Annotated in this window: 49 protein-coding genes and 1 pseudogene; 38 read left to right on the top strand and 12 right to left on the bottom strand. The window is 64.9% G+C overall.

Annotated features, from left to right (window positions below; translation table 11 throughout):
* Positions 1-145: 145 nt before the first annotated feature.
* The 16 genes and pseudogenes from ABLE93_RS23270 to ABLE93_RS23200 all read left to right on the top strand — a co-directional run.
* Positions 146-322 (top strand): annotated as a pseudogene (locus ABLE93_RS23270) (DUF736 domain-containing protein); the annotation flags it as partial.
* 189 nt (positions 323-511) lie between these two features.
* The gene (locus ABLE93_RS23265) at positions 512-775 is read left to right on the top strand and encodes a helix-turn-helix domain-containing protein (RefSeq protein WP_011579874.1); all 264 of its coding nucleotides are present in this window, start codon (positions 512-514) and stop codon (positions 773-775) included.
* A gap of 120 nt (positions 776-895) precedes the next feature.
* Positions 896-1,162 carry a DNA -binding domain-containing protein gene (locus tag ABLE93_RS23260; RefSeq protein ID WP_011579873.1) on the top strand — a complete coding sequence of 89 codons (267 nt, stop codon included), beginning with the start codon at positions 896-898 and terminating at the stop codon, positions 1,160-1,162.
* A gap of 10 nt (positions 1,163-1,172) precedes the next feature.
* Positions 1,173-1,601 (top strand): transcriptional regulator domain-containing protein, encoded by a 429-nt coding sequence (locus tag ABLE93_RS27055; RefSeq protein ID WP_510183073.1) that lies wholly within the window; start codon positions 1,173-1,175, stop codon positions 1,599-1,601.
* Positions 1,528-2,052 carry a DUF2285 domain-containing protein gene (locus tag ABLE93_RS23255; RefSeq protein ID WP_510183072.1) on the top strand — a complete coding sequence of 175 codons (525 nt, stop codon included), beginning with the start codon at positions 1,528-1,530 and terminating at the stop codon, positions 2,050-2,052. The genes ABLE93_RS27055 and ABLE93_RS23255 overlap by 74 nt, the downstream gene beginning before the upstream one ends.
* Before the next feature lie 125 nt (positions 2,053-2,177).
* The gene (locus ABLE93_RS23250) at positions 2,178-2,459 is read left to right on the top strand and encodes a helix-turn-helix transcriptional regulator (protein ID WP_011579870.1); all 282 of its coding nucleotides are present in this window, start codon (positions 2,178-2,180) and stop codon (positions 2,457-2,459) included.
* Positions 2,460-2,469: 10 nt separating this feature from the next.
* A complete protein-coding gene (locus ABLE93_RS23245) occupies positions 2,470-3,531 on the top strand; it encodes a replication initiator protein A (protein ID WP_348842135.1) in 1,062 nt (353 codons plus the stop codon).
* The gene (parA, locus tag ABLE93_RS23240; RefSeq protein ID WP_348842134.1) at positions 3,528-4,166 is read left to right on the top strand and encodes a ParA family partition ATPase; all 639 of its coding nucleotides are present in this window, start codon (positions 3,528-3,530) and stop codon (positions 4,164-4,166) included. The genes ABLE93_RS23245 and parA overlap by 4 nt, the downstream gene beginning before the upstream one ends.
* On the top strand, positions 4,163-4,402 hold the full coding sequence (locus tag ABLE93_RS23235; protein ID WP_348842133.1) for a hypothetical protein: 240 nt from the start codon (positions 4,163-4,165) through the stop codon (positions 4,400-4,402). Before parA ends, ABLE93_RS23235 begins: the two co-directional genes overlap by 4 nt.
* Positions 4,399-4,914: a DUF2840 domain-containing protein gene (locus tag ABLE93_RS23230; protein WP_348842132.1), complete on the top strand. Its 516-nt coding sequence runs from the start codon at positions 4,399-4,401 to the stop codon at positions 4,912-4,914. Before ABLE93_RS23235 ends, ABLE93_RS23230 begins: the two co-directional genes overlap by 4 nt.
* A complete protein-coding gene (locus ABLE93_RS23225; RefSeq protein ID WP_348842131.1) occupies positions 4,911-5,456 on the top strand; it encodes a S26 family signal peptidase in 546 nt (181 codons plus the stop codon). The genes ABLE93_RS23230 and ABLE93_RS23225 overlap by 4 nt, the downstream gene beginning before the upstream one ends.
* A 45-nt stretch (positions 5,457-5,501) precedes the next feature.
* The gene (locus ABLE93_RS23220) at positions 5,502-5,840 is read left to right on the top strand and encodes a DUF736 domain-containing protein (protein ID WP_348842130.1); all 339 of its coding nucleotides are present in this window, start codon (positions 5,502-5,504) and stop codon (positions 5,838-5,840) included.
* Positions 5,841-5,843: 3 nt separating this feature from the next.
* Positions 5,844-6,608: a lytic transglycosylase domain-containing protein gene (locus ABLE93_RS23215; RefSeq protein ID WP_348842129.1), complete on the top strand. Its 765-nt coding sequence runs from the start codon at positions 5,844-5,846 to the stop codon at positions 6,606-6,608.
* A 247-nt stretch (positions 6,609-6,855) separates the two neighbouring features.
* Positions 6,856-8,619, top strand: coding sequence for a relaxase/mobilization nuclease domain-containing protein (locus ABLE93_RS23210; protein ID WP_348842128.1), 1,764 nt, complete (start codon positions 6,856-6,858; stop codon positions 8,617-8,619).
* Between the two features lie 26 nt (positions 8,620-8,645).
* Positions 8,646-10,634 (top strand): conjugal transfer protein TraG, encoded by a 1,989-nt coding sequence (locus ABLE93_RS23205; protein ID WP_348842127.1) that lies wholly within the window; start codon positions 8,646-8,648, stop codon positions 10,632-10,634.
* A gap of 7 nt (positions 10,635-10,641) precedes the next feature.
* On the top strand, positions 10,642-11,064 hold the full coding sequence (locus ABLE93_RS23200) for a CopG family transcriptional regulator (protein ID WP_348842126.1): 423 nt from the start codon (positions 10,642-10,644) through the stop codon (positions 11,062-11,064).
* Between the two features lie 256 nt (positions 11,065-11,320).
* Here ABLE93_RS23200 and ABLE93_RS23195 read toward each other — a convergent pair whose 3' ends face one another.
* From ABLE93_RS23195 to ABLE93_RS23175, 5 genes are read right to left on the bottom strand one after another with little or no spacing between them, the layout of a single operon-like run.
* Positions 11,321-14,602: a DEAD/DEAH box helicase gene (locus ABLE93_RS23195; RefSeq protein WP_348842125.1), complete on the bottom strand. Its 3,282-nt coding sequence runs from the start codon at positions 14,600-14,602 to the stop codon at positions 11,321-11,323.
* Positions 14,595-15,383 (bottom strand): hypothetical protein, encoded by a 789-nt coding sequence (locus ABLE93_RS23190; RefSeq protein ID WP_348842124.1) that lies wholly within the window; start codon positions 15,381-15,383, stop codon positions 14,595-14,597. Before ABLE93_RS23190 ends, ABLE93_RS23195 begins: the two co-directional genes overlap by 8 nt.
* Positions 15,384-15,385: 2 nt before the next feature.
* Positions 15,386-15,922, bottom strand: coding sequence for a gamma-glutamylcyclotransferase family protein (locus ABLE93_RS23185; protein WP_348842123.1), 537 nt, complete (start codon positions 15,920-15,922; stop codon positions 15,386-15,388).
* Positions 15,919-17,238, bottom strand: coding sequence for a type II toxin-antitoxin system HipA family toxin (locus ABLE93_RS23180; protein WP_348842122.1), 1,320 nt, complete (start codon positions 17,236-17,238; stop codon positions 15,919-15,921). The genes ABLE93_RS23185 and ABLE93_RS23180 overlap by 4 nt, the downstream gene beginning before the upstream one ends.
* Positions 17,235-17,477 carry a helix-turn-helix transcriptional regulator gene (locus ABLE93_RS23175; protein WP_348842138.1) on the bottom strand — a complete coding sequence of 81 codons (243 nt, stop codon included), beginning with the start codon at positions 17,475-17,477 and terminating at the stop codon, positions 17,235-17,237. The genes ABLE93_RS23180 and ABLE93_RS23175 overlap by 4 nt, the downstream gene beginning before the upstream one ends.
* Positions 17,478-17,779: 302 nt before the next feature.
* On the opposite strand from ABLE93_RS23175, the gene trbB reads away from it, so the two are divergent.
* From trbB to ABLE93_RS23120, 11 genes are read left to right on the top strand one after another with little or no spacing between them, the layout of a single operon-like run.
* Positions 17,780-18,769: a P-type conjugative transfer ATPase TrbB gene (gene trbB / locus ABLE93_RS23170; protein WP_348842121.1), complete on the top strand. Its 990-nt coding sequence runs from the start codon at positions 17,780-17,782 to the stop codon at positions 18,767-18,769.
* The gene (locus ABLE93_RS23165) at positions 18,766-19,098 is read left to right on the top strand and encodes a TrbC/VirB2 family type IV secretion system protein (protein WP_035599872.1); all 333 of its coding nucleotides are present in this window, start codon (positions 18,766-18,768) and stop codon (positions 19,096-19,098) included. The genes trbB and ABLE93_RS23165 overlap by 4 nt, the downstream gene beginning before the upstream one ends.
* The gene (locus tag ABLE93_RS23160; protein WP_348842120.1) at positions 19,098-19,379 is read left to right on the top strand and encodes a VirB3 family type IV secretion system protein; all 282 of its coding nucleotides are present in this window, start codon (positions 19,098-19,100) and stop codon (positions 19,377-19,379) included. Before ABLE93_RS23165 ends, ABLE93_RS23160 begins: the two co-directional genes overlap by 1 nt.
* A gap of 9 nt (positions 19,380-19,388) precedes the next feature.
* Positions 19,389-21,827, top strand: coding sequence for a conjugal transfer protein TrbE (trbE, locus tag ABLE93_RS23155; protein WP_348842119.1), 2,439 nt, complete (start codon positions 19,389-19,391; stop codon positions 21,825-21,827).
* On the top strand, positions 21,824-22,585 hold the full coding sequence (gene trbJ, locus ABLE93_RS23150) for a P-type conjugative transfer protein TrbJ (protein WP_348842118.1): 762 nt from the start codon (positions 21,824-21,826) through the stop codon (positions 22,583-22,585). The genes trbE and trbJ overlap by 4 nt, the downstream gene beginning before the upstream one ends.
* 10 nt (positions 22,586-22,595) lie before the next feature.
* Complete coding sequence (gene trbK-alt / locus ABLE93_RS23145) at positions 22,596-22,877, top strand: putative entry exclusion protein TrbK-alt (protein ID WP_348842117.1); 282 nt, start codon at positions 22,596-22,598, stop codon at positions 22,875-22,877.
* A 3-nt stretch (positions 22,878-22,880) separates the two neighbouring features.
* Positions 22,881-24,230, top strand: coding sequence for a P-type conjugative transfer protein TrbL (gene trbL, locus ABLE93_RS23140; protein ID WP_348842116.1), 1,350 nt, complete (start codon positions 22,881-22,883; stop codon positions 24,228-24,230).
* The gene (gene trbF / locus ABLE93_RS23135; RefSeq protein ID WP_209351220.1) at positions 24,227-24,916 is read left to right on the top strand and encodes a conjugal transfer protein TrbF; all 690 of its coding nucleotides are present in this window, start codon (positions 24,227-24,229) and stop codon (positions 24,914-24,916) included. The genes trbL and trbF overlap by 4 nt, the downstream gene beginning before the upstream one ends.
* Positions 24,913-25,893 (top strand): P-type conjugative transfer protein TrbG, encoded by a 981-nt coding sequence (gene trbG / locus ABLE93_RS23130; protein ID WP_348842115.1) that lies wholly within the window; start codon positions 24,913-24,915, stop codon positions 25,891-25,893. Before trbF ends, trbG begins: the two co-directional genes overlap by 4 nt.
* Entirely contained in the window at positions 25,890-27,089 is a 1,200-nt protein-coding gene (locus ABLE93_RS23125) for a TraB/TrbI/VirB10 family type IV secretion system protein (protein WP_035599883.1), read from the top strand. Before trbG ends, ABLE93_RS23125 begins: the two co-directional genes overlap by 4 nt.
* Complete coding sequence (locus ABLE93_RS23120; protein ID WP_011579845.1) at positions 27,089-27,343, top strand: DUF2274 domain-containing protein; 255 nt, start codon at positions 27,089-27,091, stop codon at positions 27,341-27,343. The genes ABLE93_RS23125 and ABLE93_RS23120 overlap by 1 nt, the downstream gene beginning before the upstream one ends.
* Here ABLE93_RS23120 and ABLE93_RS23115 read toward each other — a convergent pair.
* Entirely contained in the window at positions 27,261-28,259 is a 999-nt protein-coding gene (locus tag ABLE93_RS23115; protein WP_348842114.1) for a LysR family transcriptional regulator, read from the bottom strand. The two genes, ABLE93_RS23120 and ABLE93_RS23115, sit on opposite strands and share 83 nt — an antisense overlap.
* 412 nt (positions 28,260-28,671) lie before the next feature.
* On the opposite strand from ABLE93_RS23115, the gene ABLE93_RS23110 reads away from it, so the two are divergent.
* A complete protein-coding gene (locus ABLE93_RS23110) occupies positions 28,672-28,944 on the top strand; it encodes a helix-turn-helix transcriptional regulator (RefSeq protein ID WP_282888576.1) in 273 nt (90 codons plus the stop codon).
* Here the strand turns inward: ABLE93_RS23110 and ABLE93_RS23105 are convergent.
* The 5 genes from ABLE93_RS23105 to ABLE93_RS23085 form a co-directional block, all read right to left on the bottom strand.
* Positions 28,922-30,178 carry a tyrosine-type recombinase/integrase gene (locus tag ABLE93_RS23105; protein ID WP_348842113.1) on the bottom strand — a complete coding sequence of 419 codons (1,257 nt, stop codon included), beginning with the start codon at positions 30,176-30,178 and terminating at the stop codon, positions 28,922-28,924. The genes ABLE93_RS23110 and ABLE93_RS23105 overlap by 23 nt on opposite strands.
* A 387-nt stretch (positions 30,179-30,565) precedes the next feature.
* Entirely contained in the window at positions 30,566-31,429 is an 864-nt protein-coding gene (locus ABLE93_RS23100; RefSeq protein ID WP_348842112.1) for a DUF6671 family protein, read from the bottom strand.
* A gap of 2 nt (positions 31,430-31,431) precedes the next feature.
* Complete coding sequence (gene cysD / locus ABLE93_RS23095) at positions 31,432-32,337, bottom strand: sulfate adenylyltransferase subunit CysD (RefSeq protein WP_348842111.1); 906 nt, start codon at positions 32,335-32,337, stop codon at positions 31,432-31,434.
* Positions 32,334-34,898 carry a YbcC family protein gene (locus ABLE93_RS23090; RefSeq protein ID WP_510183071.1) on the bottom strand — a complete coding sequence of 855 codons (2,565 nt, stop codon included), beginning with the start codon at positions 34,896-34,898 and terminating at the stop codon, positions 32,334-32,336. The genes cysD and ABLE93_RS23090 overlap by 4 nt, the downstream gene beginning before the upstream one ends.
* On the bottom strand, positions 34,895-36,526 hold the full coding sequence (locus ABLE93_RS23085; protein ID WP_348842110.1) for an NADH-quinone oxidoreductase subunit L: 1,632 nt from the start codon (positions 36,524-36,526) through the stop codon (positions 34,895-34,897). The genes ABLE93_RS23090 and ABLE93_RS23085 overlap by 4 nt, the downstream gene beginning before the upstream one ends.
* Before the next feature lie 101 nt (positions 36,527-36,627).
* Between ABLE93_RS23085 and ABLE93_RS23080 the strand changes: the two genes are divergently transcribed.
* The 10 genes from ABLE93_RS23080 (at position 36,628) to ABLE93_RS23035 (ending at position 48,128) form a co-directional block, all read left to right on the top strand.
* On the top strand, positions 36,628-37,521 hold the full coding sequence (locus tag ABLE93_RS23080) for a LysR family transcriptional regulator (protein WP_348842109.1): 894 nt from the start codon (positions 36,628-36,630) through the stop codon (positions 37,519-37,521).
* A 353-nt stretch (positions 37,522-37,874) separates the two neighbouring features.
* Positions 37,875-38,861, top strand: coding sequence for a bifunctional folylpolyglutamate synthase/dihydrofolate synthase (locus ABLE93_RS23075; protein ID WP_348842108.1), 987 nt, complete (start codon positions 37,875-37,877; stop codon positions 38,859-38,861).
* Positions 38,767-39,213, top strand: coding sequence for a glutamate ligase domain-containing protein (locus ABLE93_RS23070; protein WP_510183070.1), 447 nt, complete (start codon positions 38,767-38,769; stop codon positions 39,211-39,213). The genes ABLE93_RS23075 and ABLE93_RS23070 overlap by 95 nt, the downstream gene beginning before the upstream one ends.
* A gap of 422 nt (positions 39,214-39,635) precedes the next feature.
* The gene (pyrC, locus tag ABLE93_RS23065) at positions 39,636-40,685 is read left to right on the top strand and encodes a dihydroorotase (RefSeq protein ID WP_510183074.1); all 1,050 of its coding nucleotides are present in this window, start codon (positions 39,636-39,638) and stop codon (positions 40,683-40,685) included.
* Between the two features lie 36 nt (positions 40,686-40,721).
* Positions 40,722-42,443 (top strand): dihydroxy-acid dehydratase, encoded by a 1,722-nt coding sequence (ilvD, locus tag ABLE93_RS23060; protein WP_348842105.1) that lies wholly within the window; start codon positions 40,722-40,724, stop codon positions 42,441-42,443.
* 173 nt (positions 42,444-42,616) lie between these two features.
* Complete coding sequence (locus ABLE93_RS23055) at positions 42,617-43,612, top strand: TerC family protein (RefSeq protein WP_348842104.1); 996 nt, start codon at positions 42,617-42,619, stop codon at positions 43,610-43,612.
* A gap of 304 nt (positions 43,613-43,916) precedes the next feature.
* Positions 43,917-44,753, top strand: coding sequence for a universal stress protein (locus ABLE93_RS23050; protein ID WP_348842103.1), 837 nt, complete (start codon positions 43,917-43,919; stop codon positions 44,751-44,753).
* Positions 44,754-44,855: 102 nt separating this feature from the next.
* Entirely contained in the window at positions 44,856-45,929 is a 1,074-nt protein-coding gene (locus ABLE93_RS23045; protein ID WP_348842102.1) for an NAD(P)-dependent alcohol dehydrogenase, read from the top strand.
* Between the two features lie 43 nt (positions 45,930-45,972).
* Positions 45,973-46,932 (top strand): bifunctional enoyl-CoA hydratase/phosphate acetyltransferase, encoded by a 960-nt coding sequence (locus ABLE93_RS23040; RefSeq protein WP_510183069.1) that lies wholly within the window; start codon positions 45,973-45,975, stop codon positions 46,930-46,932.
* The gene (locus ABLE93_RS23035; RefSeq protein ID WP_348842101.1) at positions 46,929-48,128 is read left to right on the top strand and encodes an acetate/propionate family kinase; all 1,200 of its coding nucleotides are present in this window, start codon (positions 46,929-46,931) and stop codon (positions 48,126-48,128) included. Before ABLE93_RS23040 ends, ABLE93_RS23035 begins: the two co-directional genes overlap by 4 nt.
* 87 nt (positions 48,129-48,215) lie before the next feature.
* Here ABLE93_RS23035 and ABLE93_RS23030 read toward each other — a convergent pair whose 3' ends face one another.
* Complete coding sequence (locus ABLE93_RS23030) at positions 48,216-50,204, bottom strand: HAD-IC family P-type ATPase (RefSeq protein WP_348842100.1); 1,989 nt, start codon at positions 50,202-50,204, stop codon at positions 48,216-48,218.
* Positions 50,205-50,317: the final 113 nt, after the last annotated feature.

Here is a 50,317-nt window from a genome sequence, read left to right as displayed (position 1 = left end):
CCGCTTCCCGCGGGGCGCCCACCTTCCAGCCCGCAATTATGCGGAGCAGAACCCCCGCCGAAACCGGCGGCAACACAGACCTTACAGGCCGGCGCTCTGCATAATCCCGCTCTCCGCATAATCGACGTTATGTGGAGCTCCACATAAGATCGAGATCGGCGCCGCCTGGTCCAAGCGCTCCAACGAGGGCCGCGACTATCTTGGTCTCAAGCTGGACGACCCGAGCTTCAACGCCCCGATCTACGCCAACCTGTTCGACGACGAGGACGGCGAAGGTTTCAGCCTCATCTGGTCCCGCCCCAGCCGCCGCAACGGCGACTGAGGCTCCGGCGACGCCCCGTCCGGTCAATCCGGACGGGGCCTTCGTCGGCCAAAGCATCCGAATCAGGTTGCGGCCTGAACTACTCGAACGACCGCAATAGACGCTCTTCAGTCTGGCCCGAGAAGCCAAGAGCGACTATTATAGTCGTAGTTCTGGCGTGCGCTGAGGTCCGAGTGGAGGTGATCATGCATGATCACCGCCCGACTGTCGCGGGCCGCACGCGCGCTGCTGGGTTGGACACAGGAGACGCTCGCTGACGAAGCCCGTGTATCACTGACCGCGCTCAAGCGCCTCGAGTCGGAGAGCGACTTGAAGGTCTACGAGAGCACGCGCGATCAGGTGCGCCGGGCATTTGAAGCGCATGGCATCGTCCTCTTGCAGTCCGACCAAGGTGAAGGGGTGATGCTCGTCCATGGCCGAAAAGCCGCCAGCGACATGCGAAAGAGAAACTAGCGCCGTTCCACGACGGCCAACCCGCGTTGCGAGCCAGCAGCCATACCAGTTGCCGTCGAAGTCGGGCTTGGTTAACGCCATGCCGACACGCAGGGGCTCTGTGATTCCAGGTGGGGCGTCGTGACCAAGGCAGACTTCCTCGAACGGCCGCCGGAGAGCGCGTCGATCACCGACTATGATCGGGCGCACATGACGCTCTACCTCCGTCTCCTTGATGCCGCGTCGGACGGCGCTGCTTGGGAAGAGGCCGTGTCAATCCTGTTCGGCATTGACCCGGCCGCCGAACCGGAGCGGGCCCGCCGCATCCATGACAGCCATCTCGATCGTGCCAAATGGATGACCCAGCACGGCTACCGCGAGCTCGTACACGAGCACCCGCGTCGTTGATGGGGGGGTGATGCCGCGGCGGCATCGCCCGTTTCCATTTCTCCGGCTTCCGCTGGCGCTTTCGTGGCGGAATCCTGCGCAGCGAAGCTGCTGCAGGTTTGCTGGCGGAGGATACATGACCCCCGACATCTCTCACTGGCGATCACCCGAGCGCTACGAATACGTCGAAAGCCTCGTCTCGCCCGAACTCGCTTGGGAATGGCTGCGCCGGAACGGAGACTATCAGCGCGACTTCGAGGCCGCTCAGCTGGAACCGAACGCCGACACCGCAGCAACCGAGGCGACGAGGTCTCGATGGGGGCTGCGATTTCCTGTTGTCGCCGGCCCTCGACGCCAAAGAGGCCGCGCCCATCTGGGCACCCACCGTGAACACTGGCGTCGTACTACTGACCGCACCGCCCGCCATCCTGCCGAAGGACGACACGTCACAATCCATTGACGCGCAGGCGCCCGGCCAATCAGACGCGCAAGGCTCCCACTTCGTCCACACCCTCACGAATGGCGAACGGCTTCAGATCCTGCGTCTCGGCGGATTAGGCGCAGACGAAGGCACGGCGGCCGTCATCCCGCTCGGCCCCGAAGGCTTCGATCGGCTCGAGGCCGTAGCCCGTCTCCTGAGTTCGCTCCATGGCCGCTCGATTCCTGCCGACACGCGGCTGACCAAGCAGCAGCGTCAACGTGCGCGACGGATGTTGCAGGCCGTGGACGGTCGTCTCAGCGGCGCCAGCTACCGCGAGATCGCGGCGGCACTGTTCTGCGCAAGCGACCTCGCCGATGAACCCTGGAAAACATCCTCGCGCCGGTTCGCCACCATGGACCTTGTGCGCCGCGGCCTCGCCATGATCGCCGGCGGCTATCGACGCCTGCTGAGCCATCGCCGTCGACGCTAGCACGCCTGGTGTGGGGATTTGCTCCCGCCAGCTTCCCACTCCCTCCGCAACTTCGCGGTCCGCCAGGGTAGCCGCCAACCGCCGCTGTCCCCCTGCGGCTCTCGCGCAAACTCGGAGGCCCGATCATGTCACCCAATGGCGCCGGCGTGCCGCAACGCTTTCTCCGCACGCCTGAAGCGGCCCGCTTCCTCGGTCTCTCGGATCGCACGCTCGAGAAGCACCGGACCTACGGCACCGGTCCCGCCTATCGCAAGCTTGGCGGGCGCGTCGTCTACGCGCTCGAGGACCTGAAAGCCTGGGCTGACCGCGGGTTTGTCACCTCGACGTCCGATCCGCGCGGGAGTGTCCTTCCCGCCAAGCGCCATGCCGCCGTCACGCCTGCCTTCGGCGGCGGCCAAGCCCGCTGAGCCGTCCGACATGTCCCCACGGCAGCGCCCCCTCTCCTTGAGCGAACGATCGCGGCTCGACCCGTTCGTCGTCGCCACCGGCGACGCCAGTCCGCGCGACCAGCGCGATCTGATGGAGCGGCCCTTCTTCTCGCTCGCCAAGGCCAAGCGTACCTCACCGATCCACTACCAAGCCGGCGACATTCGCGTTGAAGTCTTCGCGGTCCCCGAGCATGGCATGGCGACCATCTGGGATGCCGATATCCTGATCTGGGCCGCGAGCCAGATCGTCGAGGCCGCAAACCTCGGCTTCCAAACCTCACGCTTCCTGCGCTTCACGCCGTATCAACTCCTGACCGCGATCGGGCGCCAGACGGGATCGCGCGACTATCGGCTCCTCAAGGGCGCTCTGGCGCGCCTTCAGTCGACGGTCATCCGCACCACGATCCGCAACGGCGAGCATTGGCGGCGTCAGCAATTCTCCTGGATCAACGAGTGGGGGGAATGCACGACGCGCGACGGCCGCGTAGAGGGCATGGAGTTCGTACTGCCCGACTGGCTCTATCGCGGTGTCATTGACCGCTCGCTCGTCCTCGCCATAGATCCCGCCTATTTCCGCCTGACCGGCGGCATCGAGCGCTGGCTCTATCGGGTCGCCCGGAAGCATGCCGGCCGTCAGCCAGCGGGCTGGACCTTCGAAATCGCGCACCTGCACGCCAAATCGGGCAGCCAGGCGCGTGTTTCCGACTTCGCCATTGACATCCGCCGCATCGTCGCTCGCCAGCCGCTGCCCGGCTATCGCTTGGCTCTAGAGCGCGCCGGTCGTCAGGAACGCCTCCACATCCGCCCCATCAACTTGTCCACTGGCCCTGTGGATGACGTTGTGGATGCGATCGGGACTTCGGGCGCAAATGGTATCGGGATTTCGGGCGCAGCCACATCGGGACTTCGGGCGCGCGGATCGCAACTAACCCTCTGGCCTGAAACGGCGATTCCGAGCCTTAACTTAGAATCTAACAACGAATCTAACTTCTTGTTGGAGCGGGGCGACGGTGGAAAACCACCCCGCGGCCGACGGAGCGCACGATCATGATCGTCGCGTTGCTCAACCAGAAAGGCGGCGTCGGCAAAACGACGCTCGCCCTCCATCTCGCTGGCGAATGGGCCACCCGCGATCAACGCGTCATGCTCATCGATGCCGATCCGCAGGGTTCTTCACTCGACTGGTCCGAAGCCCGCGCCCGTGAAGGCCTGCCTCGCCGGTTCGCCGTCATCGGACTGGCGCGCGACACCTTGCACCGCGAAGCGCCCGAACTGGCGCGCGGCGCCGATCATGTGGTGATCGATGGTCCCCCGCGGGTCGCCGGCCTCATGCGCTCAGCCCTGCTCGCCGCCGATCTCGTCCTCATCCCGGTTCAGCCGTCGCCCTTCGACGGATGGGCGTCGGCCGAGATGCTGGCGCTGCTCCGCGAAGCACGCCTGTTCCGCCCGTCGCTTGTCGCGCGTTTCGTGCTCAACCGCTGCGGCGCGCGCACCGTCATCGCACGCGAAACCGCCAAGGCGCTCGCTGAACACGATCCGCCGGTGCTGGCGAGCGCCATCGGCCAACGCGTCGGCTTCGCGGATGCCGCGCAATCGGGCCGCCTGATCTCCGAACTCGATGGCCAGCGCGCCGGTGCGCGCGAGATCGCAGCGCTCTGCGCCGAAGTTGGAAGGCTCGCACCATGACCAGGCGCAGCTTCGCCGCGCGGCCCGGCGACCCGGACACCTGGATCAAGGCCGCCGACGATCCGCACGGCCGCAGGGCTGACGCCATCGCCTATACCGCGCGCCTCACGATCGACGTCACGCCGGACCTGCGCGGCCGGATCAAGGTCACCGCGTTCCAGCGCGGCCAAACCGTCGCGGACATGCTGCGCGAGCTCCTCGCAGGCGCGTTTCCTGCCGAGGGGGACGCGCCATGAGCGCACCGGCAATTCATGGCGCAGCGGGCGTTCGGCCGTCATCACCTCCCGGTCGGCTCACCGAGGTCGAACTGGTTTGGCGCGAGAAGCAGATCGAGCACTGGATCCGCTTCGGCGACGCGGTCCACGAGCAGATCCTCGACCGACGGCGCCGCGTCCTCAGCTTCCCCGCCGGGGCTGTCTTCGCCTTCGTCCGCTGGGCATCGAATGGCTTTGGCACCGTCGTCTCGCGCATCGACATCCTGCGCGCCGTCAGCGCGGGCGAAGGCTATCAGACGCTACCCTCGGTGCGGCCCGGTGGTGAAATCCTGCTGCAAACGAGCGGCTGGCCGAGCGTCGAGCAGGTGCTGCTTCTGATCGACGCGATCGAAGCGCTCGACATCGATCCCGCCGAAGCTGCGCCTGACTATTGGCGCCATGTCCATAACCGGCTCGCCGCCGGGGACGCCCCGCGATCCTACTCCCGACAGCAGCACCGCGCCTGGCGCTTGCGCCAGAGGGCCGAGCCATGACGCGCGCCGGCTACCTGCTGACGGCCACGGGCGCCGCGCTCCTGCTGATCACGCTGGCGATGGTGCACGTTGCACCGCGGCTCGTCTGGAACGCATCGGCCAGCGTCCCGGTCGGCCTCTATGAGATCGGCCCGGCGACGCCGCTCGAGGTCACCAACCTTGTCGCGGTCAATGCGCCGGAGCCGCTTGCCGCCTTCCTCGCGGACCGGGGTTATCTGCCGCGCGGCTCACCGCTCTTGAAGCGCGTTGCCGCACTTCCCGGGCAGACAGTCTGCCGTTCGGGAGGGGACATTACCGTCGACGGGATCACCGTCGGCAATGCGCTCGACCGCGACCGTCTGGGACGCACGCTGCCTATCTGGAGAGGCTGCCACCGGATCGGCGCGAGCGAACTCTTCCTCATGAACATCGGCGTCCGGGACAGCCTGGACGGCCGCTACTTCGGGCCTCTCGGCGTCACCACCGTGATCGGCCGGGCCACGCCTCTCTACACCGACGAAGACGGCGACGGTCGCTTCGTTTGGCGCGCGCCGACGCGGTGACGGCGCAGCCATGACCCGTTCCACTGCACCGCCAAGGAGGTTGCCATGAGCCTGATCGGAGAATTCACCCGCACCAAGAACGGCTATGGTGGCCGCATTCGCACACTCGCCCTCGACGCCGCTCTGGTGCTCGTGCCGGCGGAGCACTCCGACGCCGAGAACGCGCCCGACTATCGCGTTCACCTCGGCGATGATGCCGATGGGCCGGAAGTGGGGGCGGGATGGAAGCGCACCGGCGAGAAGGCCGGCGAATATGTGTCGTTGCAGCTCGACGATCCGACCTTCGCGCAGCCAATCCGAGCCAACCTGTTCCAGTCGGCCGACGACAAATCAGCATGGGGTCTCTACTGGAACCGGCCGACCAAGCGCAGCGAGCGGGACTGACCGATGCGCGTCTCCCGTCGCCAGCCCGCTGCCGGAGCGAAAGGGGCCGCCCGCCGACTGCCCTTCCTTCTCCTTTCCGGCCTGGCCTTTGCCGGCGCGATGCCCGCGCCGTCTTTGGCGCAGACCTCGGTCATCGAGCGACCCGCTGCAGGCTCGCCCTACACACAAGCGGTCGCCGAGGCAGCGCAGCGGTTCGGCATTCCCAAGCGCTGGATCTGGGCAGTCATGCGCGTCGAGAGCGGCGGTCGTGTCCGCGCGGTCTCGCCCAAAGGCGCGATGGGACTCATGCAGATCATGCCCGCGACCTGGGCGGATCTGCGGGCGCGCCACGGTCTGGGGGCCGATCCCTTTGACCCGCGCGACAACATCCTGGCTGGTGCAGCCTATCTGCGCGAAATGCACGACCGCTACGGCGCGCCGGGCTTCCTTGCGGCCTACAATGCCGGCCCCGGGCGCTACGATGACTATCTCTCGGCTGGCCGCGCGCTGCCCGCCGAGACCATCGCCTACGTGGCCGCGATCGCGCCGTTGATCGGCAGTGAGCCGCTCGCTGCCGGCGTCGCTGTCGCGACCGTCGACCCGCTTGCGTGGACTCGGTCTCCGTTGTTCGTCGCGCGCTCCGACGGCAGCGCTGCAGCAGAACGATCGCAGCCCGATCGTCAAAGGAACGGCAGCCGAACCGCAGATCCGCAGCAACCCCCAATTACCGGTTCGACGCAGACGGCAGGCATCTTCGTGACCCGCGTCGATGATGGGGGGCACCCATGACCAGAATCGCACTCCGGCGCGGTGTAGCGAGCTCCCGGAAAGAGGCGGCATGGGGCGGTTGGGGCGAGGCAGACACGACCAACAGACGGCGAGATAAAAGCGGCTCGCCACTCGCGTGCAAGCCATTGCTTTCGCATGGCTTTTCACGTGCCGGTCGGTCGGGGGCAGTGCCGGTTCCGGCTATTATCCACGCTATTTCAAGGACATTGCCGGCACTGTCCCGCGTTTGGCCCGCCGGAGGCCGGCGATGAGCGACGGCGACAGCCACTTCCGGGTCCGGCCGGGCCGCATCGGTTCGACGCGGGCGCCGAAACCCAAGAGCTTCATCAACCAAGTCCTGCGCGCCGCCAAGCGCTCGGGGCATGTCGGCACCGGCGGCGGTCCGGGCCGCAAGGCGTCCGGCTATGGCCGTTCGAGCTTCGGGCGCGGACGGATCGCGTTCAGCCGCGCGCGGCTTTTCAGCTCGTCGCGCCGCGTCGTCGTCAAGGCGCGGATCGCCCGCCACCAGGGCCGGGCCTTTCGGTCTGCGCCGCTCAATGCCCACCTCTCTTATCTCAAGCGCAACGGCGTCACGCGCGACGGTGAAAAGGCCGTGATGTTCGATGCCGACAGCGACCGCGCCGATGACGCTGGTTTCGCCGCGCGCTCGAAGGACGACCGGCACCATTTCCGCTTCATCATCTCGCCCGAGGACGCCGGCGAGATGACGGACCTGCGCGCCTTCACGCGCGACCTCGCGCGCCAAATGGAAGCCGACCTCGGGACCCGGCTCGATTGGGTCGCGGTCGATCACTGGAACACCGACAATCCCCACGTCCACCTGCTGGTGCGAGGCGTTGACGCCCAGGGCGCCGACCTCGTCATCTCACGCGACTACATCAGCCGCGGCTTGCGATCCCGGGCCGAGGATCTCGTGTCGATCGAACTCGGCCCGAAGCCGGAGCACGAGATCAAGACGGCGCTCGAGCGCGAAGTCACGGCCGAGCGCTGGACGCGCCTCGATGTCGAGATTCGCATCGCCGCCGACGAGACCGGCTTCATCGATCTTCGTCCCGAGCAATCCGGTGCCGCTGATCCCCAGACCCGCCGGCTCATGATTGGCCGACTGCAACACCTGGAGAAGATGGGCCTCGCGTCATCCGCCAGGCCCGGCGAGTGGATGGTCGGCCTCGACGCCGAACGCCACTTGCGCGACCTCGGGCTTCGCGGGGACATCATCAAGACCATGCACCGGGCCTTCGCCGAGCGTGGTGAGGATCGCGCTGTCGCTGACTATGTCATCGAAGGCGGCAGCGGACAGGCGCCGATCATCGGGCGGCTGGTCGATCGCGGCCTGCACGACGAACTGACGGGCGAAGCCTATGCGGTGATCGATGGCACCGATGGCCGGGCCCACCATGTCCGGTTCCGCGGTGTCGAGGCCTTCGAGCATGCGCCTGCGATCGGCGGCATCGTGGAGGTTCGGCGCTTTGGCCGAGCCGATGAGCCGCGCCCGACGCTTGTTCTCGCGAGCCGATCAGACCTCGAACTCGGCCATCAGATCAAGGCGCCGGGGGCCACCTGGCTGGACCATCGGCTTGTGGAGGCGGACCCCATGCCGCTGTCGATGGGAGGCTTCGGGCGAGAGGTGCGCGACGCCCTGCAGGCACGGGCCGAGCATCTCGCCGACCAAGGCCTCGGTCGCCGCCAGGGCCAGCGGATCATCCTGCAACGCGACCTCCTCGCCACGCTGCGGCGGCGCGAACTGGATGCGGTCGGGGTGCGCCTCTCCGCCGAGACTGGTCTGGCGCACATGAAGCCGACCGCCGGTGATCAGGTCGCGGGCATCTATCGCCAGCGTCTCGACCTCTCCTCCGGCCGCTTCGCGATGATCGACAACGGTCTCGGCTTCCAGCTCGTGCCCTGGTCCCGCGAGATCGAACGCAAGCTCGGTCAGCATGTCGCCGGCGCCGTGAAAGATGGCGGCGGCATCGAATGGGGCCTCGGCCGCAAGCGCGGGCTCGCCCTCTAGCCAACAAGGAAGAAAGGACGGCGCCGATGTCCGCGACGAAAATCCTCTGGGGCCAGATCACCACCGTGTTCCTCATCGTGCTGCTCACGACCTGGGGCGCGACCCAATGGACCGCCTGGCGGCTCGGCTTTCAGGCGCAGCTCGGCACGCCGTGGTTCGAGCTGGCGGGTTGGCCAATCTACTACCCGCCTGCTTTCTTCTGGTGGTGGTATTTCTACGACGCCTATGCCCCGCCGATCTTTGTTGAAGGCGCAATGATCGCCGCCTCAGGCGGCTTCATCTCCATCGCCGTCGCCATCGCGATGTCGGTATGGCGCGCCCGTGAGGCGAAGAATGTCGAGACCTATGGCTCGGCCCGCTGGGCTGAACTCCGGGAGGTGAAGTCAGCAGGGCTGCTCGGACCCGATGGCGTCGTTCTCGGCAAGCTCGGCGACGCCTATCTGCGGCACGATGGACCGGAGCATGTCTTGTGCTTCGCACCGACCCGATCGGGCAAGGGTGTCGGCCTCGTCGTTCCCACGCTCCTCACCTGGCCGGGCTCCGCCATCGTCCACGACATCAAGGGCGAGAACTGGCAGCTGACCGCCGGCTTCCGCGCGAGGCACGGCCGCGTCCTGCTGTTCGATCCCACCAACGCCAAGTCGGCCGCCTACAATCCGCTCCTGGAAGTGCGACGCGGCGAATGGGAAGTCCGCGACGTGCAGAATGTCGCCGACGTTCTCGTCGACCCCGAGGGCTCACTCGACAAGCGCAATCACTGGGAGAAGACGAGCCATTCTTTGCTCGTCGGTGCCATCCTGCATGTGCTGTACGCGGAAGAGCAGAAGACGCTCGCCGGTGTCGCCGCCTTCCTGTCTGATCCGCGCCGTCCGATCGAAGCCACGCTGAAGGCGATGATGACGACGCCGCATCTCGGACCCGGCGGCCCTCATCCCGTCGTGGCGTCGACGGCGCGCGAACTCCTCAACAAGAGCGACAACGAGCGCTCCGGTGTTCTGTCCACCGCCATGTCCTTCCTGGGCCTCTATCGCGACCCGGTGGTGGCGGAGGTGACGCGCCGCTGCGACTGGCGGATCGCCGACCTCATCGCCGATGAGAGGCCAGCAACGCTCTACCTCGTGGTTCCGCCATCCGACATCTCCCGGACGAAGCCGTTGATCCGGCTCGTGCTCAACCAGATCGGCCGACGCCTGACCGAGGATCTGCATGCGCGAGACCAGCGGCATCGTGTGCTGATGATGCTCGACGAGTTCCCGGCGCTCGGCCGCCTCGACTTCTTCGAGAGCGCGCTCGCCTTCATGGCGGGTTACGGCCTGAAGTCATTCCTCATCGCCCAGTCGCTGAACCAGATCGAAAAGGCCTATGGCCCGAACAACGCGATCCTCGACAACTGCCATGTGCGCGTGAGCTTCGCCACCAATGACGAACGCACCGCCAAACGCGTGAGCGACGCCCTCGGTACGGCGACCGAGATGAAGGCGATGCGGAACTATGCCGGGCATCGGCTCAGCCCGTGGCTCGGTCATCTGATGGTCTCGCGCTCGGAGACGGCGCGGCCGCTCCTCACACCCGGCGAGGTGATGCAGCTGCCGGCCACAGACGAGATCGTCATGGCCGCCGGTGTCCATCCTATCCGAGCCAAGAAGGCCCGTTACTTCGAGGATCGCCGCTTCAAGGAGCGCATCCTGCCATCGCCCGACCCGGCGAAATGCGGGCGTTCGGCCCGAAAGGACGCATGGTCCGAGTTGAAGCCGCAGCGGCCCGACGCATTGCTCGCGGCTGAGCTCGACAAGGCGGAGGACGCTGCCAACGGCGGGCTGCGGCGCGAGCCGGAGCTGCCCGACCATGTCGCGATCGCCAAGGAAACAACCGGACCGGCACCGGTCGACGAGTTCGCCATCATGCTGGACGATGAGCCGGAAGACGCCGCGCGGCAGCGTCAGGCGCTGCGCCAGCAGATGCGCGGCGTGGCGAGACAGGTGGCGCTCGATCCCAATGACGGCATCGATCTGTGAGGCAACCATGCGCGACCGGATGAATGTTTACTTCCCGCCCGAGATGCTCCGCCAGATCGCCGATCTCGCCGACCGCAAGAAGCTCTCCCGCTCCGCGATCGTCGAAGCGGCGGTTGCATCATTCCTGTCGCCCGATGGCGCGGACAAGCGCGAGGCCGCGTTCGCGCGCCGCCTCGACCGCCTGTCGCGCCAGGTCCAGCGCTTAGAGCGCGACCTCGGCGTCACCGCAGAGACACTGGCCCTCTTCGTCCGGTTCTGGCTGACGATCACGCCGCCCTTGCCGAACGATGCTCAAGCGTCAGCACAGGCCAAAGGTCGGGAGCGGTATGAGGGATTCGTCGAGACGCTGGGGCGACGCCTGCAGAAGGGGCAGAGCTTCTTGAGGGAGATTCCGGACGACATCAGCGGCGGGGACACATCAGATGGATAATATAACATTCGGAATGGTTTATGCTGTTCCGCTCAGCGCCCTCACCTCGGTCACTGCTGACGATTCTTCAAACGCCCGAAGTCGACATCTTTGTCGAAGTTGGGACTCCAGCGGAGTCGGATAATTCGGCAAGTTTCTGGCCAGGCTGACCTCCTACCGATGCTCGATCAGCTCTGGCTGATTTCGGGCTGGCATAAGGGCTCGCCTTCGCTGGGTACTGCCCAGTGCGAAGGAAGTGCAGTCGGGCACCTACGGCCTACAGCGTCTCGGACGGGTCCGCTGACGGGCTAGCGACCGATCCAAGTGCGGGGAGATCGACCGACCCAAACGCTAGGATGGCGTCGAGATGGCGCATGACGTGCTCGAAATCGGAGCCGAGCACCGGCGGACGATCCCCGACCGTTTCAGCAAACGCACGGTGCAGAAGGACCCGTGAACGCGCGTTTGGGGTTCGGTATGCAAACGCGACCTTCTCCGGTGAGTCGACACCCCGACGGATCGCGTAGGCGAAGATTTCGAGCACTGCAGGATTCGCAGCGATCTTCTCCTTAGCCGTCAGCGTTTGGCGGATAACCTCTGCGGCCGCTGCGGCGACCATGTAGAGTTGTCGATTGGCGATCCGATTGATCAGGTCGCGCGTGCGCTTGCAGACACCGATCTTGGCCGCGGGAACTCCAAGTGAGGCCTCGATGCGATCGAAGGGTTCGCCTTTGAGCCACGCAGACAGCGCGGTCTTGAGTAGCGTCATTTCCGCAGCCGTGCTGTCGCCGCCGGTCTTCTTGCCGCGAGTGACAGCCTTGACCGTCTCGACAGCTGATCCAAACAGCAAGGCGTAGCTTGTGCGATCGGCGGTCATGAAATCGATTAGCCATTCCATCCAATCGCATACGGTCGAGGGTAACGAGTCGATTTCCGCCTCAACTTTCGCCGCAATGGCCGCTAGTGGCTCGACCGCAAGACCCGTGAAGGCAGCGATCTGCATCACGGGCACCGACGTCTGTTCAGTGGCCGTGTCAAGCGCGGTCCTCAACGCACCGAGTTTCTCGTCGAAAGCGGCATCCTGCTTGGCTTGCCGCGCCTGGTATCCGGCAAAGGAACGGCTGATCATCTTGACCGCCATTTCGACGGCCGTGTCTTCCGCTTCGCCCGCCCTAAGTCGGCTCAGGAGGTAGCGCACACCCGCACCAGAGAGTTCGCCGGCCTGAATGCGGTCAAGCAACGGAGTCAGCGGATCGTCGATCGTCACGCATTGATCGTTCTCCGGCAGCACCGCCTTAAGCATCTTGAAGGCTTCGCTTTCGGGGACGGAATTCGCGTCGAATTGCACCACTGGTTCCGGAATCAGGAGCACTGTACCGTTCGCCAGATGGCCGGCGCGTCCGGCACGACCGGCTGCGTTCAATATCTCATGGCCTTCGAGCGGTTTGCGGCCATCTTCATTGTGCCGCATCGTGCCTGCCAAGATCGCGATTTGCGCGGGAAGGTTCATGCCCTGCGCCAGCGTCGGGGTCGCGACGATGACGTTGACGCCTCCGGCCTTCTTGAAGACCGATTCGGCGAGCCGTCGCTCGAGCGGGATCATGTCTCCGTTATGTGGGATTGCGGGCGCAGTTGGGTCGAACAGCGAGCAGCATTCAGCACCGAGTTCAGCCACCGTGTCGACCCAGAGGCTATTTTCGGTTTCAGTGAGAGCGGGCGGAGACGGCAGCTTGCCACGAAGCCGCTTCGCCGTGGTCGGCGCGTGGTCGGCTTGCTGTACGAACATGATGGTCTTCAGTCCAGCAACAGCCGCGTTCTTGGCCAAAGCTGCCCCGACATCATTCGCGTTGGGGCTTGCTCCGCCCGTCCCATGCCCGAGTATGACGGGCACATCGGAAAGCCGCACGAGCCGCATGTCGGTCGGCACGGTTTTAAGCCAGGCATGGTGCAGCCCGAACAATGCATATGCGTCGGCACTGAGCGGTGGTGCCTTGTAGGACGCTTTGAGCCGTTTCTTACGCCGGACGATCATGTTTGCGGCATCGACTTGCGCCTTCGGATAGATCACCACGCCGCGTGCCTGCCGGCTCGGCTTCCAGGGATCATGAAAACCGACGCAGGCACGCCCGGTAATCGTGGCAAGCCAATCGGCCACCTCTCCGGCATTCTTCAGCATCGCAGAGAGCAAAAGGAGATCGGCGTTTGGTGCGCGTTTGATAGCATGGAGCAAACACAGCATTGCGTCCACGCTACGGGACCCGCCGCCATCGGGGCTCAACAGATGGCATTCATCGAAGACCAACAGGCCAAGATCGCTCATGTCGGTGTCGGTGAAGCTCAGCAGCGCAAGGCATCGCTCGGGAGTCATCACTTCGATCGATTCGAGCTCTGGTCCGCGGATCAGCGCGGTGAGATCGCCATCGGCCGACACGACGCTGTCTATCAGACTCTCTGGAAAGCTCTCGGCAAGATCATCACGAAGCTGATCGACCAGAGCCAAGGTCGGTACAAGGAAGATGACCTTCTTGCCGGCCGACAAGGTCGAGGCGATCTTCAACTCTGAAAGCGTGGTTTTGCCCGCGCCGGTGGGCAGTACCAGCACCGCTGACTTTCCAACATCCAGAAAATGCGTAGCCAGAGCGGCGCGGTGATTCGGCCAAAGCACCGGTTTGCTCGACGCGCGATGGCGAACCCACAGCTTCCAAGAATTCTCTTCCGCACCCGCGGGCGGTGGGATTCGAGTGACGCCAACGTCCTCAAGTCCGTCTGCGACGTGCATAAGCAACCGCGCCAGATGACGCGGTCCCGCATAGCTGGAGGTAATGTTGAGGCCAGTGTCCGGAAGATTCAGCGGACGGGTTGCGAGTTCCACCACTCGGGCGAAGGCATGCTGAGGGGTTTCGAACGATTGATAGGCGAGCTCGACACGAGGACGATCGAGCAAGCGTGCTACCATTTGCACCAGACCGCTCCAGCACAATCCGTACAACGCCTGCGTCGCTCGTTCATCAAACGGCGCATCGGCCCCAGGCCGCAATCCTGCCAAACGGTTGGCACGCTCGAGGATCGCTTCAAATCGTTCCAAGGCAAGGTCTTCGACGCTTTCTACCAAAGCGCCGCGATGAATATCTTCAAGACGGGGGCCTGCGAGTTCGCGAGCGGCTTCACGCGCGTCAGGGCTCTGTTCAGCAATCAGGAACAGAAGTGGTGCCGATACGCGCGGATCAATGGCCCGCGTGGTCAGGAGTTCATCGCGCTCCTCGAGATCCGGGCGGATACGGGCCAGAAGCTGATAAGCGGTCGCTGCGACGAAGGCGGCGGCCCGGCGTTCGTGATCTTCTGCACCGCGGTCGACGAGCGCTTCGTAGATAGTCGCGATCCGCTCGATACGCGCGAGTTGGGCGAGGTAGTCGGGCTGCTCGGCTAGCGATGCCGCACGCAGCCTGAGGCCGGCCAGTTCGGCATAGATACCGGTCAGTTCTTGCGGCAGCATCGACGGGTCGACGCCCTCAAGAGCCGGCGCGCTCCGGATCAAGGCTGCGGTTTGCGCGTCAAACATCGAACGTCGAAATCCGCGCCCAGACGCGATCCGCGAAATCAGCAAACCAGGCCCGAACGTCGTCTAACGGGAGCGTGTTACCGCCGCGCTTGTCCAAAGCCACCTGAAGAGAATCATAGTCCTTGAACAACGCGACGCATTTGGCCGCTGGAAACTGCGATGGCGAAACAGTCAGCGATGCTTCAAACGCCAGCGGGCGTGTTTGAATCAGCGTGTCATATGCCGTCTTGAGCTCGTATCCATTGAAGCCGTAGCTTTCCAGCAAGGCGAGAACGGCTTGAGCCAGCTGATTATCGCGCTTGCCAGAAATATACTCACGAAACGACTTCAGCACCTGGCTCTGGAATTTTTGCCGGGCATGGATCGTGCATTTGTACTCGTAGACGGTCGCCTTCGTCAGCGTCTTCGTCGCCGGATCGACCGTAATCTTGACGCCATCAGTGCCCTGGTTGGTCGCCTTAAGGTGCGAATTGTCGATCTTTTCATCGCCCGTCTTGCCCTTTCGGGCAGCGACCCAGCAAGTGATCTCGAATAAAAGACCATCGCGATGTTCGATACCCTTTTCCGTCGTAGGATGCAGATCTTTGTCGAGCGTATCTTTCAGCCCTGCCGTGATTTTCGGCGGCGCTAATTGCGTGCCCACAAGGATCAGTGCCGCGTGGAATGCCTGACCGACCAACACCAGCGCGACAAGCTGCGCGAGATCGTCAGGGGCATCGACGCTCCATTGTTCTCCCTCGCATTGGGGGAGCGCCGACATAGGATTGAGAGTGATCGGCACGCCTATCCCAGACCTTCAAGTAACGTTCGGTAATCTTGGATGCCATGCTCTCGCATCGCCTCAATGGCTTCGACGCGGGTCCTTCGACCCAATTCGGTATCCTCGACGAAGCGCGTGCCCCTCAGCGCGGCGACATGAGCTGTGGCCAGCCCATGATATTCGGCGCCGGCAATGACGGTCGCGAGGTACCAATCGAAAGGCCGTAATGTGTGGTCCAACGAGGTGCCCAGATAGCTGCTCGCCGGAACGGTGCTTCCCTCGATGGCGAAAGTGTCGTCGCGCCGGTAGCCAGAGCCTACCCCCTCGTGCCGGTCCAACCGCTCTCGTTCGGCCAGATCAATCTCGAAAATGACCCCGGGCACGGCAGAATTCGGGGCGATAACCAGGGTCGCCTTTCCTGAACCGTCCTTACTCGCCTTCGAAAACGCAAGACTCCAGGCGCGTGCAACTCCCGTCCTGACGACCTTCGCCGACGGGCAACGGCCAAGCAGACGTGCCGGCAACATGTTGGAGCCATAAGCGAAGTAGAGAAATGTCATTGGCCATTGCTCCCTTCGACATTCTCCCCATCGCGCAGATGACTGGCCGAGCGGCCGGGCTCCACCACTGTCAGTGCGCAGCGCTCCGCTCGTTCGCGGACCATCGCGGCAAGGCTTTCGATGGCCGCCCGATCGAAGCCGGGGCGCACCAACTCGGCGGTAACCTCGCCTGTTCGCGCAATCACGCCTTTGCTGATCTCCGCAACCCGTCGTCGTATCAGCGGCAGACCGAGACCGGCGTCCGCCGCAAACGCTGCCCAGCCCTTGGCGTCCAGTTCCGCTAGCGTTCCTCGCTTTCCGATCTTCATGGCGAATTTCGGTGAGAGATCGGGATAGGCAACGGTCGCAAGCAAATCATAGAGCGGGGCGAGGCGTGGCCCTTCTGTGTCATAAAGGATCGAGAAATTCTTGCCGTGTGCGTCGGCGTTCCCGGCGATCGCATTGAAGATCACCGCATCGAGAAGCTTCAGCACATCGACAGCGGGCCTTGCGGCGACGCGGCGGAGCAGCGCGAAGCAATCCTTGAAGGTCGGGCCGCCTTCGCTCGCGTATTTGGTCTCCGGTGGCACGCCGAGCGCCTGGCAGAAATCCTCCTGATGGATCCGGCGCACAAAGCCATCGTTGCCAATGACGCGGTCATAGCGCTGGACCAGCAGAAATGTTCGATCCTGAACGATGCGCGCTTCTACCGGCGCGACATCGAGACCGATTGCGGCGGCAAGGCGCATCACGAAGGCCTCGTTCTCGGTCGTGGCCGCAAACCGCGAAATCGGAGGTTTCAGAATATGCGTCGTCGGCTGGCCCGGTGCAGGCAAGGCCACCGCGCCATCCACCAGAACCACCGGCACCTTCGATTGGGCGCCCGCGAGAGAGAGCCGCAAGCCTTCCACGCCCGCGAGCAATGGGCGGACGGGCAGCGCGTCCAGCACCCGGATCAGGCCCGCATCGTCAAGCGGGGTTGGCCGTTGATCGGGGGCAGGAGCGGTCGGACCTTCGCCGGGCGGCAGAAGCTGGAGCGCGCCCGCCACATCGCCGCCGAGGCGATCAAGAAGGGCGAAATCATTGGCGCGCGACACGCCGAGCGCCTGAGCCGCGGCGTCGCGCTGGCTTTCCTCCGGCAAGAGACCGCCGAAAAACGGGCGGCACTCGCGGCGAGTGAACGGCTCCGCCCGCTTGGGCAGTGAGGCGGACAACGGCTGCGCCGCCTCGTCGTCGAGCCAAGCCCGCGCATAGGCGAAGCCGAGTTCACCATGCTTGTCCTGCGTCAGCTGACCCACCAGGCGCCCGTCCCACCAGATATCGAGGGTGCGCGTCATCCCTTCCGCGGTCCTTTGGGATCGGGCGGCGGTGTGATATCGAGCGAGCAGCCCAACGCGGCTAGGACCTGAAGCGTCTTGCCGATCTGCGCGGTCGACTTGCCCGCTTCGAGATCGACGATGAAGCGCAGGCCGACGCCAGCTGCGCCGGCAAGCTCGTCCTGCCGCAGGCCAGCGGCCTTGCGGGTTGTCCGGACAATGTCGCCGATCTCGGCGGTGGTGAGGTTGCGTCTGGTCATGATATTTACCGAACGGGAAAGTATCATGGATTTCTGAAGAATGTCTATAAGAATTTCCCGCTCGGGAAAGCTTGCGCCTCAGGGTAGCTCCTGGGTCTGAATTATTCCCGCTCGGGAAAACGCGCCGGTCGGGAGCCTCAGATGCTGCCGCGGCTCGACGCCGGTCCGCCGATCACCTGTCTTTCTTCGCCACAGTACGATGACCCCCTGAGCGTTGTTGCAACGCCCCAATTCCTGCCTTTCTTACTCATCCCCGATCCAGGGCCGCGCATCGCGCGGGCCCGCAAGCGAACGGGGACGACGTGGCGGTCAACCATCAGCAATCGGAAGCAGCTTCACGCGGTGCACGCATGCTGCGCACCGCGCTGGGGCCTGCGGTCGCCCGATTCCTGGAAGACCCCGCGATCGTCGAGGTCATGCTCAACCCCGATGGGCGGCTCTGGGTCGACCGGCTCTCTGACGGCCTGTCCGATACGGGGGAACGACTTTCGGCCGCAGATGGCGAACGCATCATCCGCCTCGTCGCCCATCATGTCGGTGCCGAGGTGCATGACCGACGGCCGCGTGTCTCGGCTGAACTGCCCGAAACCGGCGAGCGCTTCGAAGGCCTGCTGCCGCCGGTCGTAACGGCTCCGGTCTTCGCGATTCGCAAGCCTGCAGTCGCCGTCTTCACGCTCGACGACTATGTCGCCGCCAGCATCATGACGGCCGACCAGGCGGTCATCCTCCGGCAGGCGGTCGCAGCGCGCGCCAACATCCTCGTCGCCGGCGGAACCAGCACCGGCAAGACCACGCTGACCAATGCCCTGCTGGCCGAGGTCGCGAAAACAACCGACCGCGTCATCGTCATCGAAGACACCCGCGAGCTGCAATGCCGGGCGCAGAACATCATCGCCATGCGCACCAAGGACGGCGTCGCGACCCTGTCCGACCTCGTGCGCTCCTCGCTGCGGCTACGGCCGGATCGGATACCGATCGGCGAGGTACGTGGGTCTGAGGCGCTCGATCTCCTGAAAGCTTGGGGCACCGGCCATCCTGGCGGGATCGGGACGATCCACGCGGGCACCGCGCTCGGCGCGCTGCGCCGCCTCGAGCAGCTCATCCAGGAAGCTGTCGTCACCGTCCCCCGGGCGCTGATCGCCGAGACCATCGATCTGGTGGCCGTGCTCTCCGGCCGCGGCGCTGCGCGGCGTCTCACAGAACTCGCCCGCGTCGAAGGGCTCGGGACGGACACCGACTACCGCCTTTCCCCCGCAACCCAGCCTCCCGACCCAAAAGGAGAACCCGCATGATCCGACATATCGCGCGCGGCCATCAGCGCCTCGCAACTGCCGCCACGGCGCTGACCCTAAGCTTTCTTCTGGCGCCCGCCGCCCACGCATCCGGCTCCTCGATGCCCTGGGAAGCGCCGCTGCAGTCCATCCTCCAGTCGATCGAGGGACCGGTCGCCAAGATTATCGCGGTGATCATCATCATCGTCACAGGCTTGACGCTGGCGTTCGGCGACACGAGCGGAGGATTTCGGCGTCTCATCCAGATCGTCTTCGGCCTGTCGATCGCCTTCGCGGCGTCCAGCTTCTTCCTGTCGTTCTTCTCATTCGGCGGCGGGGCGCTCGTCTGATGGCGGGCCTCCTGCAACATCCCAATGAGGTCGCGGGCTTCTCGGTTCCGGTCCACCGCGCGCTGACCGAGCATATCCTGCTGGGCGGCGCACCGCGCAGCATCGCCATCATGAACGGCACACTCGCCGGCGCTGTCGGTCTCGGATTGCGGCTATGGCTGGTTGGTCTCCTCATTTGGGCGATCGGCCATTTCGCCGCCGTTTGGGCAGCAAAGCGCGATCCGCTCTTTGTCGAAGTGGGCCGCCGGCATCTGCGCATTCCGGGCCATCTCTCGGTGTGAGGCGTGGCCATGATGAACCTCGCCGAATATCGCCGTACCGCGACCCGTCTCGCTGATTTCCTGCCCTGGGCGGCGCTGGTCGGCGAAGGGGTCGTGCTCAACAAGGATGGCAGCTTCCAGCGCACCGCGCGTTTTCGTGGTCCCGATCTCGACTCAGCTGTGGCCGCTGAACTGGTGGCCGTCGCCAGTCGCCTCAACAACGCCTTCCGGCGTCTGGGCTCGGGCTGGGCGATCTTCGTCGAAGCGCAGCGTCACGAAGCCGCCTCCTATCCGGCAAGCCGCTTCGCGGACGCCGCCTCCGCCCTCGTTGATGCGGAGCGCAAGGCCGACTTCGAGGAAGCGGACGCGCATTACGAGTCGAGCTACTTCCTGACCTTTCTCTATCTCCCGCCTGCCGAGGACGCCGCGCGGGCGGAGACCTGGCTCTACGAGGGTCGCCAACAGTCCGGCGTCGATCCCCATGAAGCCCTCGCGGCCTTCATTGACCGCACAAACCGCGTCCTCCAGCTCGTCGATGGCTTCATGCCGGAATGCCGGTGGCTCGATGACGCCGAGACCCTGACTTACCTGCACTCGACCGTCTCGACGAAGCGCCACCGCGTCCGCGTGCCCGAAACGCCGATCTACCTCGATGCGCTTCTCGCCGATGAGCCGTTGACCGGCGGCCTCGAGCCACGGCTCGGCGCCGCTCATCTGCGCGTGCTGACGATCAACGGCTTTCCGACGGCGACGACGCCAGGGATTCTCGACGATCTCAACCGGCTCGCCTTTCCCTATCGCTGGTCCACGCGGGCGATCCTCCTCGACAAGACGGACGCCACGAAACTGCTGACGCGCATCCGGCGGCAGTGGTTCGCCAAGCGCAAGTCGATCGCCGCAATCCTGAAGGAGGTAATGACCAACGAGGCCTCCGCACTCGTCGATACGGACGCTGCGAACAAGGCCGCCGATGCCGACATGGCCCTGCAGGAGCTTGGGGCCGACTATGCCGGTCAGGCCTATGTGACCGCCACGGTCACAGTCTGGGACGCCGATCCGCGCACCGCCGACGAGAAGTTGCGCCTCGTGGAAAAGGTGATCCAGGGCCGCGACTTCACCGCGATGTCCGAGACCATCAATGCCGTCGATGCCTGGCTCGGTTCGCTGCCCGGCCATGTCTACGCCAACGTCCGCCAGCCACCGGTCTCCACTCTAAACCTCGCCCACATGATTCCGCTCTCGGCGGTCTGGGCCGGGCCGGAACGGGACGAGCATTTCGGAGCGCCGCCGCTGCTGTACGGCAAGACCGAAGGGAGCACGCCGTTCCGCTTTTCGCTGCATGTCGGCGACGTCGGCCACACACTGGTCGTCGGGCCGACAGGCGCGGGCAAGTCCGTGCTGCTCGCGCTCATCGCACTTCAGTTCCGGCGCTATCCGGGCAGCCAAGTCTTCGCCTTCGACTTCGGCGGCTCCATTCGCGCGGCCGCGCTCGCCATGGGAGGCGATTGGCACGACCTCGGTGGCAGCCTGACGGACGGCGCCGCGTCGTCGGTCTCCCTCCAGCCACTCGCACGCGTTCACGAGACCCATGAGCGTGCCTGGGCAGCCGACTGGATTGCCGCCATCCTTGCCCGCGAGAGCGTCACGATCACGCCGGAAGTGAAAGAACATCTCTGGACGGCGCTGACCTCGCTGGCGTCCGCGCCGGTCACAGAGCGCACGCTGACGGGCCTCGCCGTCCTCCTCCAGTCGAACGATCTCAAGCAAGCGCTGCGCCCCTTTTGCGTTGGCGGTGCCTACGGACGGCTACTGGACGCCGAAGGCGAGCAGCTAGGGGAAGCTGCGGTCCAGGCCTTTGAAACCGAGGGGCTGATCGGCGGCGGCGCGGCGCCGGCGGTCCTCGCCTATCTCTTCCATCGGATCGGCGACCGTCTGGATGGACGGCCCACGCTCCTGATCGTCGACGAAGGCTGGCTCGCGCTCGACGATGAAGGCTTCGCGGCGCAACTGCGCGAATGGCTGAAGACGCTGCGCAAGAAGAACGCGTCCGTCGTCTTCGCCACGCAATCGCTGGCCGACATCGATGGGAGCGCGATCGCTCCTGCCATCATCGAAAGCTGCCAGACGCGCCTTTTGCTGCCGAACGAACGCGCGATCGAACCCCAGATCAGCACGATCTACCGGCGCTTCGGCTTGAACGACCGCCAGATCGAGATCCTCAGCCGGGCCACACCCAAGCGCGACTATTACTGCCAGTCGCGGCGCGGCAACCGGCTGTTCGAGCTGGGGCTCTCCGAAGTCGCCCTCGCGCTCTGCGCGGCATCCTCGAAAACTGATCAGGCCGCCATCGAGGCGATCCTCGCCGAGCATGGCCGCGACGGCTTCCTGTCCGCCTGGCTGCGCGCCCGCGATGTCGGATGGGCCGCCGACCTCATTCCCGATCTCACCAACCTGGAGCCCAAGCCATGATGATTCGACGCTCTCGCGCGGTGCTGTTCGCCGCAACCATCCTGTCGCTGCCCGTCGCCTTCTCGCCCGTGTTCGTCACCCCGGCAGCGGCGCAGTGGGTCGTTTATGATCCGACCAACTACGTCCAGAATGTCCTATCGGCCGCGCGGGCGCTCGAGCAGATCAACAACCAGATCCAGAGCCTCCAGAACGAAGCGCAGATGCTGATCAACCAGGCCCGCAATCTCGCGAGCCTGCCCTATTCCTCGCTTCAGCAGCTCCAGCAATCGGTGCAGCGCACGCAAGCGCTTCTGGGTCAGGCACAGCGCATCGCCTTCGACGTGCAGCAGATCGACCAAGCCTTTCAGAGCCAGTACAGCAACATCTCGCTGTCGACTTCGGATCAGCGTCTCGTCTCCGATGCACGATCGCGCTGGCAGAACACGGTCGGTGGCCTTCAGGACGCGCTACGCGTGCAGGCCGGTGTCGTCGGCAATATCGACACCAACCGCGCCGAGATGGCGGCTCTGGTCGGGCAGAGCCAGGGTGCGACCGGCGCGCTTCAGGCAACCCAGGCCGGCAACCAGTTGCTCGCATTGCAGGCGCAGCAACTTGCAGACCTGGTCGCCGTCGTCGCTGCGAACGGCCGAGCGCAGGCGCTTGTCGATGCCGAGCGCGCCGCAGCCGCCGAACAAGGCCGTGAACAGCGCCGCCGGTTCCTGACGCCCGGCTCCGGCTATCAGCCCGGCAACGCCCGGATGTTCCCGAACGGCAACTGAGGACAGCAGGATGGACGGCAAGACGCTGGCCCGCGTGGGCGCAATCATCTTCGTCTCCGTCGCGATCACGGCAACGGCGATCGAGATGACCCGGAAAGAGGAAAGGCCAGCGGCTCGGCCGACGCCCGTGCTTGAGGAGGCGCCGGACCCGCTGCGCGAGGGCCAGCGTCGGTGCCAGCAGATGGGGGAAGCCGCCGCAAGGGACGGCGAGTGTCTGCGCATCTGGGCCGAAACCCGCGACCGTTTCCTTGGCAGCCGCACCGTGCCGCGACGCGCCGACGAAGGGCGGTGAGCCATGGGCGGCAGCGGCGTCATCGACAATTTCCTGGGGGTCTTCACCTCCTACATCGACAGCGGGTTCGGCCTGCTCGGCGGCGAGGTGGCGTTCATCGCGACGACGCTGATCGTCATCGACGTCACGCTGGCCGCCCTGTTCTGGAGCTGGGGCGCGGACGACGACATCATCGCACGCCTTGTGAAGAAAACGCTGTTTGTGGGCGTCTTCGCCTACATCATCGGCAACTGGAACAACCTCGCGCGGATCGTCTTCGAAAGCTTCGCCGGCCTTGGACTTCAGGCGTCTGGCACCGGGTTTTCCATCCAGGACCTGATGCGCCCGGGCCGGGTCGCGCAGACGGGTCTCGATGCAGCAAGGCCGCTGCTCGAATCCATCTCAAACCTGATGGGCTGGATCGCCTTCTTCGAAAACTTCATCCAGATCGCCTGCCTGCTCTTCGCCTGGGCGCTGGTGCTGCTCGCCTTCTTCATCCTCGCCATCCAGCTCTTCATCACGCTGATCGAATTCAAGCTGACCACCCTGGCCGGCTTTGTCCTGATCCCGTTCGGCCTGTTCGGGAAGACCGCCTTCATGGCCGAGCGCGTGCTGGGCAACGTCATCTCGTCAGGGATCAAGGTGCTGGTGCTCGCCGTCATCATTGGCATCGGCTCGACTCTGTTCAGTCAGTTCACGGCAGGATTCGGCGGTCAGCCACCGACCATCGACGACGCGATGGCCGTCGTATTGGCGGCGCTGTCGCTTCTCGGTCTCGGCATATTCGGTCCGGGTATCGCCAACGGCATCGTTTCCGGCGGCCCGCAACTCGGCGCGGGCTCCGCCATCGGCACCGGCCTCGTCGCGGGCGGCGCAGCCATGGCTGCCGGCGGCGCGGCCGGGCTCGCCCTGCGCGGTGGCGCGAGCGCCATTTCCGGCGGCGCCGCCGCCATGCGCGGTGGAGCCACCGCGGCGGGAGCCGCCTCTGCTGCCTACAGTCTCGGTTCCCTCGGCCAGTCGGGCGCTGCCGGCGTCGCGTCGGGCCTCGGCGGCGTCGCACGAGCGGCCGGCGGCGCGGCAGCCTCTCCGCTGCGCCGGGCCGCGCAAAGCGTTCGCTCGAGCTTCGCCGACGGCGTCAAAAGCGGCTTCGGCGGCACCGGCGGCTCCTCGAGCATGGGAACGGTCGCGAATGATGTCGGTTCGGCCGCACCAACTGCGACAGGCTCTGCCGCCAACCCGCCGGCGTGGGCGCAACGCATGCGGCGTGGGCAGACCATGAGCCACGGCGTCACGCTCGCGGCACACGCGATCCGATCGGGCGACAGCCACGGCGGCGGCTCTTCCATCAATCTCTCCGGAGGCGACCGCACATGAGCTTCTTCAAGCGACCCGCAACCCACTATGGCAAGACGCCCGAGCCCGAGACGCCGTATCAGCGCGCGGCGCAGATCTGGGACGATCGGATCGGCTCAGCGCGTGTCCAGGCCCGAAACTGGCGTCTCATGGCCTTCGGCTGCCTGATCCTCTCCGCCGGCTTCGCTGCCGCGCTGGTCTGGCAGTCGGCGCGCGGGACCATCGTCCCGTGGGTGGTGCAGGTCGACAATCTCGGCCAGGCGCAGGCGGTCGCGCCAGCGCAGGCCGACTACCGCCCCACCGACCCGCAGGTGGCCTGGCATCTGGCACGATTCATCGAGCAGGTCCGCTCGATCCCGGCCGACGCCATAGTCGTGCGGCAGAATTGGCTGCGCGCCTACGAGTTCACGACTGATCGCGGCGCGGCGGCCCTCAATGACTTCGCCCGCGCCAACGATCCGTTCACCCGCGTCGGGAAGCAGCAGGTGTCGATCGAAGTGTCGAGCGTTATCCGCGCGTCGCCTGACAGCTTCCGCGTCGCCTGGACCGAACGCCAATACGAGAACGGCCAGCTCTCCACGACACAACGCTGGACAGCCATCCTGACCATCGTGATCCAACCCCCACGCGACGCAGAGCGGCTGCGGGCCAATCCGCTCGGAATCTACGTTAACGCCATCAACTGGTCTCGGGAGATGGGGCAATGAGAGATCATCTCCGCCGATCCGCGAGCCGCGGCTTCCGCCTATCCGGCTCTGCGCTTTTGCTGATCTCCGGATTGGCGCTGGCCGGCTGCGCGACCAACCGGCCGCCACAGGTCAGCTACGACGCCGATGTGCCGCCGCTTCCCCCTGTGCCGGCTGCCGTCACGGAGGCGCCACCAAGGCCGCTTCACACACCGCCCGCCTGGACACCCGCGCGCGGCGGCGCTGCCGCAGGGACGCCGGCGGGCCGCGTGGAGAATGCCAACGCCGCCGCGCGCGTCGAACCACGCCGCGAGGGGTATTACAACTCGATCCAAATCTATCCCTGGAGCGAGGGCGCGCTCTATCAGGTCTATGCCGCTCCCGGGCAGATCACCAACATCGCGCTGGAACCAGGCGAGAGCCTGACCGGCGCCGGCCCGATCGCTGCGGGCGACACGGCGCGCTGGATCATCGGCGACACCGAGAGCGGCTCGGGCATCACCCGGCGCGTCCATGTCCTCGCGAAGCCGACACGGCCAGACATCACGACCAATCTAGTCATCACCACCGACCGTCGCATCTACATGATCGAGCTGCGCTCGGGCGAACGCCCCTATATGCCGGCCGTCGCCTGGGCCTATCCGCAGCCGCCCGCCTCGCAGAGACAGGCAGTGCCCGCTACGCCAGTGATCCCGGCCGTTGCGGCACGGAACTATCGCTACGGCCTCACGGGCGACACGCCGCCGTGGCGGCCAATCTCGGTCTACGACGACGGGCGCCGCGTCTATGTCGAGTTCCCGCGTGGGATCGTTCAGGGCGAGATGCCGCCGCTCTTCGTCATCGGCGCAGATGGCGAACCGCAGATCGCCAACAGCAGGATCCACCAGAACATACTGATCGTCGACCGCCTGTTCGGCGCCGCCGAGCTCCGTCTCGGCAGTGGCGAGCGCCAGCAGACGGTCCGGATCGTTCGCACCGATGGGAGGCCCGCGTCATGAGCGAGCGCGACACGCCCAACGAAGCCGACGCACAGCTGGTCGGCACACAGCCCGGCGACGCCGCTGCGCCAATGCGGCTGCGCGCCGAACCGCCTCGGGTCACCCGACTATCGCGAAAGGTGCTGGGCGGCATCAGTCTCGTCGCCGCCCTCGGGGTCGGTGGCGCGCTCATCTATGCGCTTCAGACGCGCAATATCGGTCCTGGCAGTGAGGAGCTTTACTCCACGCAAAATCGGCGAACCGCGGACGGGCTCGCCGGCCTGCCACGCGACTACACCGGTCCGGTGCTTGGGCCTCCGCTGCCCGGGGATCTGGGGCGCCCCATCCTCGATGCGCAGAATCGTGGCCAGCCCGTCACGCCGCCGATGGCAGCAGCGCCCACCGTCGATCCGGTCGAGCAACGCAGGCGCGCGGAAGAAGAAGCTGCCCGAACGAGCCGCGTCTTCTTCCAGACGGAGGCGCGCGTCGCAGCTCCGATTGCGACAGTTGGTGGACCAGGCAGTCCGAGCCTCTCTGGGCTAGGTCTTCCGGGCCAGCCAGGTGCAGCGACGGCGCAGGATCGCCAGCTCGCATTCCTGAATGCGGGCGTGGACCGCCGCACGGTCTCGCCAGATCGCGTGATGGGTCCGGCATCGCCCTATGTGCTTCAGACCGGCGCCGTCATCGCCGCGGCCCTCATCACCGGCATCCGATCCGACCTGCCGGGCCAGATCACCGCGCAGGTCACGGAGCATGTCTACGACAGCCCGACCGGGCGCATCCTGCTCGTCCCCCAAGGCACGCGGCTGATCGGCGAGTACAGCAACGATGTCGGCTTCGGTCAGCGCCGGGTGCTGCTCGTCTGGAAGCGGCTCATCCTTCCGAATGGCCGTTCGATCGTCCTGGAACGTCAACCCGGAGCCGACGCGCAAGGCTATGCGGGTCTTCAGGATGGCGTCGACTATCACTGGTGGGATCTCGCCAAGGCTGCCGGCCTGTCGACACTGCTGTCGGTCGGCGCCGAACTCGCCGTTGACGATCAGGATCGGCTGCTCCGGGCGATCCGCAATGGCGGACAGGACACCATCAACGACGCAGGCCAGCAGATCATCCGTCGGCAACTCAATGTCGCGCCGACCCTCACGATCAGACCGGGGTTCCCTGTGCGCGTCATCGTCACCCGCGACCTCGTGCTCGAACCTTATGGAGGGTTGTGATGACCAAGCTGAAGCTCGGCCCGATCATCGACGACAAGCCGGTGAAGGTGACGATTGAACTCCCTGCGCCGCTGCATCGGGACCTCGTCGCCTACGCCGCAGCACTCGGCCGCGAACAAGGCCAGACCATCGGCGACCCGACCAAGCTGATTGTGCCCATGCTCGAGCGCTTCATTGCAACCGATCGGGGGTTCGCCCGCGCGCGCCGCGATGGCAGTCAACGTGCGGCACGCGCCGATGCTCAGGGCGCATGAGCCGTTGCCGGGCGAACCAAGCGTCATCTCGCTCCGAGAAAGACTTTGCCAGCGCCAGCAGGCGCTCGAGGTTCCGATGGAGCGCCCCTCGCGGGTGGACAGCACCATAGCGGAGAACAGCATCCTCGATCAGGCGAAAAGCAATGCCTGGCAGACCGTGACGGACATGCGCGCTGCCTGCGATGGTGACGCCGTCCCCATGCGCGACGATCTGCATCAGAGATTCCCGAGTGACGGACAATTGCTCGATCTGGAGGTCTCCGGGCGAAGTCTGGAGGTTTCGCATTAGGTAACCCTTCGCGAAATCGCCGGTCGGTAAATCAGTCACCACAAAGTGCCGATCACGCAGGTCATCCCACCGGAGCGCCTTCTGATCGGCGAGTGGGTCGCCGTCCGGCAATGCCGCGTACACGGGCTCGGCCCACAAATGCGTCACGTCAAAGCCCTTCCCGGGCGATGCTTCGGCGACGACACCGACATCAAGCTGCCCCCGCCGCACCGCCGCGATAAGTTCGGGACAGCTGCCCTCGCTGAAACGCAGCTTGACCCCCGGGCGATCACCCCGAAAGGCCCCGAAGAGCTCAGACAGAAAGCCCATGGTCAGAGGCCCGAACACGCCGATCCGAAGATGCCGTCCTATGTTCGCCACCGTTCTTGCGCCGTCGAGCGCCGATCCGATCTGGCGAGCCCCAGGGGCGGCCTGATTCAGGAATTGTTTGCCGATGTCCGTCAGGTCGACGCCGGCAGGATGACGGCGGAACAGCTGTGCGCCGATCTCGTCCTCGACATCCCGGATGCGGCGGCTGATCGCCGACTGCTCGACGCCGAGATCTTGCGCCGCGCGCCGGAAGCTGCCGCTTTCCGCAGCGGCGATGATGTAACGCACATGGCGTAGCTCGATCTTCGATCTCGGCACGATGGTTCCCCATGATGCAAAGGTCTTTGCAAACGTAGCCCCGTCAGCCCCCGAGAACTGTTCCGATCAGATTATGGGTCTTCTCCGTCTCCTCGCTACCGCCGCCCACGAAATCCTTAAGTGTCACACTTTCGACTGTTGCTACGTCGCTAGCGGACTTCCGGATCGCATCTCGCCGATGCAAGCAGTAAATGGTGCGTGATCTGAACAGCGCAATTACGGCGCGGAACGCGTGCGGCGAGTCGTGCAGATTCTTTGGACTGACGGATGTCCGGCCGCGCTGTCAGGACTGAAAATGACCCGCCGATTTCTACGCCAGAGCCCGAAATTGCCGCACGCCACTCGGGAGGGACTTCCGGCATCGGCACCTATCGTTCTCAATCGCCAGCGACAGCCGCTAAGGAGATTGGGTATGGGTCAGAGCGAGCCTTTGGAGATCAGGAAGACCATCCGGCGGCACCAACTGCGCGAGATGGTGCCCCTGGCCGACAGCACAATCTACGAGATGGAGCAGCGCGGCGAATTCCCACGCCGCTTCGCGCTGTCGCCGCGCTGCATCGTCTGGGACCTCGCCGAGGTCCACGCCTGGTTGCTAGCGCGGCGCGCGAAGCCAATCCCTCGCGCACAGCATCCCGACGTCACCAAGCGCAAGTCCCGCCCAGTCAAAGGGCAGGATCGAGTGTGATAGACGGCATGACTGTCGGCAGCAGCGTCGGAACATACTTCCGCCCCTCGACCCAGGCATCGACGGTGTCGGCCCATTCCTGCATCATGTGGCGACGCTGAACCTCGTATTCGGCCTTGTTGTAGACGCCGCGTGATGAACGCCCGTCCTCGTGCGCCAGGCACTTTTCGATCCAGTCGCGGTTGAAGCCCAGCTCATTGAGCAGCGTCGAGCCCGTGCGGCGGAGGTCATGCACGGTGAACGGCTCCAGCGGCAGCCCCTCCTTCTGGGCCTGTTCGACGACAGCGTAAGTGACCCGGTTGAAGGTCGCCCGCGACATCGGCGCATCCGCATCGTACCGGGAAGGCAGCAGATACCGGGAATTACCGGCGCAGGTCTTGAGCGCGATCATGATGTCGAGGGTCTGCCGGCACAGGTAGACATTGTGCGGCTTCGATCGCTTCATGCGCTCCTTCGGGATCGTCCAGACGGCGTTTTCGAAATCGACTTCATCCCAGACCGCGTCCTGTAGTTCGCTCTTCCGGACCATGGTGAGGAGGTAGAGCTTCATGCCGAGCCGGATCGTCGGCAGCGTCGCGACATGCTCCAGTTGCTTGAGCATGATGCGGATCTCGGTCGGCGAAAGCGCCCGGTCCTTGGGCGTGAACGTGGCAATCGAAGCCGGACCAACGTCATCGGCCGGGTTCGCGACCTTCTCGCCGTGGAGGATGGCGAAGGCGTAGATCTGCTTCAGGATATCCCGCACATGGATGGCCGTCGCGGGCGCGCCCCGTTCCACGATCTTGGCGCAGTGGGCGCGCAGGTCATCAGGCGTGATTTCGGTCAGCAAACGGTTCTGCCAGACCGGCTTGAGTTCACGCTCGAATATGGCGCGGCGCATGGCGCGCGTGCTGTCCGCCATGGGCGCGCCCGTCAGCCACTTCTCGCCGAACTCGCCGAAGCTCTTGGCCTCCTTGATCCGGCGCTTCTCCCGCTGCTTCTCGATGGCGGGGGACAGCCCCTCGGCAATCATGCGTTTCGCGTCCAGGCACAATTCCCGCGCCCGGGCGAGCGAGATCCCATCTCGGGCGTACTTGCCGAGATGGACGGTCTCCCGCCTGCCGTTCAGCCGATAGTCGAGCCTGAACGAGATGCCGCCTGTCGGCGCGACACGCACATACATGCCGTCACGATCGGTCACCTTGTACATTTTGGCTTTTGGTTTCAGGCACTTGAGTGCCGCATCCGTCAACATTCTGGGCCTCCTCGCGGAAAAGTACCGTCACGCGGTTTTTGAAGGCTTTTGACGGGAATATCTGTTTATGTTCAGCGTGTTAGGCTGAAAAAAGTACCGTCATTAGCCTCGGTCGCTATGACGGTACTTTCGATTTTCCGGATGATCAACGGGGGCAGGGTCCGTCAGCGGGCACGACAGACGCGTTTGATGCCCACCGATAGCTCTCGATAGGTACCGGCTGAAATATTTTTGTTTTTCAGGTGGTTACGTCGTATTCTGGCGTAGTTTCGGATACCCTCGGATGGGCAAAAACTATTCCCACTCGATCCGTCGCTCAGCCTCTCGCAGCTCATCACCGGACGGCTCGGACATGCCCATTCGAAGCTCCTTTCCCGGGTCCCTGCGTCACGGGTTGCAATCGCTGCATTGCCCGGGATCCGCGGTTGTTGCTGGCACGAAGCGCTCGATCCGGTGGCCACAGGCAGCGCACGACAGCACCTCCGCCCTGATCGCCAAGGTCGGCCCGCCGCACCACGAACAGGGCAGACCGGCGAGGCGCTCGGTCACGGCGAACCCGGGCGCTGCGCAAACCGGGCACGGGCTGCGGAACCGGCGGACCAGATCGAGGGTCGCGCGCTTGATGGCGCGCATGCGCGTCGGATTGCGATGTGCGCGCATGTCGGTCTCGACAAAAGCCGCGCCGCAAATCCCGATCACCTGCGTCACTGCGTTTTCGAGGTCCGCCGGGTCCCGGATATCCTTGATCAGCGCGCGGGCCGGCGCTGGCTGGCCGTCGATGACGCCCATGACGATCACGCCGTGCTCAGGGAACTGCGCGCGGTCCGCGAAAGCGCGTGCCGAAGCAATATCCGAGACGACCGCATGGCTGAAGTTCGTGGGCGGACTCGCATGATGCCCGATCAGTTCGAGGCCGGAGGCGCGGTCGGAAAGAACGACGATCTCACGGGCGAGCGGGAGGAATGGAATATACGGGTGCGGGCCGAAACTGCCTTCGCTGGCCAACGCCACCTGGGCATCGGGCGCGTCTGCGAACGCCGCCGCGATCTTGGACCGCGCCGCATCGAGCTGCGAGCCGGTCCGCTCGACGTCCCGGCTGAAGGTGCCGAAGCGGTCGGTATCGATGTCATCGCTCACCCTGACTCGCAGGCCGAGCGCGCGCTCCAGCAGCGGCGCGATCACCCGCTCCTTCCCGTGCATCGTCGCGAGCACCGCCGGTTCTTGCTTGTAGGGTCGGGACGCGCCGGTCATCGCTAGAAATACCCCTCGCGCTTCTTCTGCTCGAGCGAGCCGCCGTCCTCGCCGTCGCTGATCCGGCCCTGACGCTCGGACCCCGAGGCCGCCAGCGTCTCGCGAACCACGGAGGTGAGGTCAGTCGCCTCCGATTCGACCGCCGCGGTGACCGGCCAGCAACCGAGGGTGCGGAAGCGCACGGTCTTTGTTTCGACATTCTCGCCGGCCCGCAGCCGCATGCGCGGTTCGTCATCGACCACGATCAGCCCGCCGCCGCGCTCGACTACGGGTCTCGGCACCGCGAAGTAGAGCGACGCGAGCGCGATGCTGTGGGTCAGCGCGTAGGTCCAGACGTCGATCTCGGTCCAGTTAGACAGTGGGAAGACGCGCGCCGACTGATCTTTGCCGAGCCGAGTGTTGTACAAGCGCCAGAGCTCGGGACGCTGCTGACGGGGTTCCCAGACATGCCCCACGCCTCGAACGGAAAAGACCCGCTCCTTGGCCCGCGACTTCTCCTCGTCGCGGCGGGCGCCGCCGAAGACGATGTCGTAGCCGCCCTGGTCGAGCGCGGCCTTGAGCGGCTCGGTGCGCATCGCCAGCGTGTAGCGGTCGCCATGATCGAAGGGGTTGAGCCCCGCGGCGCGGCCTTCCTCGTTGGCATGGACGATCAGCTCGAACCCGTGCTCGCGAGCGAAGGCATCACGGAAGTCGAGCAGCGACCGAAACTCCCAAGTCGAGTCGATGTGGAGCAGCGGAAACGGCGGGTGGCCGGGATGGAAGGCGCGCAGCGCGAGATGCGCCAGCACCGTCGAGTCCTTGCCCGCCGAGAAGAGCATCACCGGCTTGCGCGCTTCGGCGACCGCTTCGCGCAGGATACGGATCGCTTCGGATTCCAGGCGCGCCAGATGCGAGAGCCGCGCGATCATTCCATCGCCTCCCATCTGAGATCGCCGGCGTAGCGGCGGATCGTCCATCCCTCGTCGGCGAGAGCGAAGAGGTGGACCCAGCCATTGTCGACGAGCTGGCGGACGCCCGTATGGGTCGCGATCACGCGGTTCAACGCGTCCTCGGGCGCTTCGATGAAGACGCTGAGGCGCAGCGGCTCGTGGACGAAGCGTTGGCCGTCATGCACCGACTGCCAGGGCAGACCGACCTTGAGATCGCCGGCATTGCCCTCCAGGACGCCGAGCTGGCCGACGACGTTGTGGAGCACCTTGTTGCCGCTACCGAAGGCGCGGTTGTTCACGGTCGAGCCGTAATATTGCAGGTTGATCCAACTCGCGACGACCATCGGCGCGGTCATGATCAGTTCGAGAACGCCGAACCCCGCGTCTTTCCACCAGTCATAATCGTGCAGGAAGGCGCGGCCGCCAAGATCGAGCCCGCGGGTGCGTTCGCGCGGCGCGGCGATGAACGCGGCGTTCCCCGCCAGCCCCCATTCGGGACGCACCTGCGCCCAGTCGCGGCTGCGCGCCTTAACGGCGCGATCGACATTTTCGTCCTTGCCGATACCGAGCAGCAGCGCCCGCTCGGCACGCGCGAGCGCGGAGGCCTTGGCGAGGGCTTCGCGCAGCCGGGCGAGATCGCCGGCATAAGACGCCGGGAGCCGGTCGGCATCGAAGATGCGGACCTCGTCGGTGGTGGTGTCGTGCAGGCAACCGAGGAACCAACTGTCTTCGGGAATGTCGATGCCCTTAGCGGTTAGCCCGATACGCACGCCGGCATCGTTGAGGATAGCGGCGGCGACGCGGGCGTTCGCCTCGCCGGTGTGGCCGCCGCACGCCCCGCAATCGAGCCCCGAGGCATGAGGATTGTTGACGGTGCTGCTGCCATGGCCGGTCAGCAGCACCAGCCGCGCGAAGCCTTCGGTCATCGACATCGCCCGCAGCGCGGCCTCGGCCATCGCGATGCGCTGCCCGTCGTCGAAGCCGGTGAGCCGCCCGCCCACGGCGCGCGGCTCGAGGCGCGGTCCGATGCGGCCGATAACTCCGCCATCGAGACCGTCTGTGTTGGGATCTTTGACAGTCCGGGTCAGTCGCGCGCCGTCGCCGATAAGCTTGCCGGCGAAAAGCAACCCCGCCGTCTCGACGTAGGTGAAGGACGACACCGCTGAGAGCTTGAACGCCTTCCAGGCTTTCGTGGCCCGGCGGCGCAGCAGGCGCAGGTTAAGGATCGCCGCTTCCTCGGCGTCTGACGCAATGGCGACCGCCTCGCAGACGACGAAGGTGGGCTTCAGCAGCACCGGGCATTGCGCGCCGCCGGTCTCGCGGCCGATCGGCACATACTCGATCGGGAAGCCGAAGAAGCCGGCGAAGCCGATCGTCTCTATCTCGGGGCATACGGTTTCCAGCGCGCGCCGGTAGACTTCGGAGCGGACGTCGATGCAGAAGGCCGCCTGGAACGCCTTGCGTATGGCGGCGGGCTTTCTGCAAGGTGCCGCGACATGTTGCGCCAGCCGCGCGAGCAGCCGACGCCGGTATGCCGCCTCATAGGCTTCATGCAGGATGAGATCGAGAGCGAGTTCGGGATCGTCGCCGAGCCGCTCGTCCTCGGGCAAGGTCGCAGCCTCCGCCATCACCTTTGCCCACGCCGCAGTGAACGTCGGGTCGGCCCGTTCGAGGAAGAGCGCATAGCCCCAGACAAGGCGGATCGCGAGCAGTTCGACAAGCGTGTCGTCGTCACGCCCGTAAAGCGCGTTGTCCCAGACGCGGTAGCGCGCATAGGCGGCCCAGCCGCCGATATCGATCAGCGCGCGGTGGAGATAGTCCTCCACGGCGCGGTCTGGGATGCCGAGCGCACGCACGACCGCGGCGATGGTCTCGCGCGGGTCCTCCGGCATGGCGGCGACAGCCTTGCGGAAGCCACGGATGCCCATCGTCTCGGGATTGCGGTCGAACCGCATCGCGGCGCGCCAGGCGGAGTACGGCGGCAGCATCCTCGCCGGCAGCTTCCAGGCGGCCTGCCCCTCGTCGAAATAGGCCGCCGACCATTTGGAGATCTCGTCGATCATGAACGCTGTGCGTGAGGCCTGACGATCGCCCGCCGCCAAGCCGTCCAGGACCTCGGCGACGGTGGCGACGACGGCCCGGGGCCGTGCGGTGGAAACGGGGTCGCGCGCTGCCGCAAGACGCAGCGTGACCGCGTCTTGGGCGAAGGCTGGATCGCCGGATACGGCAACGCTCGCTGCCTCCAGATCGCGATCCGCGATGGTCCCCGCCGCGAGCGCGTCGCGGTAGAAGGCGCGCGGCATCAGCATGTCGACCTGGGCGATCCGGCGCAGCGTGGCGCAGGTCGCCGCGAAGCTCTGGTCGCAGAAGCCGAGGAACGGATTGACCGCGACGAAATGCTTCAGTGGCCAAAGCGGCGCGATCCTGTCGCAGGCCCGGGCGATCGCCGCCTCGATGGCGGCGTTCTCCGCGCCTGCCGGCGCCCGGGCTGCAGCGAAGGGGCTCGGCAGATCGGTCTCGACGGCGATGGCCATGCTCATGGGTGGGCTCCGCTGGTGGGCATGATGGACGCAGTGCGCCCGGTCTGGACGGGCGGCGGGCTCGGCCAGAACCGCAGCACCAGCCGGTTGGCGAGCGTGTTGACGTAGAGACCGTTGGCGAGGTGCATATAGAGCGCCTGCCAACGCGGTTCGGCGGCCTTGCCCGGCAGCAGGCTCTGCAGGATCGTGACCGCGGCGAAGGCGAGGACGACGACCGCGACGATGGCGAGATCGAGCGGTCCTCGCAGCGCTTGTACCGGCGGCAGCGAACCGGCAAGCAGATGTTCGGCGGCAAGCTGCAAGCCGAAATAGGCGAGCCCCACCAAGACCGCGAGCGCCACCGTTCGCCCGATCACGTAGAGGCTCGGCCGTTCGTCGAACGCCTGGATGATGAGATGCGCGAGACCCAGCATCACCACCGCGCCCAGTGCGAACACGCCCGGCTGCTGAATGATCGTCGCGCCGAACAGCGTGCCGACGACGAGCGTCACCGCCAGCACCAGGCCGACGATCATCGCCATCCGTGCCGGATGCGGCCGCCCACCCGGGCTCGGCGACCACGACGCCCGCGCCAGATCGATGACGCTGCCCGAGGACAGGAAGGCGTGCGCCTTATAGAGCGAGTGGGCGACGATATGCAGCAGCGCCGCCGCAAACGCGCCGAGCCCGCACTGCAACATCATGAAGCCCATCTGCGCGATCGTCGAGTACGCCAACGACACCTTCACGCTCGTCTGCGTCAGCATCACCACCGAGCCGAACAAGGCCGTAAAGCCGCCAACGATCACCAGCACCTCCAGCGAGACCGGCGACAGCGAGATCAGCCCGGCAAAGCGCAGCACGAGGAAGCCGCCAGCGTTGATGACGCCGGCGTGGAGCAGCGCCGAGACCGGCGTCGGCGTCTCCATCACTTCGGTCAGCCAACCGTGCAGCGGGAACTGCGCCGACTTGAGCAGCGCGGCGATGACCAGAAGCACCGCGACGGCATGGATCGCGCCCGGAACCACTCCGGTGATGCGCATCGCCTCAGCGCCGGCGAAAAGGACCGCATAGTCGAGGCTGCCGAACGCTTGGTGGAGCAACGCCATCGCCGCGACCAGACAGAGATCGCTGACGCGGCTGGCGAGGAACTTCTTGCGCGCCGCGAGCACCGCCGCTTGCCGCTCAGGGTAGAAGAGCAGCAGCTTGTTGAGGCCGACACTCGTTGCGATCCAGGCTAACCCGAACTGCAACAAATTGCCCGAGACGATCAGCAGCAGCACCGCGGCTAGCGTAAGGCACAGCCACTTGGTGAAGCGACCCTGGGCGGGGTCGCCGTCGAGATAGTTGCGGCTGTAGAGGGTGACGATCAGGCCGACGAAGGCGACGAGCGCGAACATGATCGCACTTAGTGTGTCGACATAGAATCCCAGGCCGACGCCGTCGATGCCGAGGGTTCCCGTCGCAAGCGGGCTGTGCAGGGCGATAGCAACGCCCGTTGCAACGGCCAGGGCCAGTGCGAACGCCGCCGTGAGGGCAGCGCCCGTTCCCGCCCGTCGGCGAAACGGCTTCGCAGCGCCGGCCAGAAAGCCGGACCCTGCAAGCGCGAAAGGCGCGAGGGCGAGGCACCAGGTCAGGGCTGAGTTCATGGTCGTCTCCGGTGAGAAGCGACCCCTTCATTAACGCCCAGCCGACTATCTTGATAATATAAAGATTGTGAGAAATCGTTCGTTTTGATAAAATTGAACTGATGGCAAGCCTCAACTACCACCACCTACGCTATTTCTGGGCCATCGCCCATGAGGGCAGCCTGACGCGCGCCGCCGAGCGCCTCAACCTGTCCCAGTCGGCGCTCTCGGTGCAGTTGGGAAAGCTAGAGCAGCAGCTTGGTCATCCGCTCTTCGAACGGGCAGGCAAGCGGCTTATCCTGACCGAGGCGGGCCGCATCGCGCTCGACTACGCCGACACCGTTTTCCAGGCTGGTGACGAACTCGTCAGCACCATGCAGGGACGGCCCGTCGATCGGCGTCAGGCGTTCCGGGTCGGGGCGTTGACGACCCTGTCGCGCAACTTCCAGTTGGAGTTCCTCCGTCCCCTGGTCGGCCGCGCAGATGTCGAGCTGATTGTGCGCTCGGGCACGATGTATGATCTACTCGCCCAGCTTACGGCGCACACGGTCGACGTCGTGCTCGCCAACAGCGCGCCGCAGCAGGACGCGCAGTCGTCGTTTCGGAGCCATCTGCTCGCTCAGCAGCCGGTCGGCCTGGTCCGCCGGCCCGGCGCGGCGGCGTCACCGTTCCGCTTTCCGGAAGACTTGGCCTCCGAACCAATCCTCCTGCCAAGTTTGGGCAGCGAGATTCGCCTGGCGTTTGACCGGATCCTTGAGCGTGCCGGAGTGCGCCCGGTGATCCTGGCCGAGGTCGACGACATGGCGATGTTGCGCCTGCTCGCCCGCGACAGCGATGGTTTCACGTTAGTGCCCCCGATCGTAGTCCGCGACGAATTGGCCTCCGGCGCCCTCGTCGAGGTCTGTCGAATCCCGACGCTCAGCGAGAGCTTCTACGCGATCACGCAGAAGCGGCGGTTCCCGAACCCACTGCTCGCCGAACTTATGGCACGAGCTGCGAAGCAGGAGCAGTCATAGTCGAGCCGACCGAGCGAGTTGACCAAGGTAATCTTGCAAGCGTTGCCACTCCCAGTAGTAGGCGGGTTAAGAGCCGGACCCCCAACTGTAAATTGATCGGCGTTTTCCATTCCTCCGAGTCGCAGTGTGTGCAGGGGATTTCAAGATGGCGTGCGTGTCTGTTTCGCTGCAACATCGTTACATGTGCATGGCGGCATTAATTCGTTGCTGGGCAATAGGCCCAGTTGCGTGTTTCGATTGGATCTGGCTCGAGCTTCGCGTTCATTTGGGAATTAGGTTTAGATTCGCGCCCACGCGGGTAAACGATGGCCGCCCACCTAAAAAAGACCAGTAGAAGAAGCGCAATGGTCCGAATGGCTGCAATTCTTACGCGATTGCTTACGCTCCATCCCAAGCGGATCGATCTCTCGCTCGACCGTATGTGGCGAATTCTCGACCGCCTTGGCCATCCCGAGCGTCGTTTGCCGCCGGTGATCCACGTCGCCGGCACCAATGGCAAGGGTTCGACCGTCGCCTTTCTGCGCGCGATCCTGGAAGCGGCCGGCTTCTACGTGCACGTCTACACCTCGCCCCACCTCATGCGCTTCAACGAGCGCATCCGTCTTGCGCGACCGGGCGGCGGCGCGCTGGTCGACGACGACGAGCTCGCGGATGCGCTTGCGACCTGCGAACGGTTGAATGCCGGCGATCCGATCACGTTCTTCGAGATTACCACCGCCGCGGCCTTTCTGCTGTTCGCGCGCCGTCCCGCCGATGTGCTGCTGCTCGAGGTAGGCCTGGGTGGCCGGCTCGACGCGACCAACGTGATCGGACACTTGCTTGCGAGCGTGATCACTCCAATCTCGCGCGACCATGAAGAGTTTCTCGGCAACACCATCGAATTGATCGCGGCGGAGAAGGCGGGTATCTTCAAGCCCAATGTGCTGGCGGTAACCGCGCCCCAGTCGCTGGAGGCGCTCGCGGTGATCGAACGGCAGGCAGCGCGCTTGTGCGCGCCGCTTCGTATTGGTGGCAAGCACTGGGGCGTGACGCCCGGCCACGGCCGCATGGTCTATTGGGACGAAACCGGGCGCATCGACCTGCCGCCGCCTTGTCTGTTTGGCCGTCATCAGTTCGACAACGCGGGTACCGCAATCGCCACCTTGCAGCATCACTGCACTGCAGATTCCGCACGCGGCCTTCGAGCAAGGCGTCGCCAAAGTCGAGTGGCCAGCGCGCATGCAACGTCTCGCCCACGGCGAGCTGGTGGAACTGGCGCCGGACGGCAGCGAGGTGTGGCTCGACGGCGGCCACAATCCGGACTGCGGCCGTGCACTTGTGGGCGCGCTTGCCGATCTTGAGAAGCGCGGTCCGCGGCCGCTCATACTCATCGTCGGCATGCTCGCGAGCATGGATTGCGAAGGCTTTCTCATGAACTTCGCCGTGCTCATCTGCCGTGTCATCGCGGTGCCGATCCAACAAGACACGGCTCTGCCGTCCGAAGAGATCGCACAAGTCGCCCGCCGCGTCGGCATCCCGGCCGAGACCCGCGACAGTGTCGGGGACGCGCTTGCCACAATCTCCGCGCTTGGCCTCGCCCCGGCCCCGCGAATCCTTATTACCGGCTCGCTCTATCTCGCCGGGGAGGTGCTTGCCGCGAACAGCACACTGCCGACCGGATCTGATACGCGTGGTCGCAATAGCATCCCTTAGCGGCACCCATAAAAATTTGCTGCTTTTCCCTTAAAGAGCGACTTGGTCACATTGCTTATCGAGGAAGACAGCAATGAACCTGAGATGAGCAACAAGAACTCGGGCGGCAAAGAGCAAAGAAATATGATGCCGTCCCGGCTTGTTTAGAATGTTAAACTCAAGTGAAATCGATCAGCACCAAACCAGCGCCCGCATACACCCAGCCGGAGACGATTGATGATCATTGATGGCCTATCTGCTCCGTCGCCCACACCATTGCATCCTCCGCCGCCCCCACCTGGTGCATCGATGCCGACACTCGTGACAACGTCCTCGCCCGCCGAAGCGCGCTCGCCGGAAACTGCCCGCGCCATCAGGAACCTTCCCGACCTGATCGTGCATGGCGCCGAGCAACAGCCCTTGGAAGCGGGGCGAAGGTGACCTTGGCAAATGTGATAACGCTCGTTAAACCCGACGATTGGCACGTGCACCTTCGCGATGGCGATATGCTGCGCATGGCGTTGCCCTGGTCGGCCCGCGTGTTCGGGCGCGCCATCGTCATGCCGAACCTCGATCCACCGGTGACGACGGCCGCGCGGGCGGCTGCCTATCGCGATCGGATCCGGCGCGTCTTGCCAGGCGGATCCGGATTCGAGCCGCTGATGACATGTTTCCTGACGGATGAGACGGAGCCGAAGGACATAGCTCAAGGTTTTGCCGAAGGGATCGTCATGGCGGTCAAGATGTACCCGGCGCGCAGCACCACGAACGCCGCCGCCGGCGTCACAGACGTTCGCCGGGTCAGCCGGGTATTGGAGAGGATGCAGGCGATCGGCATGCCGCTCCTGATACATGGTGAGGTGGCCGACCCCGAAACAGACGTTTTCGACAGGGAGAAGGCATTCATAGACAGGGTGCTTGTTCAGCTGCGAGCCGATTTCCCGGCGCTGCGGATCGTCTTGGAGCACATCACGACCGCCCAAGCCGTGGACTATGTGCAGGACGCCGCGGGACCTATCGGCGCTACCATCACGGCGCACCATCTCATGATCAACCGCAATGCGATGTTCGCAGGCGGCATCCGGCCGCACATGTACTGTTTGCCCGTGGCCAAGCGGGAGGGGCACCGTCTCGCCTTGAGGAAGGCCGCGACCTCCGGCGATCCCCGGTTCTTCCTCGGTACGGATTCGGCGCCGCACCTAGTCCAGGACAAGGAATCGGCGTGCGGCTGCGCTGGAGTCTTTACGGCGCCGGTTGCGCTTGAGCTCTACGCCCAAGTGTTCGAGGAGGAACGAGCCCTCGATAGGCTCGAGGCCTTCGCGTCACTCAACGGCGCACGGTTTTACGGTCTGCCGCCGAACACCGAGACGGTCACGCTCGAGCAATCGCCGTGGCAACCGCCAGAATTGCTGCCGGTCGGCGAGGCTGATCACGTGCGTGTGTTCTGCCCGGAGGGCAAAGCTCGTTGGCGCCTGCTCGAACCGGCGGCCTGAAAGAGCTTATCCCAGTTCAATGAGAGAACCCGACCCATGACACACCATTTCGACAAATCCAGACTGCCAAGCCGCCACACGACAGTCGGCCCCGAGCGGGCGCCGCATCGGTCGTTCCTCTACGCCATGGGATTGACCGATGCCGAGATCGCACAGCCCTTCGTCGGTGTCGCCACTTGCTGGAACGAGGCGGCCCCGTGCAACATCACCCTCAGTCGTCAAGCACAGGCTGTCAAACTGGGCGTCAAGGCGGGTGGCGGCACGCCGCGCGAGTTCACCACCATCACAGTGACCGACGGCATCGCCATGGGCCACCAGGGCATGAAGTCGTCGCTGGTGAGCCGCGAGGTGATCGCCGATTCGGTCGAACTCACCATGCGCGGCCATTGCTACGACGCGCTGGTAGGCCTCGCCGGGTGCGACAAGTCACTGCCCGGCATGATGATGGCCATGGTCCGCCTCAACGTGCCGAGCGTGTTCATATACGGCGGTACGATCCTGCCGGGGCGCTTCCGCGACAAGGACGTCACCGTGCAGGACGTCTATGAAGCGGTGGGAAGCTACCAGGCCGGTCAAATCTCCGAGGACGAGCTACACGCTCTCGAATGTGTGGCTTGCCCTTCCGCTGGTTCGTGCGGCGGCCAGTTTACCGCCAACACCATGGCTTGCGTCTCCGAGGCGCTCGGCCTCGCACTGCCCGGTTCGACCGGTGCGCCGGCACCCTACGAGAGCCGTGACGCCTTCGCGGAAGCGTCTGGCAAGGCCGTGATGAACCTGCTGGCTCGCGACCTCAGGCCGCGCGACATCGTCACCCGCAAGGCGCTGGAGAACGCCGCCGCCGTGGTGGCGGCCTCCGGCGGGTCGACCAATGTGGCGCTGCATCTGCCGGCGATCGCACACGAGGCGGGCATCGACTTCGACCTGCATGCGGTCGCCGAGATTTTCAAGCGCACACCCTATATAGCCGACCTCAAGCCTGGAGGGCGCTACCTCGCCAAGGATCTGTTCGAGATCGGCGGCGTGTCAGTGATCCTGAAGGCGCTGCTCGACGGCGGCTATCTGCACGGCGACTGCATCACGGTGACAGGCAAGATGATCGCCGAAAACCTGGCCGACGTGGTCTTCCCGACCAACCAGGACATTGTTCGCCCGATCTCCGACCCGATCACCACCACCGGCGGCGTGGTCGGTCTGCGCGGCACGCTCGCCCCGGAGGGCGCGATCGTCAAGGTGGCCGGCATGACGGACCTCAAGTTCCGCGGGCCGGCCCGGTGCTTCGACTCCGAGGAGGCGGCTTTCGACGCCGTGCAGAAGTGTGAGTACAAGCCGGGCGAGGTCATTGTCATTCGCTACGAAGGGCCGAAAGGCGGTCCCGGGATGCGCGAGATGCTGGCGACCACGGCGGCGATTTACGGCCAGGGCATGGGCGACAAGGTGGCGCTGATCACGGACGGACGCTTCTCCGGCGCCACGCGCGGCTTCTGCGTTGGCCATGTCGGCCCCGAAGCGGCCGTTGGCGGCCCGATCGCATTGCTGAAGGACGGTGACATCATCGCCATCGATGCCGATGCGGGCACGCTTGACGTGGAGCTGTCGGCCGACGATCTGGAGATTCGGCGCAAGGACTGGCGACCGCGTCGTCACGACTTCCAGTCGGGGGCGCTTTGGAAATTTGCGCAAACCGTGGGGCCCGCATCGAAGGGCGCGGTCACTCATCCCGGTGCCGCCGCGGAGACACACGTCTATGCCGATGTCTGAACTCTCGCGACACACATAGGACCAAAGATTGCTATTGCGCTGGCGATGGCTCGGCACCACATCTCAAGCACCCGGAAGGTCCGGGCCCCTCTGGCGGCCGAGCATGGCCGCGATGTCGGACCTAGGACGCATTCAACGCGTCCTCACTATCGTCCGAAACATGAGGGTTAACCATGGACCTACTCGCCGACTTCCTGACCAGTGATTTCCTCGGCAAATCCGCCTGGCTCTGGTTCGCCTTCATCGGCATCGTCGGGGCGCTGCTCGCCTTCGACCTCGGCGTTCTCCACAAGCAGGACAAAGAGATCGGTGTCGCCGAGAGCCTGAAGCTGTCTGCGTTCTACATCGCGGTCGCGATCATTTTCGGAGCTTGGGTGTGGTGGTCCATGGGACCGACCTCGGGCATGGAGTACTTCACGGGCTATGCCATCGAGAAGGCGCTCTCGATCGACAACGTCTTCGTGATCTCGCTCATCTTCGGCTACTTCGCAATTCCCGCGAAGTACCAATACCGGGCGCTCCTCTGGGGTATCCTCGCGGTGCTGGTCTTACGCGGCCTCATGATCGCGGCAGGCGCGGCGCTCGTGCAGCAGTACGAGTGGGTGCTCTACATCTTCGGCGCCTTCCTGATCGCCACAGGGATCAAGATGCTCGTCATGGGAGAGAGCGAGCAGGACGTGTCGAAGAATCCTATCGTGCGCTTCCTGTCGAGGCGCATGCGGGTCTCGGACGAGCTGCACGGTGAGCGCTTTTTCGTCCGCAAGCCCGACCCCGAGACGGGCAAGCTCGTGCGTTTCGCCACGCCCCTGTTCCTGGCGCTCGTCGTGATCAACATCGCCGATCTGGTGTTCGCGGTCGACTCGGTGCCAGCGATCTTCGCCATTACGACCGACACCTACATTGTGTTCACGGCTAACATCATGGCGATCCTCGGCCTACGCGCGCTCTATTTCGCCCTCGCCGCTATGGTGCACCGCTTCGAGTATCTGAAGTATGCCCTCGCCATCGTGCTCGTCTTTATCGGAGCCAAGATCTTCTGGAACCAGATCGTCGGCAAGTTGGACCCCGCGATTTCGCTCGCAGTGACCCTCTCTATCATCGCGGCCGGCGTGTTGTTCTCTCTATGGAAAACCTCCACTCACTTGCCGAAGACGATAGATGACCGTTAATGTCCGCCGTCGTGGATCAACCGCATCGACCGCCAGCCACCCTGCGGCTATCCCACCACTCGCCACAAAGACACCGTTGCGGCCTCGTCGGCCATGTGTTGTAGCGCGGCTTATCTGCGGCTCGCCAGTCTCAACCGGCCCGATGAGAAATAGGATTCTTAACCGGGCCGAGCGCACCCCGCTTTCACCGCGCTAAGTAGCCGGCGGCTACGGCAGGGCTCGTATTATTGTTGTTGGTGCCGTGCTATCAGACGAGGAAGCCCGAGCCGCACGCACTGCCTTCCCTTAATCAGGAGTTCTCTCGATGAAATTAGACATTCTCGTGCCAATCCATACATACCCCGATGGAAACGCAGACAAGTTTGCTCTCCACGTCGCTGCGGCCGCGCGCCACTTGGAGGCCGATGTTCATGCGCTCGTCATGGTTGCCGAGTTTCCGCACGTATCCAGCGCCCTCGGCAACATTCTCATCGACATCCCCTCGCTGATCAGTGGTGCGAAGGCAAAATGCCGTGAGCGTGGATCGGCGGTCATACAGGCCATGGAAACAGAGACGGGACGGCTTGGCGTCTCATGGCGAACCACCAAAACGGAATGCTTCCCAGGCACGTTTGGAGACGCTGTGACCAACCTCGCGCGCTACCACGATCTTGTCTTGGTGGGGATCGGACCTGACGATGTCACGCCGCAAGCGACCGCGGAGGCGGCAATCTTCGGATCAGGCAGGCCGACTCTCCTGGTTCCGGAAAATTCACCGCCCGCGGATTTCGGGCATGTCATGATTGCCTGGGACGGGAGTCGGGTCGCGGCGCGTGCGGTATCCGATGCTCGTGATTTCCTGCAGCGTGCGCAAACCGTCACGATTGCTTCGGTTACCGACGAAAAGGCCCTCCCGGACGAGGATCCCGGTACCCGGCTGGCGGAATATCTCTCACGGCACGACATTCAGGCGACAGTCGCCCGGGTGCAGAGTCGGGGCCGTCCCATCGCCGAAACCCTGCAGGAGCATGCGCGGGAAACCGGAGCGGGAATGCTGGTGATGGGGGGCTTCGGTCATTCCCGGATGAGGGATTTTGTGTTGGGTGGCGCGACGAGCGGAATCCTGAAGGATCTGCGGCTTCCGGTATTGCTGTCTCACTAGGGGCGTAAAGATGCCCCGGACCCAACCTCGTGACTGACGAGCCGGTGGCTGCTTAAAAGTTCGTTGGCGAGGCGGACCACCTCGCAATTTCAGGAGTGCCGGATGCAAAGAATGAAAGCAGCCATTTTCGTCGAACCTGGTCGGATTGTCCTGGATGAGAAGCCGATCCCGGATGTCGGGCCGCTGGACGCACTTGTCCGGATCACGACGACAACGATCTGCGGCACGGACGTCCACATCCTGAAGGGCGAGTATCCGGTTGAGAAAGGCTTGACCATCGGCCATGAGCCGGTCGGCGTCATCGAGAAGCTCGGCTCCGCCGTTGCGGGATTCAGCGAAGGCCAGCGGGTCATCGCAGGCGCCATCACGCCGAGCGGCTATAGCAACGCCTGTCAGTGCGGGCGCTGCTCGCAGGACGGACCTGGCACCCGCCACGGTTGGAAACCGATGGGCGGCTGGAAGTTCGGCAACACGATCGACGGCTGCCAGGCCGAGTATGTTCTTGTTCCCGACGCGATGGGAAACCTGGCTCTGGTCCCTGACACCCTCACCGACGAGCAGGTGCTGATGTGCCCTGACATCATGTCGACCGGGTTCAGCGGAGCGGAGAGAGGCGGCATAAAGATCGGCGACATGGTCGCGATCTTCGCGCAGGGACCGATCGGTTTATGCGTCACCGCCGGCGCGAAGCTCCTAGGCGCGTCAACGATCATCGCCGTCGACAGACTGCCGGAACGGCTCCAAATGGCGCGACGTCTCGGTGCTGACCATGTCGTCGATTTCAGCCGCGCCAACCCCGTCGACGAGATCCTCCGGCTCACTGACGGGCGTGGCGTCGATGTCGCCATTGAGGCGCTTGGCACCCAGGCGACGTTCGAGGCCTGCCTGCGCGTTCTCAGACCTGGCGGCACGTTGTCGAGCCTCGGCGTCTATTCCTCCGACCTCAACATCCCGCGCGATGCCTTCGCAGCCGGCCTCGGTGACCACACGATCGTGACCACGCTCTGCCCGGGCGGCAAGGAGCGGATGCGCCGACTCATGGCTGTGATTGAATCGGGGCGGGTGGACCTCGGCGCGATGGTCACGCACCGTTTCAAGCTGGATGACATCGAAGCGGCCTACGACCTCTTCGCCAACCAGCGCGATGGTGTGTTCAAAGTCGCAATCACGCCGTGATCGCGAGGCAATGACGCCAGGCGAATGAGCAAAGCGGCAAAACTTGAAAGACACCGTAGAAGCAGGAAGGGACAGCACGACGCGCTCCCAACTCGATAGGCTGCTTACGCTGGCCGCCGAGCGGGAGCCGGTTCGAACCGCGATCGTCCATCCTTGCGACGCGGCTTCTCTGGGCGGCGCACTCGAAGCTTTCCGGATGAGACTGATCCTGCCCGTGCTGGTCGGTCCTCCTGCGAAGATCGCAGCCGCGGCGGCGGCGGCGGGCGAAGACCTTACCGGCATCCGCATCGTAGCGGTCGAGCACAGCCATGCTGCCGCCAAGGCCGCCTGCCGCCTGGCGCGGGCGGGCGAGGTCGAGGCCATCATGAAGGGCAGCCTTCATACCGACGAGTTGCTCGCCGCAGCGATTGACCGCGAGGCGGGTCTGCGCACCGATCGGCGGATGAGCCATGTCTTCATTCTCGACGTGCCTACCTATCCGCGCCCGCTTTTTCTGAGCGATGCCGCCATCAACATCGCGCCTGACCTCGCGGCCAAAAAAGACATCGTCCAGAATGCGATCGACTGCGCGCACGCCATGGGTGTTCAGGAACCGCGGGTGGCAATCCTGGCGGCAGTGGAAACGGTGCATCCGAACATGCCGGCGACCACCGATGCGGCGGCCTTGGCCAAGATGGCCGATCGCGGCCAGATCGTCGGCGGCCTGATCGATGGGCCGCTTGCTTTCGATAATGCGATCTCCAGGGAAGCCGCCGATGCGAAACGGATCGTCTCGGCCGTGGCCGGCATCGCGGACGTGCTGATTGTCCCGAACATCGAAGCCGGGAACATGATGGCAAAGCAACTCGCCTATCTGGCCAACGCCCAGTCCGCGGGCATCGTAATGGGGGCACGGGTGCCGATCATCCTGACCAGCCGGGCCGACGGCCGCCTGTCGCGGCTCGCGTCCTGTGCCGCAGCGGTGCTGGTTGCGCGGCACAAGAGGACGAAGCCCTCCAGATGACCAAGGCGCTCCTCGTCCTCAATGCCGGCTCGTCCAGTCTCAAATTCGCGGTCTTCGGTCGTAGAGCCGAGCTACCTGTGCTGCTGAAGGGCAGCATCTCACAGCTTGGTCATGAACCGCGTCTGAAAGTCGGGTCCCCTGGCGAGGCCGATTGCGAACGGGCCCTTGGCGCTGGTCCGATGTCGCCCGGCGATGCGGTGCAGGCGGCGCTAGCCGAGCTTCGCGGGCGCGGCCTGATGGATCGGATCGTCATCGTCGGCCATCGTATCGTCCACGGCGGGCAGACTTTCACCAGACCAACCGTCCTCGATCGTTTGACACTCGACAGACTCCGTCACCTGGCGCCGCTAGCGCCGCTGCATCAGCCCTACAATCTGGATATCGTCGAGTTGGCTTCGGGCCTTCTGCCTGCCGCGATCCAGATCGGCGCCTTCGATACCGCTTTCCACGCCGACCGGCCGCGATGCGACCGCCTCTATGGGCTGCCACGCCGGCTGAGCGATGACGGCATCATGGCCTATGGCTTCCATGGCCTTTCCTATGCCCATGTCGCGGCGGTTCTGCGCGCGCGATACGGCGCCAGCGCCGGCGGCCGAACGATCGTGGCCCATCTCGGCAGCGGCGCCAGTCTCTGCGCCATGGATGCCGGGCGAAGTGTCGCCACCACAATGGGGTTCTCGGCGCTCGATGGCCTCGTCATGAGTTCGCGCTGTGGATCGCTGGATCCGGGCATCGTCCTTCACCTCATACGCGAGCGGCACATGAGCGCAGAGGTCGTGAGCGAACTTCTCTACGAGCAGTCCGGCCTGCTCGGCGTATCGGAGATTTCCGGGGATATGCAGACGCTGCTCGAGAGCGGCGACCCTCGCGCGGCCGAAGCCGTCGACCTCTTCATCTATCGGATCGGCCGGGCGATCGGCTCGTTGGCTGCGGCGGTCGGCGGGCTCGATACCTTGGTCTTCACAGCCGGCATCGGCGAGAACGCGCCAAGGGTTCGGCAGCTTATATGCGAGGCAGCAGGATGGCTGGGTGTCAGCATAGACCCCACCCGCAACGAGCGAGGGGAGACGAGTGTCGGCTCCGCCGCGTCGGATGTCGATGTGCTCGTGATACCGGCCGAGGAAGAACGCGCCGTCGCGGAAGGTGCTTTGGCATGCCTCGAAACGGTGGAAGCACAGCCGCGACGGAATGCGTGATCTGTTCGAGCCGCCGGCGACCCATGCATATTCCCACGAAGCCTGCCAAGCGCCGCCGGGATCGTCGTTGAAAAGACCTCTCGCACATTATGCATCGATGGTTCGCAGAAATCCCAAGCGGCGCATCAGGGCCTTTTCGATTTCAAGCACCACCAGTACCGCGATGCCAATTCCCATGATGATTGCGCCTTCAAGGATCGAAACCGGGGCGCTGTCGAAAAGGACATGCATGAACGGCGCATAGGTGAAGGCGAGCTGCGCGACGATAACCACGCCGATAGCGGCGAGCACCGCCGGGGTGCCGAGCGCGCCGCGAATGCTGAACGAGGTCATGTGCAGGTATCGCACGTTGAAGAGATAGAAGATCTGCATCACCACAAGCGTGTTCACCACCATGGTTCGCGCGGCTTGCTCGCCCCGTCCGCCCAGAATGGCATATTCGAAAATGCCAAAAGTGCCGAGCGTGAACAGGACGGAAACGAACGCGATGCGCCACAGAAGAAAGCGCGAAAGCAGTGGCGCGTTGCGCGGGCGCGGCGGGCGCTGCATCACGTTCGGCTCGGGCGGCTCGAAGGCGAGCACGAGGCCCAGCGTGATCGCCAGGATCATGTTGATCCACAGGATCTGAACCGAGGTCATCGGCAGGGCGAGGCCCAGGACAATGGCCAGCACCACACCGAGCGTCATCCCGCCGTTTGTCGGCAGCGTCCAGGCGATCACCTTGCGGATGTTGTCATAGACCGTGCGGCCTTCGTGAACCGCCGCGACGATCGAAGCGAAATTGTCGTCGAGCAGCACCATTTCCGCCGCTTCCTTGGCAGCCTCGGTACCCTTGCGGCCCATCGCGATACCGACATCGGCCTGTTTGAGCGACGGCGCGTCATTGACTCCGTCGCCCGTCATCGCGACCACATGGCCGTTGGCCTGTAGGGCGCGTACGATGCGGAGTTTGTGCTCGGGACTGGTGCGGGCGAAGACGCTGACGGTCTGCGCGATCTCAAGCAACGCGGCGTCTGAAAATCCGTCGAGCTCGGAGCCGGTGACCACTTGCGGATTATCGGCCAATGCGAGTTGCCGTGCGATCGCGGCGGCCGTGTCACCATGATCGCCGGTGATCATCTTCACGGAAATGCCGGCAGAACGGCAGGCGGCGATCGCGGCGATGGCTTCTTCACGCGGCGGATCGATGAAACCAACGATGCCGAGGAATACCAATCCGCTTTCGACATCCCTAAAGGACAGGCGCTCCATGCCCGCACCGGCTTTCATGGCGGCAAAGCCTAACACTCTTTCGCCATTGCCGGCCGCCGCGGCGATGCGCGCTTGCCAAAAGGCGGCGTTGGTCTTGTCGCCGGCGGCCTGCGCTTCACACATTTCGAGCACGCGCTCCGGCGCCCCCTTCACGGCAACCCATGTGTCGCCTGCGGGGGTGCGGCTCAGCGTGGCCATGAAGCGATGCTGGGCATCGAAGGGAATCTCGTCGAGTCTGGCCCAGGCGCCGCGCTCGGTCTCGGGATGCAGACCGGATTTCATTGCCAGCGCTACGAGCGCTCCCTCCATCGGATCGCCATGCACGCTCCAACGGCCCTCGCTCTCCACCAGTTGAGCGTCGTTGCACAGGAGGCCGGCGCGGACCAGGTCCACACGCGCGGGGTCCGAATCCGGCGCGGCATCGCTGGTCGCCGCCGTCGCTCCAATCTTGCCGAGCGGGGCATATCCCGCGCCTTCGACGAGATATTCCGTTTCCGAAGTGACGATGCGGCGGGCGGTCATTTCGTTCTTGGTCAGCGTCCCGGTCTTATCAGAGCAGATGACCGACGTGGCCCCCAGCGTCTCAACCGCCGGAAGCCTGCGCACCACCGCATTGCGGCGAGCCATGCGCTGGACACCAATGGCCAGCGTGATCGAGATGATGGCCGGCAGACCTTCGGGCACCACGCCGACCGCAAGCGCCACCACCACCATGAGCGCGTCGGACCACGGATAGTCCCGCACCAGAATAGCAAAGGCAAGGATCAGGGCTGCCATGCCGATCGCGAACCAGGTGATCAGCTTTCCGAAAGGCTCAATTCGCATTAGCTATGCATGATCCGATTTGGTAGGCTGGCGGTCTGCACGCAGGAGGCGAAGATGGACCGGCAAGACTACATGGCGTGGCTTTCGCAGATCGACGACCTCTCGGCGGAGCA

This window comes from Xanthobacter pollutisoli, from assembly GCF_040044995.1.
Classification (GTDB): Bacteria; Pseudomonadota; Alphaproteobacteria; order Rhizobiales; family Xanthobacteraceae; genus Xanthobacter.
The sequence above is the reverse complement of the archived record's forward strand: the minus strand, read 5'-3'. Positions and strand labels throughout refer to the sequence as shown.

Bases quoted from the DNA above. Each gene is read 5' to 3' on its own strand.
- ABLE93_RS23265 (WP_011579874.1), top strand. From the start codon at position 512: ATGATCACCGCCCGACTGTCGCGGGCCGCACGCGCGCTGCTGGGTTGG.
- ABLE93_RS27055 (WP_510183073.1), top strand. From the start codon at position 1,173: ATGCCGCGGCGGCATCGCCCGTTTCCATTTCTCCGGCTTCCGCTGGCG.
- ABLE93_RS23250 (WP_011579870.1), top strand. From the start codon at position 2,178: ATGTCACCCAATGGCGCCGGCGTGCCGCAACGCTTTCTCCGCACGCCT.
- ABLE93_RS23245 (WP_348842135.1), top strand. From the start codon at position 2,470: ATGTCCCCACGGCAGCGCCCCCTCTCCTTGAGCGAACGATCGCGGCTC.
- parA (WP_348842134.1), top strand. From the start codon at position 3,528: ATGATCGTCGCGTTGCTCAACCAGAAAGGCGGCGTCGGCAAAACGACG.
- ABLE93_RS23235 (WP_348842133.1), top strand. From the start codon at position 4,163: ATGACCAGGCGCAGCTTCGCCGCGCGGCCCGGCGACCCGGACACCTGG.
- ABLE93_RS23230 (WP_348842132.1), top strand. From the start codon at position 4,399: ATGAGCGCACCGGCAATTCATGGCGCAGCGGGCGTTCGGCCGTCATCA.
- ABLE93_RS23225 (WP_348842131.1), top strand. From the start codon at position 4,911: ATGACGCGCGCCGGCTACCTGCTGACGGCCACGGGCGCCGCGCTCCTG.
- ABLE93_RS23220 (WP_348842130.1), top strand. From the start codon at position 5,502: ATGAGCCTGATCGGAGAATTCACCCGCACCAAGAACGGCTATGGTGGC.
- ABLE93_RS23215 (WP_348842129.1), top strand. From the start codon at position 5,844: ATGCGCGTCTCCCGTCGCCAGCCCGCTGCCGGAGCGAAAGGGGCCGCC.
- ABLE93_RS23210 (WP_348842128.1), top strand. From the start codon at position 6,856: ATGAGCGACGGCGACAGCCACTTCCGGGTCCGGCCGGGCCGCATCGGT.
- ABLE93_RS23205 (WP_348842127.1), top strand. From the start codon at position 8,646: ATGTCCGCGACGAAAATCCTCTGGGGCCAGATCACCACCGTGTTCCTC.
- ABLE93_RS23200 (WP_348842126.1), top strand. From the start codon at position 10,642: ATGCGCGACCGGATGAATGTTTACTTCCCGCCCGAGATGCTCCGCCAG.
- ABLE93_RS23195 (WP_348842125.1), bottom strand. From the start codon at position 14,602: ATGTTTGACGCGCAAACCGCAGCCTTGATCCGGAGCGCGCCGGCTCTT.
- ABLE93_RS23185 (WP_348842123.1), bottom strand. From the start codon at position 15,922: ATGACATTTCTCTACTTCGCTTATGGCTCCAACATGTTGCCGGCACGT.
- ABLE93_RS23180 (WP_348842122.1), bottom strand. From the start codon at position 17,238: ATGACGCGCACCCTCGATATCTGGTGGGACGGGCGCCTGGTGGGTCAG.
- ABLE93_RS23175 (WP_348842138.1), bottom strand. From the start codon at position 17,477: ATGACCAGACGCAACCTCACCACCGCCGAGATCGGCGACATTGTCCGG.
- ABLE93_RS23165 (WP_035599872.1), top strand. From the start codon at position 18,766: ATGATCCGACATATCGCGCGCGGCCATCAGCGCCTCGCAACTGCCGCC.
- ABLE93_RS23160 (WP_348842120.1), top strand. From the start codon at position 19,098: ATGGCGGGCCTCCTGCAACATCCCAATGAGGTCGCGGGCTTCTCGGTT.
- trbE (WP_348842119.1), top strand. From the start codon at position 19,389: ATGATGAACCTCGCCGAATATCGCCGTACCGCGACCCGTCTCGCTGAT.
- trbJ (WP_348842118.1), top strand. From the start codon at position 21,824: ATGATGATTCGACGCTCTCGCGCGGTGCTGTTCGCCGCAACCATCCTG.
- trbK-alt (WP_348842117.1), top strand. From the start codon at position 22,596: ATGGACGGCAAGACGCTGGCCCGCGTGGGCGCAATCATCTTCGTCTCC.
- trbL (WP_348842116.1), top strand. From the start codon at position 22,881: ATGGGCGGCAGCGGCGTCATCGACAATTTCCTGGGGGTCTTCACCTCC.
- trbF (WP_209351220.1), top strand. From the start codon at position 24,227: ATGAGCTTCTTCAAGCGACCCGCAACCCACTATGGCAAGACGCCCGAG.
- trbG (WP_348842115.1), top strand. From the start codon at position 24,913: ATGAGAGATCATCTCCGCCGATCCGCGAGCCGCGGCTTCCGCCTATCC.
- ABLE93_RS23125 (WP_035599883.1), top strand. From the start codon at position 25,890: ATGAGCGAGCGCGACACGCCCAACGAAGCCGACGCACAGCTGGTCGGC.
- ABLE93_RS23120 (WP_011579845.1), top strand. From the start codon at position 27,089: ATGACCAAGCTGAAGCTCGGCCCGATCATCGACGACAAGCCGGTGAAG.
- ABLE93_RS23110 (WP_282888576.1), top strand. From the start codon at position 28,672: ATGGGTCAGAGCGAGCCTTTGGAGATCAGGAAGACCATCCGGCGGCAC.
- ABLE93_RS23105 (WP_348842113.1), bottom strand. From the start codon at position 30,178: ATGTTGACGGATGCGGCACTCAAGTGCCTGAAACCAAAAGCCAAAATG.
- ABLE93_RS23100 (WP_348842112.1), bottom strand. From the start codon at position 31,429: ATGACCGGCGCGTCCCGACCCTACAAGCAAGAACCGGCGGTGCTCGCG.
- cysD (WP_348842111.1), bottom strand. From the start codon at position 32,337: ATGATCGCGCGGCTCTCGCATCTGGCGCGCCTGGAATCCGAAGCGATC.
- ABLE93_RS23090 (WP_510183071.1), bottom strand. From the start codon at position 34,898: ATGAGCATGGCCATCGCCGTCGAGACCGATCTGCCGAGCCCCTTCGCT.
- ABLE93_RS23085 (WP_348842110.1), bottom strand. From the start codon at position 36,526: ATGAACTCAGCCCTGACCTGGTGCCTCGCCCTCGCGCCTTTCGCGCTT.
- ABLE93_RS23080 (WP_348842109.1), top strand. From the start codon at position 36,628: ATGGCAAGCCTCAACTACCACCACCTACGCTATTTCTGGGCCATCGCC.
- ABLE93_RS23075 (WP_348842108.1), top strand. From the start codon at position 37,875: ATGGCTGCAATTCTTACGCGATTGCTTACGCTCCATCCCAAGCGGATC.
- ilvD (WP_348842105.1), top strand. From the start codon at position 40,722: ATGACACACCATTTCGACAAATCCAGACTGCCAAGCCGCCACACGACA.
- ABLE93_RS23055 (WP_348842104.1), top strand. From the start codon at position 42,617: ATGGACCTACTCGCCGACTTCCTGACCAGTGATTTCCTCGGCAAATCC.
- ABLE93_RS23050 (WP_348842103.1), top strand. From the start codon at position 43,917: ATGAAATTAGACATTCTCGTGCCAATCCATACATACCCCGATGGAAAC.
- ABLE93_RS23045 (WP_348842102.1), top strand. From the start codon at position 44,856: ATGCAAAGAATGAAAGCAGCCATTTTCGTCGAACCTGGTCGGATTGTC.
- ABLE93_RS23035 (WP_348842101.1), top strand. From the start codon at position 46,929: ATGACCAAGGCGCTCCTCGTCCTCAATGCCGGCTCGTCCAGTCTCAAA.
- ABLE93_RS23030 (WP_348842100.1), bottom strand. From the start codon at position 50,204: ATGCGAATTGAGCCTTTCGGAAAGCTGATCACCTGGTTCGCGATCGGC.